Source organism: Subtercola boreus (assembly GCF_003399645.1).
GTDB lineage: Bacteria > Actinomycetota > Actinomycetes > Actinomycetales > Microbacteriaceae > Subtercola > Subtercola boreus_A.
In genome coordinates, this window is record NZ_NBXD01000013.1 from 57,672 (window position 1) to 114,363 (window position 56,692).

Below are 56,692 nucleotides of genomic sequence, written 5' to 3' on the forward strand. Positions count from 1 at the left end.
AGGCGACCGACCGACCGAAGACCGGCGTCTTCATGGAGCGCTACGCGGTCAACCCGCTGACCGGCGAACGCCTGCCGATCTGGGCGGCCGACTACGTGCTCGCCGACTATGGAACCGGCGCGGTGATGGCCGTTCCCGCGCACGACCAGCGCGACCTCGACTTCGCCCGCGCCTTCGGCCTGCCCGTTCGCGTCGTGCTCGACACGAACCAGCCGGTCACGGGCGCGATTCCGGTGTTCGTCGACGGTGAGATCCCGGATGATCTGCCTCCGCTCGACCCGGCGTCCACCGGCAAGGCGCTGACCGGTGACGGGCGTCTCATCAACTCAGGGCCGCTCGACGGACTCAGCAAGGGCAAAGCCATCACGCGGGTGATCGAGCAACTCGAGGCCGCCGGAACCGGGCGGGCCGCCAAGAACTACCGGCTGAGGGATTGGCTGATCTCCCGCCAGCGCTACTGGGGAACGCCGATCCCGATCATCCACGGGTCTGACGGCGCCGAGGTTCCGGTTCCCGAAGACCAGCTGCCCGTGCTGCTGCCCCCGACCGAAGGTCTCAACCTGCAGCCGAAGGGCACATCGCCGCTCGGTGCGGCTGCGGACTGGGTGAATGTGCCCGACCCGCGCGACGGCTCGCCGGCCCTCCGCGACGCCGACACGATGGACACGTTCGTCGACAGCTCGTGGTACTTCCTGCGCTTCCTGTCGCCGAACGACGAGACTCGCGCTTTCGATCCCCGCGAGGTCGACAAATGGGCGCCCGTCGACCAGTACGTCGGTGGAGTGACACACGCGATCCTGCATCTGCTTTACGCGCGGTTCATCACCAAGGTGCTGTTCGACCTCGGCTACGTCTCCTTCACCGAGCCCTTCAGCGCGCTGCTGAACCAGGGCATGGTGCAGATGGACGGCTCGGCGATGTCGAAGTCCAAGGGCAACCTCGTGCGCCTCAGCGACCAGCTCGACGAGCACGGGGTCGACGCGGTGCGCCTGACGATGGCGTTCGCCGGCCCGCCCGAAGACGACATCGACTGGGCGGATGTCTCGCCCGCCGGCTCCGCGAAGTTCCTGGCCCGCGCGTGGCGGCTGTCGGGCGACGTCACCTCGCTGCCCTCGGTGAACTGGCGGGACGGGGACGTCGCGCTCCGACGCATCACGCACCGGTTCCTCGCTGAGGCCCCCGGTCTCGTCGAGGCGTTCAAGTTCAACGTGGTCGTCGCCCGGATCATGGAGCTCGTCAACGCTGCCCGCAAGACGGTCGACAACGGCCCCGGTGGCGGCGACCCCGCCGTGCGCGAGGCCGTCGAGACGATCGCGCTCGGCCTCTCCCTCTTCGCGCCCTACACCGCCGAAGACATGTGGGAGCGGCTCGGCTACCCGGCGTCGATCTCGAGCTACGGCTGGCGCGGAGCCGACCCGACCCTCCTCACCGAGGAGTCTGTGACGGCCGTCGTGCAGGTCGACGGCAAGGTGCGTGCGCGTCTGGAGGTATCGCCGAAGATCTCGGCAGGCGACCTCGAAGCTCAGGCGCGGGCATCCGAAGCCGTGGTGCGGTTCCTCGGCGATCGCGAGATCGTGAACGTGATCGTTCGCGCGCCGAAGATCGTCAACATTGCCACAAAGGCGCGTTCGTAGAAGTTCTCCACAGATCGGGCCGGGCAGGGATGCTCGGCCCTCTGCGGTTCGTACCGTTTCGGTATGCCCGCTGAACTGCCTCCCGCTGCCGACCCTGCCCGGGTCCGCGCGCGCCCTCTGCGGGCGTCGCCGCGCCTGCCGTGGGAGATCGAGGAGCCCCCTCGAGCACCGTCTTCGTTCCCGGCGGTTGCGGTTGCTGATGCGGATGCGGATGCGGATGCGGATGCGGATCCGGCTGCGGATGCTGTTGCGGAGGCGGAGGATTCGGTCGGCGCCGACGGGACTGAAGCCGGCCTCTCTCCAGCCGGTGAGGTTGCGGCTCGGGCGCCTTCCTCGCGGTTCCGTGTCGGGGTGGGCGCTGCGGTGGTGCTGGTTCTTGTGGCGCTGGTGTGTTCGGTTCTCGTCTCGATGTTCTCGGGGCGCGGGCAGACAGAGGTGGTGGCATTGCCGGGCGGGGGTCGACCTGCGGGGAGTGCCACGGTTTCGCCCGCGCCGGGGGCCGGGCCCTCCACGTCTTCCGGATCGGACTCGTCTGCTGGGTCTGCTGGGTCTGCCGGGTCTGCTGCGTCCTCCGGTCCTGCTGGTCCTGCCTCGTCCTCTGGGCCGGCAGCGGCTCCCGGGTCGACGACGGCTCCCGCTCAGGCCGTCAGCGCACCCATACTGCTGCACGTTCTCGGCGCCGTCGCGCATCCGGGACTCTACGAACTGCACGTCGGTGACCGTGTGGTCGATGCGGTCGCCGCGGCCGGCGGCTTCGCAGCGAACGCCGACCAGGGGCAGCAGAACCTCGCACGGGTGGTGGTCGACGGCGAACAGCTCGTGATCCCGGAGCAGGGGGTCGCGCCGCCGCTCGGGTCTGCGGCCGCGGGTGGGGGTGCCGGGGTGGGCTGGGGGCAGGGTGCGGGCGGGGCGGCAGGCTCCGGCGGGGCGTCGGGTGCGGGCGGGGCTGGCGGTGGTGCCGTGCCGCTGGTGAACGTGAACACCGCCGACCAGGCCGCTCTGGAGACGCTGCCGCAGGTGGGCCCGGCGCTCGCCCAGCGCATCATCGCCTGGCGCACCGCCAACGGTCGCTTCACCCAACTCGACGACCTCAAGAACGTCACCGGCATCGGCGACAAGACCTTCGAGGCACTGAAACCCCTGGTGACGATATGAGAGCGCGTGCTGTGCGTGCTGTGCGTGCTGGGCTTGCTGCTTCTGCGGCCTCTGCTACCCCTGCTGCGCGCGCGACCCATGCTGCGCGTGCGCGTGCTACCCCTGCTATCCCCGCAGCTCCGACCGCTCCGACCGCTCCGACCGCTCCGACCGCTCCCGCTGCTTTCGCGGCCACCGCCGGTTCCTCTCTCGCGGCTGCCGCCGGTTCTGCCGCCCGGGCGGTCCGCGTGGAGCGGCTGGCGGCTGGGGCGCGTCTGGACCTGCGGCTCATACTGCCGGCTGTGGCGTGCTGGGTCGTCGCGGGCGCGCTTGTCGGCCTGCCGCGAGAGGTGGTGGCGCTCGTTTCGGGCGGGATCGCGATCGGCCTGCTCGCGTTGGCGGTGATGCTCGTCACTGTGCTGCTGGGAGCGGGTCAGAAGCGCTGGCGGGGGCGGAGGCGAGGGCGGCGGTGGGCGCCGGCGCTGGCCGTCCTCGCGATGACCTGCGCCGCTGGCGGGCTGGTGGCGACGTGCGTCGGTGCGCAGCTGCCCGAACGGCAACCCGCAGCGCTCTCGCCGCTGCTCGCCCACACCCTCACGCTGCACCTCACTGTAGGTTCGTCAGCGATTCCGACCGCGGGGGCCGGATTCGACCGGACCGAAACGAGCCTGCGGTTCACAGCGACAGCCTCTTCTGTCGCATCCGGAGACACCACGGTCGCTGCGCACACGCCGGTGCTGGTGTTCCTGCGCCCCGACTCGCATCGACACCCGTTCGAGATCGGAGACGAGCTCGAGGTGCGCGGCAGGCTGAGAGCGACAGATCCCGGTGAGGGCGTGGCCTACCTCTTCTTCGCCGACGCACCGCCGGTACTGCTGTGCTCCGCCCCCTGGTACCTGGCGTGGGCAAACCAGCTGCGCTCATCATTCCGCGACAGCGCCACCGACCTGCCCGGAGACGGTGCCCAGCTCGTTCCCGGGCTCGCCATCGGCGACGTCAGTCTCGTGGGTGATGAGCTCAACCAGCAGATGATTGGCAGCGGACTCAGCCACCTCACCGCCGTGTCCGGCGCCAACTGTGCGATCGTGGTCGCCGCGATCATGCTCCTCGGCGGGCTGCTCCGTCTCTCGCGCCGGGGCCGCATCGCGCTGTCACTCGTCGTGATGATCGGATTCGTGGTGCTGGTCACCCCCTCATCATCCGTGGTCCGCGCAGCGGTGATGGCAACGATCGTGCTCGTGACGCTGGCCTCCGGTCGGTCGCCGAAGGGTCTGCCGGCGCTCGCGCTTGCCACGATCATCCTGCTCGCCTGTGGTCCGTGGCTCGCCCGCAACTACGGGCTGGCCCTCTCGGTACTTGCGACGGGCGGGCTCCTCGTGCTGGCAAGACCGCTTCAGCACGCTCTGCAGAGATGGGTGCCCGGCTGGCTCGCACTCGTCATTGCGGTTCCTCTGGCAGCCCAACTGGCCTGCCAACCCGTTCTGCTGCTGCTCTCGCCGACCATTTCGACGTACAGCGTCGTCGCCAATCTCCTCGCCGAGCCGGCCGCACCCGTTGCGACGGTGGCCGGGCTGGTGTCCTGCGTCATCGGAGCCCTGCTGCCGGCGCTCGCCCCCGCAGGAGCCTGGCTCACGTGGGTTCCCGCATCGTGGATCGCCGGCGTCGCCCGCTTCTTCGCCACCGCACCCGGGTCGAGCCTGCCCTGGCTCGGAGGGGCACCGGGAGTCGCGCTCGTGCTGCTGCTGACCGGCGCAGCCCTCGTGGTTCTGCTGTTGCGCTCCCCGCCGGCCGATCGTGGCAGCCCCCTACCGGCAGTCGCCGGCGCCGGCCACGGGGGTCCGCGGGCCGTAACCGAAGTCGCCGGTCGCGGGACCCGTCGTCCCGCAGCCAGCCCCGAAGCCGCCGGCGCCGACCGCGGGACTCGTCGATCCGTAGCAACCCCCGCAGCCGACCGCGCCCCGGCAGCCACCACCGTCGCTTCCGCCGCTTTCCCTGCGAGGCGGTCCAGGCGCGATGCCCGTGCTGTCGTACGGGCCGTTGCGGGAGGAGTGCTCCTCCTGGCTGCGGCCGGTTACCTCGGAACGACAGTCGGCCCGGCGGTTCTCGCCGGGCACGCGTGGCCCGAGAACTGGCAGATCGCGGCCTGCGACATCGGCCAGGGTGACGCCGTCGTCGTGCGCAGTCACGTCGCGCCCGGCATTCCACAGCCTCTGCCACCCGCTCCGGCTGGGGCCGCCCCTGGCGCCACGCCCGACCCAGCCGCCCCGACACCGGCCCGGGACCCGGCCGCCACCGCCCCCGACCCCGCACGCGACCCAGCCGCCCCGGTACCCGCACCGCCGCCCGACGCCATCGCAGTCATCGATGTGGGCCCCGATCCTGCGCTCCTCACGACGTGCCTCGACCGGCTCGGCATCACCACGATCGATCTGCTCGTGCTCACGCACTACGACCTCGACCACGTGGGCGGTCTCAGTGCCGTGGTCGGCCGTGTGCGAACGGTTCTGATCGGTCCGCCGCAGGATGCGCGCGACGAGCGCATGGCCCAGACTCTCGCAGCGGGTGGTGCCGAGGTGCGCCAGGCCCGCCGCGGCGACACGGGAGCGCTCGGCACCATCGGCTGGAGCATCCTGTGGCCCGAGCGGGGCACCACGTTGCGCGGCAATGACGCGAGCGTGACGGTGCAGTTCGCGGGAGCGTTCCGGTCGCTGTTCCTGGGCGACCTCGGTGAAGACGCGCAGCGTCAGGTCGCCCGCGCCAACACCCTCACTGATGAAGACGTCGTGAAGGTGGCGCACCACGGGAGTGCAGACCAGAGCGAAGCGTTCTACCAGGCGATCACCGCAGAGGTGGGCATTGTCTCGGTCGGCACCGACAACCGCTACGGGCATCCGACCGACCGGCTTCTGGGCATTCTCGCCCGAACGGGTACGGTGGCCTATCGCACCGACCGGCTGGGGATGATCGTGCTCGCTCCCTCCGCACAGGGGATCGTGGTGTGGTCAGAGGGTCAGGCTAGGGTTGAGAGCAACAGGAAGTGAGGGTGTCGTGGCGGCTGTTCGGGGTTCGCGGGCGGGTTCCGCGGGCGGCGCATCGCGAGGTGGCGCGGCAGCGAAGGGCTCGTCGAAGAGCTCCGCCCCGGTCATCCCGCAGCTCTCCTGGGAACAGATCCGCCCGGCAGCCGTGGTGCTCGTCTCGGGCACCGAGACGTTCCTCGCCGAGCGCGCCATTCGCCAGCTGCGCGAGTTGCTCAAGGTCGAAGATCCGAGCCTCGAGATCAGCGACATCGACGCCGCGAGCTATGCGCCGGGCGAGCTTCTCACCATGGCCAGCCCGTCACTGTTCGGAGAGCCGCGCATGATCAGGGTCTCCTCCGTCGAGAAGTGCACCGACGCTTTTCTCACCGAGGCAGTCGAGTACCTGGGGTATCCCGCAGATGACACGTACGTCGTTCTGAGGCACGGCGGGGGAGTTCGCGGCAAACGTCTTCTCGACGCGGTACGGGCCAGCACGGGCGACGTCGTCGAAGTGGTCTGTGGTGAGCTGAAGAAAGACTCGGAACGCTACGACTTCGCGGTTGCCGAATTTCGGGCTGCGGGGCGACGCGTGACGCCCAGTGCGGTGCGGGCGCTCGTCTCGGCCTTCACCGACGACCTCGCCGAGCTCTCGAGCGCGTGCATGCAGCTGATCGCCGACACCAGTGATGAGATCACCGAGGTCACGGTCGAGAAGTACTACTCGGGCCGGGTCGAGACGAATGCGTTCGCCGTGGCCGACAGTGCCATCGCGGGGCGGTACGGTGAGGCGCTGACGCTGCTGAGGCACGCGCTCGCGACGGGGGCTGATCCGGTACCGATGGTCGCCGCCTTCGCGATGAAGCTCCGCACGATGGCGAAGGTGCTGGGCTCTCGCGGGGGCGGGGGGCAGCTCGCCGGGCAACTCGGGATGGCCCCGTGGCAGATCGACCGCGCCCGCCGCGACCTGCAGGGCTGGACGGGCGAGGGCCTCGGCCGCAGCATCCAGGTACTCGCGGAGACCGACGAGAACATCAAGGGCGGCAGTCGCGATCCCGTCTACTCCCTCGAGCGCATGATCGCCACGATCGCCAGCCGCGGCGAGCGCTGACCCGCCCGCCCCGACCGGGATGCGTGTCTCGAGGTGCGCAATTCAGGCTTAGGGAACCGCCGCGGCTAGATGCTCCGCGCCCCCTTCACCCGCCTGAATTGCGCGCAGAAGGAATCCACGCGGCCCGGGAGCGCAGAAAAGCCCCGCCGAAGCGGGGCTTTTCGAAACCGGATCAGCTTCGCGCGAGAAGCGCGCGCGAAGCAAAAAAACTCAGAGTGCGGCGACCGACTTGCTGATCGACGACTTACAGTTCGCAGCCTGGTTCTTGTGGATGACGCCCTTGCTGGCAGCCTTGTCGAGCTTCTTGCTCGCGAGGGTCAGCGCGGTGGCGGCCTTCTCCTTGTCGCCGGCGGCGACGCTCGCCTTGACGGCGCGGATGGCGGTCTTCAGCTCACTCTTGACGGCCTTGTTGCGCTCGTTCGCCTTGGCGTTGGTGCCGATACGCTTGATCTGGGACTTGATGTTTGCCACTGGATTACCCTCTGTATCTGTTGATCTGTACGCACTCTGTGCGCAGCAATTCGGAAAATGATTCGCAGCCCGCGCAGACGAAGAAGCGATCCACTGAATGAAACGCAGGCGTCTCGGGCGCGGCTACGGAAGCCAACAGGCAACATTACCAGTTGCGGGCGGTAACGACAATCTCGTTCAGCAACTACCGTTGAGACATGCCCAGCCTCGCCGCCCACATGGACTCGGTTCCGCCCTCCGGTATCCGCCGCATCTTCGAGCTGGCACAATCGCTCGACGATGTCGTCTTCCTGGCCGTCGGTGAGCCCGACGTGGCGGTCGCTCCGCACATCCTCGCAGAGGCCGAACGTGCCTGGCAGGCCGACGAGACCGACTACACGCCGAATGGCGGACTTCCCGAGCTCAGGGAAGCCATCGTGGCAAAGCTCGAGGCCCAGAACGGCATCACGGTCGACACCGAACAGGTCTGGGTGACGAATGGCGGCATGCACGCCCTCTACCTGGCGATGACCCTTGCCCTGGGCCCCGGCGACGAGGTGCTGCTGCCCGACCCGGGGTATTCGACCTTCCCGATGAACGCCCGGATGATCTCTGCCGTGCCGGTTCCCTATACCCTCCGCCAGTCGAACGACTTTCTGCCCGATCTCGAGGAGCTCGAGCGTCTGGTGACGGATCGCACCCGCATGCTCATCATCAATTCCCCCTCGAACCCCCTCGGCGCGATCTTTCCAAAACCTGTGATCGAGTCGTTGCTCGCCTTTGGCAGGAAGCACGACCTCTGGATTCTCAGCGACGAGGTCTACGAATGCTTCACCTACGGTGCCCTGCACACCAGTGTTGCTTCCCTCGACACCGACGACCGGGTGTTCTCGGTCTTCTCCCTCTCGAAGACCTACGCACTCACCGGTGCGCGCATCGGGTACCTCGTCACCCCGCCCGGAATGGCCGCACTGATGCGTTCGGCGCAGGAGGCGATGATCAGCTGCATCAACACGCCCACCCAGCGCGCCGCCATCGCCGCGATCACGGGCCCGCAGGAGCACGTCGCGAGCGCCGCCGCGCACTACCGCGAGAATCTCGGGGTGGCGACGCGTCTGCTCGATGAGCTCGGCATCCATTACCTCGAGCCTTCAGGAGCGTTCTACCTCTGGGTCGACGTGTCGTACGCGACCCATGGGGATGTCGCGGAGTGGGCCGAGCGCTTTCTGCTCGAACAGCGGGTGGCCGTCGCTCCGGGCAGCGCGTTCGGCCGACACGGCGAGGGGTGGATCCGGTTGTGCGTGGCGGCGGATCCGCGGGACATCGAGACGGGCATCCGCCGCCTGCCGCGGCCCCCGGTCGCGCACACCGCATAGCCGCGCACACCGCATAGCCGCGCACACCGCATAGCCGCGCACACCGCACAGCCGCTCGCACCGCACAGCCGCTCGCACCGCACAGCACGGCGGCGAGGCCGGGCCGGAGTCAGCCGGCGTACGACCCCGTGCGCAGCTCGTCGAGCAGGCTGGGACCGTTCGGCTCCCAGCCGAGGTCGATGCGCGCCGCCGAACCGGCGGCCTGCTGATCGAGCAGCAGCGCCTCACCGAACGGCTGGCCCAGCAGCTCGTAGGTCTCGTCGTCGGTCGAGGGCGAAACGCGCCCATCGAGTCCGGCGGCTGTGGATGCTGCCTGCCCGAGCTCCTCGACGGTCGGGCTGTCTCCGCCCACACCGAGATAGGAGCTGCCTGCCGCCGCGAGGTCGAACGCGAGGATGTACAGCTCGGCCAGATCGTCGACGTGCACCGTCGTCCAGTGCTGCTCGCCGCTGCCGATCAGTTTGAGCGACGACTCCCCGGCCGCCCCGGTCTCGCCGGAGACCACGGTCGTCCGCGGCGCCTGCACAATGCTGTTCGGGATGCCCTGGCCGTATCCGTAGACGATGCCGGGCATGATCAGGGTGGTCTTGACGCCTTCGGCGCCGAGCACGCGCTGCTCGATGGCACCGCGCCAGGCGGTGATCGCCGGTGGATTCTGGGGCGAGCGCTCGGTGAGATCGCTCCCGTTGCCGAGCACCCACACGCCGCCCGTGTGAACGTATGGCTTGTCGCTGCCCTCCAGACCGGCCAAGACAGCAGTGACGAGGGCGTCATCGATGGCAGCGCTCGTCTCGTCGCCGGGGGAGGCGACGTGGATGACCCCGTCGCTCTGCCGGGCCTGCTCTTCGAGCAACGGGGTGTCGGTGATGTCGCCGACGACGGCCTTCGCGCCGAGTCCGGCCACGATCGCGGCCTTCTCGCCCGAGCGCACGAGCGCGGTGACCTCACGCCCCTGGTCGAGCAGGTGACGGAGAATGGCTGATCCTACGAATCCGGTCGCGCCGGTCAGAAAAATACTCATACCTGTTCTAACTCCTCCACAGGCCAGAGATTCCCGCCCGTTCTCCACAGAATCCGGGCGCGGAGCCGCGCGGAGCATCTGTCTCGTAAACTTCTCTGAGCACACCGCCCGGTTTCCCGGCGGGTACCGCACAACACCAGAAGGAACGCGTGAGCCCCAGAGCAGTACAGGCACTCCAGCCGGCGTCGACCGAGCCCGCGTCGATCCGCAACTTCTGCATCATCGCGCACATCGACCACGGCAAGTCGACCCTGGCAGACCGGATGCTGCAGATCACCGGCGTGGTCAGCGACCGCGACATGCGCGCCCAGTACCTCGATCGCATGGACATCGAGCGTGAGCGCGGCATCACCATCAAGAGCCAGGCCGTGCGCATGCCCTGGGCGCTCGACGGCAAGACCTACGCGCTCAACATGATCGACACCCCCGGCCACGTCGACTTCACCTACGAGGTGAGCCGGTCGCTGGCCGCCTGCGAGGGCGCCATCCTGCTGGTGGATGCCGCGCAGGGCATCGAAGCGCAGACGCTCGCCAATCTCTACCTTGCTCTCGACAACGACCTGAAGATCATCCCCGTACTCAACAAGATCGACCTTCCCGCGGCCGACCCCGACAAGTACGCCGAAGAACTCGCCGGCCTGATCGGCGGGAAGGCCGAAGACGTGCTCCGCGTCAGCGGCAAGACCGGTATGGGCGTCGAGGAGCTGCTCGACCTCGTGGTGCAGACCATCCCCGCACCCGTCGGCGACATCGATGCCCCGCCCCGCGCGATGATCTTCGACTCGGTCTACGACGCCTACCGCGGTGTCGTGACCTATGTGCGCATGATCGACGGCAAGCTCACGCCGCGCGAGAAGATCATGATGATGAGCACCAAGTCGACGCACGAGGTGCTCGAGATCGGTGTGTCGAGCCCGGAGCCGACTCCCAGCAAGGGTCTGGCCGTCGGCGAGGTGGGGTACCTGATCACCGGCGTCAAAGACGTGCGGCTGAGCAAGGTCGGCGACACCGTCACCACGTCGCTCCGGCCCGCGACCGTCGCGCTGAAGGGGTACTCCGAGCCCAAGCCGATGGTGTTCTCGGGGCTCTACCCGATCGACGGCTCCGACTACCCGAACCTCCGCGAGGCCCTCGACAAGCTGAAGCTCAGCGATGCCGCCCTCGTCTACGAGCCCGAGACATCCGTCGCCCTCGGTTTCGGGTTCCGCTGCGGGTTCCTCGGCCTGCTCCACCTCGAGATCATCACCGAGCGCCTCGAACGCGAGTTCAACCTCGACCTCATCGCCACCGCGCCCAGTGTGATCTACGAGGTGATGACCGACGACAAGAAGACGGTCACGGTCACCAACCCGAGCGAATTCCCCGGCGGGAAGATCTCCACCGTGAGCGAGCCCATGGTGAAGGCGTCGATCCTGGCGCCGAAAGACTACGTCGGCACGATCATGGAGCTCTGCCAGGGCCGCCGCGGCACCCTGAACGGGATGGAGTACGTCGGTACCGACCGCGTCGAGCTGCACTACAACATGCCGCTCGGCGAGATCGTGTTCGACTTCTTCGATCACCTGAAGAGTCGCACGCAGGGCTACGCGAGCCTCGACTACGAACCGATCGGCGAACAGGTGGCCGACCTCGTGAAGGTCGACATCCTGCTGCAGGGCGAGGCCGTCGACGCGTTCAGCGCCATCGTTCACAAAGACAAGGCCTACGCCTACGGTGTGCTGATGACCGAGCGGCTGAAGAAGCTCATTCCGCGCCAGCAGTTCGAGGTGCCGATCCAGGCCGCCATCGGTGCGCGCATCATCGCCCGCGAGTCGATCAGTGCGATTCGCAAAGACGTTCTCGCGAAGTGCTATGGCGGTGACATCACCCGGAAGCGCAAACTGCTGGAGAAGCAGAAAGAGGGCAAGAAGCGCATGAAGATGGTCGGCCGCGTCGAGGTGCCCCAGGAGGCGTTCATCGCCGCGCTGAGCGGCGAGACCGAGACGAAAAAAGAGAAGTAGGTCCCATGTCGACCGACGAGCCCCGCACGAGGGCGACGCACAGCGGGCAGGCGCTCACCTATGCCGCCATCGGGGCGAGCCAGGCCGACGACCTGATGTACTATCCGCCGAAGGGGTTCAAACCCTTCCAGGCGCGGGCGCGGCTGGGTTCGGGCGACGACCGGTTCGCTTCGGCCGCCGAGTCCATCCTCACCTGGGGTGTACAGCGCGGCAGCGGAATGGCCATCGAGAACATCGAGCTCCCGGTGTCGAGCGACTCCGACTACGTCGGGCTCGTCTATGACGCCAACGGTGTGCCCACGGGTCCCCGCCAGCTCGACGAGGGGCATGTCTACACCGAAGACGGCACGCCGCATGTGGCCCCCGGCGTCACCGCCGAGCTGGTGGTGCACGTTCTCGGCGTGCGGTTCGTGGCACCGGTGCGGGTCGTGTCTGTGACGACGGATGCCCATCGGGTCGGTTTCGCCTACGGAACGCTGCCCGGGCATCCGCAGATCGGCGAAGAGAGCTTCATGGTGGAGCAGCACGACGACGGGTCGGTGTGGATCGTCATCCGCAGCTTCTCGCGGCCCAGCACGTGGTACTACCGGCTCGCGACACCACTCGTGCGGTGGCAGCAGCGCACGGCGACCAAGCAGTACCTGCGGGCGCTGCTGCCCGCGCGCACGCCGTGACGAGAGCGGGGTTCTCCCGTGGGTAGCGCGCTGCCGCTCGGCGATCCGGCGCCGCTCGACGGGTTGCTGCCGGGCACCGCCGCAGAACGCAGCCACGGGCATCCGTTCGGCGTGTACCTGCACGTGCCGTTCTGCCGCGTGCGGTGCGGCTACTGCGACTTCAACACCTACACCTCGAGCGAGTTGCGCGGAGTGAAGCAGGTCGACTACGCCGGCCAGGCCGAGCTCGAGGTCGGCCTCGCCAAACGGGTTCTTGCGACATCCGGAGTCGAAGACCGCCCCGTCTCGACCGTCTTCTTCGGCGGAGGCACCCCCACCCTGCTGCCCAGCAGCCAGCTGATCGGGATGCTGCGAGCCACCGCCGATGCGTGGGGGCTCGCCGACGACGCCGAGGTCACCACCGAGGCGAACCCCGATTCGGTCGACGCGCAGTACCTGGCCGAGCTCGCCGCCGCCGGCTTCACGCGGGTGAGCTTCGGCATGCAGTCCGCCGTGCCGCACGTGTTGGCGACCCTCGACCGCACGCACGACCCCGAGCGCGTGCCCGAGGTGGTGCGCTGGGCCCGTGACGCCGGGCTGCAGGTCAGCCTCGACCTCATCTACGGCACGCCCGGTGAGACGATCGGCGACTGGGAGAGATCACTCGACGCCGCGCTCGCCATGGCGCCCGACCACCTCTCGGCCTACGCCCTCATCGTGGAGCAGGGCACCAAACTGGCCCGCCAGATTCGCTCGGGCGTCTACCCGCAGCCCGACGACGACCTCGAGGCCGACATGTACGAGCTCGCGGATGCCCGGCTCGCCTCGAGCGGGTACGAATGGTACGAGGTGAGCAACTGGTCGCGGAGCGGCGCCGCGGTGCAGCCCGGAGCAGACGCGATGACCGGGCCGGTGACCCCGGCGAGCGAGTTCCGCTCCCGGCACAACCTCGCGTACTGGCAGGGACACGACTGGTGGGGGATCGGCCCGGGGGCGCACAGTCACATCGGCGGCACCCGCTGGTGGAACGTGAAGCACCCGGCGGCCTACGCGGATCGCATTCTCGCCGGCCACTCGCCGGCAGCCGGCCGGGAGACGCCCGACCCCGACTCGCAGGAGATCGAACGCATTCTGCTGCTCGCGCGCATCCGGTCGGGCCTCACGACAGCAAGCCTCGCTCCGGATGCCCGCCGGGAGGTCGCGTCGCTCATCGCCGACGGGCTCGTGAACGCGAAAGCCGCCCTCGCTGGATCGATCGAGTTGACCCTGCGGGGGCGGCTTCTCGCCGATGCGGTGGTCAGAAGACTGACCTGACACCGGCCGGTGGTGCTGCGTTCACTGCTCTGAGTGGTGCTGTGGCTACTTGATGAGCTGGATCGCGCACCACTTGGGGTACACGTAACCCTCGCCCTTGTTGGCGGCGATCGCGGCGATGATCGCGAAGACCAGGCCGATGATGGCCACCGCGGCGTACGTGACGAAACCGATGATGACGACCGTCAGGATGCTCGACACGACGTACCCGATGAGAAGCGTGAGCTGGAAGTTCAGCGCCGTCTTCGTGTGCTCGCGGATGAACTCGCCGCGGTCCTTCAGCACCAGGTAGCCGATCAGCGGGGCGACGAACCCGATGATGATGCCGCCGACGTGGATGAGCGTGGCCCAGAGGCGCTGGTCTTCGGGCCGCATGGGCGGCGCCACCGGGTAACCCGCAGGCGGCTGCACGTAGCCCTCTGAGGGCGGCACGCTGCCACCGGTCGGCGGCAGTTTGTCGCCGGGGGGAGGGGTCGATCCGGGCGTGTAGTCGCTGGACATGGACGATCCTTTCGTAGGGGTTGAGCCTGGGAAACCGAGTGGAAGGGGGATCCGAGTGGAAGGGGGATCCGAGTGGAAGGGGGATCCGAGTGGAAGGGTGCTTACTTGATCCACCGGTAGTTGATGGGGTACCGGTACGCCCCGCCGCCGTTGACCCGTACGCCGCCGATGATGGCGAAGACGAGGTTGACGATGACGACCAGCCAGATGACGAGCCCGATCAGCAGCGCGATGATGCCGCCGACGAAGGGGATGTACGTGAGGATCGCCGACAGGATGTTGCCTGCGACGACGATGCCGGTGACGTTGATCGTCCAGTTGAGTGCCTCAGTGCTCTCCTGACGCACCAGCCGGCCGCGGTCTTTGAAGACCAGGTGGATGACGAGCGCAGGAACCAGCAGGATGATGTTGCCGAAGTGGGCGAGGCTCGCCCACAGTTTGTCGTCTTGTGCGGAGAGCGGTGCCGCCGGCTTGGCGGCCATCGGGTCGGACATCGTGAGGAGCCCCTTTCTGGGCGCAGGATACCCACAAGATAGTGGCAGTCAAGGGTGTTCGGCAATGATTTTTACTCAGTGTGTCGACAATGTGCGGGAATGTTCACCCACGCGCAAGGCGGCGCACGACAGGGGTGAGTTCCGAACCTCGCGTTATATGATTGGCACTCGGAATACAGGAGTGCCAGCCGACACGACGAGGAGGGCGGGGAAGACATGGTCTCTGAACGCAGCCTCGAGGTTCTGCGGGTCATCGTGCACGACTATGTCGAATCGCGCGAGCCCGTCGGCTCGAAGTCGATCGTCGACCGCCACTCCTTCGGTGTCTCTGCCGCGACGATCCGCAACGACATGGCCCTTCTCGAAGAGGAGGAGCTGATCACGGCTCCCCACACCTCATCGGGTCGTATTCCGACCGACAAGGGGTACCGGCTCTTCGTCGACCACCTCTCCGATCTCAAACCCCTCTCGCCCGCGCAGCGACAGGCCATCGAGACATTCCTCGGGTCATCCGTCGACCTCGACGACGTACTCGCCCGAACCGTGCGCCTGCTCTCGCAGCTGACGCAGCAGGTTGCGATGGTGCAGTACCCCTCGCTGTCGAAGGCTCGGGTCAGACATATCGAGATCGTCGCCCTCACCCCCCTCCGCATGCTCACCGTCGTCATCACCGACACCGGTCACGTCGAGCAGCGCATCGTCGAGGTGCCTGCTGCGGTCGACGACCTCTTTCTCGCCGAGATCCGTTCGAAGGTGAACGCCCTCGCTGCAGGGCTCGGGCTCGATGCCGCCGCAGAGAGGCTCGCCGAATTCCGTGACCAGTTCGAGCCGGAGCGCCGGGCATCCATCGGCCTGCTCAGCCAGGCGCTCATCGAGCAGGTCACGGCGAACCGGCAGGAGAAGCTGATCATCGCCGGGGCCGCCAACCTCGTGCGTACCGAGGGTGACTTCGCCGGCAGCATCCTGCCTGTGCTCGAGGCCGTCGAGGAGCAGGTGGTGCTGCTGCGCCTGTTCAGCGAGATGCAGGCCGATGCACACGGGATGACGGTGCGCATCGGGCGGGAGAACGCTCCGTTCGGCCTGGCCGAGACCTCCGTTCTCGCGAGCGGGTACAGCGGAGCGGGCGGCGCCGTCGCCCGGCTCGGTGTGCTCGGGCCGACCCGCATGGACTACTCCACGAACATCCAGGCGGTGCGCGCCGTCGCCCGCTACCTCTCCAAGAGCCTGGGCGAGAACTAGCGCCCGTCCCGCCCGTCCCCTTCATTCACAACACACTGCATTCACCAAACAAAAGGAGAAGCCCTTCGTGGCTGACCACTACGACGTTCTCGGTGTCGAACGAACCGCCACCCCCGAGGAGATCAAGAAGGCCTACCGTCGGTTGGCCCGCGAGCTGCACCCCGATGTGAACTCGAGCCCGGATGCCGAGGAGAAGTTCAAAGCCGTCACTCACGCCTACGACGTGCTGAGCGACCCGGGCCAGCGCCAGAGCTACGACCGTGGGCCGCAGGCCGGCTTCGGCGGCGGGGCCGGAGGCGCCCAGGGGTTCGGCGGATTCGGCGACATCTTCGAGACGTTCTTCGGCGGGCAGCAGGGCGGCCAGCGCGGCCCCCGCGACCGCGCCGAACGGGGGCAGGATGCACTGCTCCGAGTTGAAGTCGACCTCAGCGAGGTCATCTTCGGCACGCACCGCGACCTCGAGGTCGACACGGCCATCCTCTGCGAGACGTGCAACGGTTCGTGCGCCCAGCCCGGTACGCACGAGGTCACCTGCGACATCTGCCATGGCACCGGCCAGATCTCGCGCACGGTGCGCTCCCTGCTCGGCAACGTGATGACGAGCTCACCGTGCGGCACCTGCCGCGGCTACGGAACGATCATCCCGGCCCCCTGCGTCACCTGCCAGGGGCAGGGCCGCATCCGCGCGCGCCGCACGATTCCCGTCGACATTCCGGCCGGCGTCGACACCGGCCTCCGGCTACAGATGCCGTCGCAGGGTGAGGTCGGCCCGGCCGGCGGCCCCCAGGGCGACCTGTACCTCGAGGTCAAGGTGCGCCACAACGACATCTTCAGCCGCAACGGGGATGACCTGCTGTGCACTCTCGAAGTGCAGATGTGGGACGCGGTGCTCGGCACGACAACCACCCTGAACGCGCTCGACGGCGACGTGGAGGTCGAACTGCGGCCGGGCATCCAGAGCTCGGAGGTGCTGACCATCAAGTCGCGCGGCGTGACGAAGCTGCGGGGCGGCGGTCGGGGTGACCTGAAGGTCGGCATCCAGGTCGTCACACCCACCAAGCTCGACCACAAGCAGAAGGAGCTCATGAAGCAGCTCGCCTCGGCGCACAAGTATCCGGCCCCGTCGCTCGGGCAGTTCCAGCAGGGGCTGTTCTCGAAGCTGCGCGACCGCTTCCTGAACGTCTGAGGCGGATGGCCCGCCGATGAGTTCGCTGTTCATCCGCGAGGATCTTGCCGTAATCCCGCACGGGATCCGCGATGTGGTGTCGCTGCACGGTGACGAGCAGAAGCATGCCGTGACGGTGAACCGCATCCGGGTCGGCGAAGAGACCTCGATCGGTGATGGGCGCGGACTCGTCGTGAGCGGCCCGGTCATCGCGGTGTCGTCGACGGTACTGAGCATCGCCGTGACCTCCCTCGTTCAGCAACCTGCGCCGGTACGGCAGATCTGGCTCGTGCAGGCGCTCGCCAAGGGCGACCGCGACGAGCTCGCCGTGCAGGCCGCGACCGAACTCGGGGTGGCCCGGGTGCTGCCGTGGGCGGCCGAGAGGTCTGTGTCGCGCTGGGTCGGCCCGAAGATCGCCAAGGGTCTCGAGCGCTGGCGCACCATCGTGCGGGAGGCCACGAAGCAGTCCATCCGGGCCTGGGTGCCCGAGGTGGGGGAGCTCCAAGCGACGAAAGACCTCCTGGAACTGGCCCGGGGTTCACGGATGCTCGTGCTCGACCCGACCGCAGCGATCTCCCTGACGGCGGCAGAGCCGGGCGCCGCAGACGAGCCCGTGGTGCTCGTGGTCGGGCCGGAGGGTGGCCTCACGACGAACGAGCTGACCGTTCTGGCGGCGGCGGGAGCGACTCGCGTGTCGCTCGGAACGGGCATCCTGCGCACCTCCACGGCGGGGCCGGCGGCGATCGCGGCGCTGAACGTGACGCTCGGGCTCTGGTGAGAGCGCGTCGGAGTACGCCCTGAGCGCAAGGCCCGGCTGAGTGTCAGGGGCTCCACTTAAGATGGGGGTATGTCAGAAACGCCCGAACCGTCGATCTTCACCCGCATTGTGCGGCGCGAGATCCCGGCGACCATCGTCGCCGAAACCGAACGCGTGATCGCGTTCAACGACGTCGCCCCGAAAGCTCCCGTGCACATCCTCGTCGTGCCGAAGACCGAGCAGTATGCCACTGTCGTCGAGCTCGCCGCCGGTGATCCCGGCCTGCTCGCCGAGGTCGTCGAGGTCGCCCAGAAGCTCGCGATCGAGCACGCCGACGGTGACTTCCGTCTGGTCTTCAACACCGGCGAGGGCGCAGGCCAGACCGTTTTTCATGTTCATGCCCACGTTCTCGCGGGCGATCTCAAAGAAGGTTCACTTGCCACGTTCTGACACCGGTTCCAGAGGCACCAACAGCATCACCTCCGATGCGGTCATCCACGTCGACGGCCTCGCCATGGTCCGCCTGCTCGGCCCGCAAGACCGACTGGTCACCCTGGTCGAGAAGCAGTACCCGCAGGTGAGCATCCACGTCCGCGGCAACGAGATCACACTGCAGGGTCCGAACGGCGACGTCGAAGCGGCCAGGAGGCTCATCGAAGAGCTGGTCGAGATGGTGAAGAACGGCAACGACGACCTGACCGAGATCGAGGTGACCGCTTCGGCGCGCATGCTCGATGCGGGCAGCACCCTCTCGCCGTCGGCAGCGCTCGGCGAGCCGATCGTGTCGAGCCGCGGCAAGACGGTGCGCGCCAAGACACTGGGCCAGAAGAAGTACGTCGACGCGATCGACGAGAACACGATCGTGTTCGGTATCGGTCCCGCCGGTACCGGCAAGACGTACCTCGCGATGGCGAAGGCCGTGCAGGCGCTGCAGCGCAAAGAGGTCAACCGCATCATCCTGACCCGCCCGGCGGTCGAAGCGGGCGAGCGACTCGGGTACCTGCCCGGCTCGCTGACCGACAAGATCGATCCCTATCTGCGACCACTCTTCGATGCGCTCAATGAGATGCTCGACCCTGAGATCGTGCCGAAACTGCTGGCAACCGGCACCATCGAGGTCGCACCTCTCGCCTATATGCGCGGCCGTACGCTGAACGACTCCTTCATCGTTCTCGACGAGGCCCAGAACACCACGCCCGAGCAGATGAAGATGTTCCTCACCCGGCTGGGCTTCGGCTCGCGGATGGTCGTCACCGGCGACATCACGCAGATCGACCTGCCGCTCGGAACCAGCGGTCTCCAGGTGGTGCGCGGCGTGCTCGACGAGATCGACGACATCCACTTCGCTACGCTGACCAGTGACGATGTCGTGCGCCACACGCTCGTGGGGCAGATCGTCGACGCCTACACGAAGTACGACCAGATCCAGCAGGCCAATCGAGCAAGCGCCGCAGCCCGGCGAGGAGAACGCGCATGAGCATCGAAGTGAACAACGAGTCGGCGATCCCCGTCGACGAGAAAGCGTTGTTGCGGCTCGCGACCTACGCGCTCGACCAGATGCACGTGCATCCCGACGCCGAGCTGGCGATCGTGCTGGTCGACGAGGCAGCCATGGAGCAGTTGCACGTGCAGTGGATGGACGAACCCGGCCCCACCGACGTGCTGAGCTTCCCGATGGACGAACTGCGCCCCGGTACCGAGGAGGCACCGACGCCCGCCGGGCTGCTCGGCGATGTCGTGCTCTGCCCGCAGGTCGCCGAGGGCCAGGCTCAGACCGCCGGTCACTCCACCCTCGAAGAACTGCTGCTGCTGACGACCCACGGAATACTGCACCTACTCGGTTTCGACCACGCAGAACCCGCCGAAGAGAAAGAGATGTTCGGCATCCAGGGTGACATTCTCGTCGGTTTCGCCATGAAGGAGCGCCGCCGCCGCACATGACCGATCTCCCTCCCGTCGGCCCGTTCATCGCAATCGCCCTCGTTCTCATCGCCCTCGGTGGGCTCTTCGCCGCCGCGGATTCGGCGATGGCCTCCCTCTCCCGGGCCGACATCCTGGAGCTCGCCGACCGGTCCCGCGCGAAGCGTTCCCTGCGGGCGATCGCCGAAGACACCGGCCCGCACCAGAACGTGGTCAACTTCGTGCGCATCGTCGCCGAGACCTCCGCGGCGGTGCTGGTCACGATCGTGCTCGCCTTCAGCATCGACCAGATCTGGCTCGCGCTGCTGCTGTCGATCCTCATCATGACCGGTGTCTCGTTCGTGCTCGTCGGTTCGAGCCCGCGCAGCGTCGGTCGCGTGCACGCCCGCGGCGTGGTCATCGTGAGCGCCGTGCCGGTGCACCTGCTGCGCGTACTCCTCGGGCCGGTGGCGAACGCCCTGGTGGCGATCGGCAACCGGGTGACCCCCGGTCGCGTGCGTTCGGCATCCTTCTCCTCAGAAGAGCAACTGCTCAGCATGGTCGACGAGGCCACGGAGCTCGATGTGCTCGAAGAAGACGATCGCGAGCTCATCCACTCCATCATCGAGTTCAACGACACCGTGGTGCGAGAGGTGATGCTGCCCCGCACCGACATGGTGACGGTCGAGCACGACGCGACGGTCGGCCAGAGCATGGGTCTCTTCCTGAGCCGGGGGGTGAGCCGGATGCCCGTGGTGCAGGGCAGCGTCGACGAGATCGTCGGCGTGCTGTACCTCCGCGACGCCGCCCGGCTGACGTATGAGAAGCCCAAGCAGGTCGACGTGGTCACCGCAGACAGTCTCTCCCGGCCGGCCCTGTTCATCCCGGAGTCCAAGAAGGTCGACGACACTCTCCGCCAGATGCAGCTGGAGTCGAACCACCTGGCGATGGTGGTCGACGAATACGGCGGCATCGCCGGTCTCGTGACGATGGAAGACCTGATCGAAGAACTCGTGGGCGACATCTCCGACGAATACGACCGTGAGATCGTCGAGGTCGAGGAGCTCTCGTTCGGTGAGTACCGGGTGAGCGCCCGCCTCGCTGTCGACGAACTCGGCGAGCTGTTCGGCCTCGAGCTCGATGACGACGATGTCGACTCCGTCGGCGGTCTGCTCGGCAAAGCTCTGGGGCGACTGCCCGTTCCCGGCTCGGTGGCGCACGTCGCCGGGCTCACCCTGACCGCCGAGCGCACCGACCGGCGCCGGCGCATCAGCACCGTTCTCGTCACCCGAGCCGTCGCGGCGGCGGCCGTCGCCGTTACGTCTGACCGTTCCGACTCCACCACCACCGCAAAGGACCCCCGATGATCGGCTCAGAGAGCGTCACCGACCCCGACTTCCGCGCGGGATTCGTCTCCTTCGTGGGGCGCCCCAACGTGGGCAAATCCACCCTCACCAACGCTCTGGTCGGTGAGAAGGTGGCGATCACCAGCTCGAAGCCGCAGACCACCCGCCGCGCCATCCGGGGCGTCGTGCACCGCCCGACGGGCCAGCTCATCCTGGTCGACACCCCGGGAATGCACCGCCCGCGCACCCTGCTCGGCGAACGCTTGAACGCCGTCGTGCAGTCGACCCTCGGCGATGTCGACGTGATCGGGTTCTGCATCCCCGCCGACGAGAAGCTCGGTCCCGGCGACCGGTTCATCAATGAGCAGCTCGACGCGTTCCCGGGGGCGAAGAAGGTGGCGATCGTGACGAAGATCGACGCGGCATCCCGCCCGGCCGTCGCTGAGCAGCTGCTGGCCATCTCCCAACTGCGCAACTGGGAGGCGATCATCCCGATCTCCTCGACCAGCAACCTGCAGCTCGACATTCTGACGGCCGAGCTCATCAAGCTGCTGCCGCGCTCCGACAAGCTGTACCCCGACGACGCGAGAACCGATGAGGGGCTCGAGTCCCGCATCTCGGAACTGATTCGGGAGGCAGCGCTCGAAGGGGTGCAGGACGAACTGCCGCACTCGATCGCCGTCACCATCGACGACATGATCGAGCGCGACGACCGCGACCTCGTCGAGATCTATGCGAACCTGTTCGTCGAGCGCGACAGCCAGAAGGGCATCATCATCGGCAAGTCGGGCAGCCGGCTGGGCGATGTCGGCGCCCGGGCCCGGGCCTCGATCGAGCCCTTGGTGGGCAAACAGGTCTTCCTGAGCATCCGTGTCAAGGTGGCGAAAGACTGGCAGCGCGACGCCAAGCAGCTGGGCAGGCTCGGGTTCTGACCGAGCGCCCACGCAATGACCGCTACCCTGTAAGCGTGGCTGTAGCGAACTCCCAGAACCCGTTCGGCCAGGTGCTCGTTGCCCTGGTCACTCCGTTCACCGCCGACGGCGAAGTCGACTGGGCCAGCGTCGAGAAGCACATCGACAGCGTGATCACCGACGGTGCCGATGGCATTGTCGTCACCGGCACGACCGGTGAGACCTCCACCCTCACCGACCCGGAGAAGATCCGGCTGGTCGAGGTGGGCAAGTCCGTGTCAGGCGGCCGCGCCAAGATCATCACCGGCGGCGGCTCCAACGAGACGGCGCACGCGATGCAGCTCGCGAAGCAGAGCGAGAAGGCGGGCGCAGACGGCAACCTCGTCGTGACCCCCTACTACAACAAGCCCACGCAGGCAGGGGTGCTCACGCACTTTCGGATGATCGCCGACGCGACCGATCTGCCGGTCATCCTGTACGACATTCCCGGTCGCACCGGCATTCCGATCAGCTACGACACCATTCTGCGTGCGGCGAAGCATCCGAACATCCTGGCCATCAAAGACGCCAAGGGCGACTTCAGCGAGGTCAGCCGGGTACTGAACCAGACCGACCTGCTCTACTTCTCGGGCGACGACGCGAACGTGCTGCCGGCCCTCTCGATCGGCGCGACCGGCCTCATCGGGGTCACGAACAACATCGCGGCGCGCCCCTACCGCATCATGATCGACGCGGTGAATGCAGGCGACCTCGCCACGGCCACCGCCATGCACCAGGCGCTCGAGCCCCTGGTTCGCGCGACCATGACCCACGTGCCCGGCACGGTGGCGGCGAAGTACATCCTGCACGGCCTGGGGCGCATCTCGAGCCCGCGCGTGCGCCTGCCCCTCGTCGGCCCCGAAGAGTGGGAAGCGGCAAAGATCGAAGACGAGATCGATCTCGTGCGGAGCATCCCCGGGGTCAGCTTCACCAACTTCCGCCCCGACAGAAACGCAGCCGCCGGTGGCGCGCTGCCCAAGATTCCTGGCACGACCCGCTAGAACGCGGCACATCTTCACAACTACACACACTCAAGGAGGGCATATGCCCAACGCTTCATACGAACCCCGTCCCCTCGAAAAAGACACCCTGCGCGTCATTCCGATCGGTGGCCTCGGCGAGATCGGTCGAAACATGACCGTCTTCGAGATCAACGGCAAGCTGCTCATCGTCGACTGCGGCGTGCTCTTCCCCGAAGAGACGCAGCCCGGTGTCGACCTGATCCTGCCCGACTTCAGTCTGGTGAAGGACCGCCTGAAGGATGTCGTCGGAATCGTTCTCACCCACGGCCACGAAGACCACATCGGGGCCGTGCCGTACCTGCTCCGGCTGAAGAACGACATCCCGCTCATCGGATCGGGCCTCACCCTCGCTCTCGTCGAGGCGAAGCTCAAGGAGCACCGCATCAAGCCCTACACCTTCCAGGTGGAGGAGGGCCAGATCGAGAAGATGGGCCCGTTCGAACTCGAGTTCGTGGCCGTGAACCACTCGATCCCCGACGCTCTGGCCGTCGCCATCAAGACCGTCGCCGGTGTCGTTCTGCACACCGGTGACTTCAAGATGGACCAGCTGCCGCTCGACAACCGCATCACCGACCTCCGCGCCTTCGCCCGCCTCGGCGAGGCTGGCGTCGACCTCTTCCTCCCCGACTCGACCAACGCCGACGTTCCCGGGTTCACCCCGTCGGAACGCACGATCGGCCCGGTGCTCGAGAGCGTCATCGCGAAGGCCCCGCGCCGCGTGATCGTTGCCAGCTTCTCCTCGCACGTGCACCGGGTGCAGCAGGTTCTGGATGCTGCCCACGCCAACGGGCGGCGTGTGGCGCTGCTCGGCCGCTCGATGGTCCGCAACATGGGCATCGCGGAGGAGCTGGGCTACCTCAAGGTTCCCGAGGGTGTTCTCGTCGACTTCAAGAAGGCCGGCGACATCCCCGACGACAAGATCGTGTACATGTCGACCGGTTCGCAGGGAGAGCCGATGGCCGTGCTCTCGCGCATGGCCAACCTCGAGCACCAGATCGAGGTCGGGCCCGGTGACACGGTCATCCTGGCCTCCTCGCTCATCCCCGGCAACGAGAACGCGGTGTACCGCGTCATCAACGGCCTCACCAAGCTCGGTGCGACCGTGGTGCACAAGGGCAACGCGAAGGTGCACGTCTCCGGTCACGCCTCGGCGGGCGAGCTGCTGTACTGCTACAACATCCTGAAGCCCAAGAACGTGATGCCGGTGCACGGCGAGTACCGTCATCTCGTCGCCAACGCGCAGCTCGCCATCGAGACCGGCGTGCCGGCGCGCAACACCATCCTCGCCGACGACGGCACCGTCATCGACCTGCGCGACGGCATCGCGACCGTCGTCGGCCAGTACGACCTCGGCTTCGTGTACGTCGACGGCCAGAGTGTCGGCGAGGTCACCGACGACGACCTCAAGGACCGCCTCGTGCTGAGCGAGGAAGGGTTCATCTCGATCATCGTCGTCATCGAGGCCGGAACGGGCCGCATCGTGGTGGGCCCCGAGATCCATGCGAAGGGTTTCGCCGAAGACGACTCGGTCTTCGACAAGGTCAAGCCGAAGATCGCGTCCGCCCTGGCCGAGGCCGTCGGCAACGGCAGCCGCGACATCCCCGCCCTGCAGCAGGTCGTGCGCCGCACGGTCGGCCGCTGGGTCAACACGTCGTACCGCCGCCGCCCGATGATCGTCCCGGTCGTGATCGAGGCCTAGGTGAGCGCGGCCGGCGGCCTGAACGGCCGCCGGCTCCCAGCGCAGCACGGTTCTCCGGCAGCAATCTGGCCCGTTCGCGTAATGCGAGCGGGCCTTCGGCGTCTCTACGGGTACCACCCACCGAAAGGACTCCTATGTCGTCTGTCACCATTTCTTCTCCACCCGCTCGCCGCGCCTGTGGCCTCATGATCGCCGGTGCGGCATCCGTTGCGCTCGTTCTCGGCGGGGCGGGGGCGGCGCAAGCCGGGCCGGTGGCCCCGCCGGTGGTGGGGTACACCTACGCCGGCTTCGTCGTGCCGACCGCGGCGCAGAATGGGGGAGCGGCGTACGTTCCGGTGCAGGGGCTCGTGAGCGGTGCGGGCGCAACGTTCTCTCTGTCGAGCTACGGGACGCGGATGCTCTGCGGAGGCACGACGTTCTACCCGCTCGACCTGACGACCTACGGGGGAGGCTCGTTCTCCTTCTCGGGGCTGGTGCCGGTCAGCGAGAGCGGTCACACCTGCGTGGTGAACGTGTACTCGGCAGTGTCGAACCAGACCATCGACTTCCAGCCGGGCCAGGTGTCGTACGCGGGCGACCTGCTGCCGACGGCCGTCGTCAACATCTACTGCGAGATCGTGAACCACTCGAATCGCACCGGCGGCCTGTGAGCGAATGTCAGCCGGATGCGGTGCGCCGCCGGGGCTTTGCCGGCGGCCCCGACTAGCGTGATCGCATGGCTACGAGTACCAGAGCGAACTCCCGCGCGCGCGGCGCGGCGGGCGCCGGAGCGGGTAACGGCGGGCGCAAGGCGCCAGCAAAGGCACCCGTGAAGCCGGCCCAGACCGCGACGCAGAAGACCCTGAAGTACCCGGTCGAGCATGACGGCACCGGTATCTTCACCACGGTGTGGCTCGGCCTCGCGCACCTTGTCGGCGGCGCCGCGCGCGCGTTCGGGCACGAGAAGCTCGCGAAAGAGGAGCGCCGCGACGGGTTTCCGTTCCTGCTCTTCCTGCTCGCCGTCGCGGGCGCCGTCATCGAATGGTTCCTGGTCGCGAGTCCGGTGGCCAATCTGCTCGACGCCTACACCTTCGGCGGTCTGTTCGGCCGGGTCGCCTACGCTCTTCCGGTGGTGATGCTGCTTCTCGCCATCTGGCTGTTCCGGCATCCGAACTCCGTCAACGACAACGGGCGCATCGGAATCGGGCTGGGCATCCTGCTGCTCACCGTCTCGGGTCTCTGTCACATCTTCAGCGGGCAGCCGTCGCCCGCCGCGGGCATGGAGGCGCTCGCGACAGCGGGCGGCGTTCTCGGCTGGGTGATAGCGGCCCCCCTCGTGCTGGTGATCACGCCGGTCGGTGCCACGATCGTCGTCTGCGCTCTGCTGCTGCTCTCCCTGTTCATCATCACCAAGACCCCGCCGAACAAGATCGCCTCGCGTTCGCGCGAGCTCTACGCCTACCTCTTCGGCGCCGCCTTCGGTGAAGCCCCCGAGGCACGCGACCCCAAGGCGGTGGAGGCGGCGAAGGCGGCCAGGGCCGCGAAGCGCGGCGGCGCACAGACCGGCGACCTCGAACTCGACTTCGACCACGTGAACGACGAGTCGCTGCCCTGGTGGCGGCGCAACAAGAGCGGCCGCGAAGAAGACCCCGCCTTCGATTCTCCGATCATCCCCACCACGGCCGTGTCACCGACGAAGGCTGACCGAGGGCCGATCCACATCGAGGACCGCACCCCGCCGGCCGAGGTCATCGATCGCACGATCGATGAGAGCCGCGGGTTCGACGCCGCGCTGCTCGGCGACATGGAGGCAGCCGAGCAGGCTGTCAAGCGTTTCACGGGCGAGATCCTGCCCGGCTCGAAGTCGGCGACGGGCATCCGCGACGATGCCGCGATGGACGCCTCGTTCACCGGCGTGCTGTTCGGCGAGACGGCCGCTCCGTCGGCGGGCGCCCCCGCCACGAAGCCGATGTCGGCCGCTCCGTCGGCGACGGCTCCGGATGCCCTTCCGGGCCTGGCACCCGACGACACGTTCATCCCTCTCGCCGAGGTCAAGGAGCTCGAGGCGCTGAACTATTCGCTGCCGCCCGTCGGCAGCCTCGCCCTGGGGGAGCCCTCGAAGGCCCGCTCGCAGGCGAACGACGACATCGTGCACGCGCTCACCGACGTGCTCTCGCAATTCCAGGTCGACGCGAAGGTCACCGGGTTCTCCCGAGGCCCGACCGTCACGCGGTACGAGATCGAGCTCGGCCCGGGCGTCAAGGTCGAGCGCGTCACGGCGCTCAGCAAGAACCTCTCCTACGCGGTCGCGAGCAACGAGGTCCGCATCCTGTCACCGATCCCGGGGCGGAGCGCGATCGGCATCGAGATCCCGAACACCGACCGTGAGATCGTCGTGCTCGGCGACGTTCTGCGCTCGGCGAAGGCCACGAACGACACGCACCCGATGACGATCGGAGTCGGTAAAGACGTCGAGGGCAAGTTCATCATCGCGAACCTCGCGAAGATGCCCCACCTCCTCGTCGCCGGCTCGACCGGGTCGGGCAAGTCGAGCTTTGTGAACTCGATGGTCACGAGCATCCTGATGCGGGCCACGCCCGCCGAGGTGCGCATGGTGCTCATCGACCCGAAGCGTGTCGAGCTCACGGCGTACCAGGGTGTTCCGCACCTCATCACGCCCATCATCACGAACCCGAAGAAGGCCGCCGAAGCGCTGGCCTGGGTCGTGAAGGAGATGGACATGCGGTACGACGACCTCGAGAGCTTCGGGTTCCGTCACATCGACGACTTCAACAGGGCGGTCGTGAACAAGGAGCTCGTGCTGCCGGTCGGCAGCAGTCGCGTACTGAAGCCGTACCCCTACCTGCTCATCGTCGTCGACGAGCTCGCGGACCTCATGATGGTGGCCCCGAGGGATGTGGAAGACTCGATCGTTCGCATCACCCAGCTGGCACGGGCATCCGGAATCCACCTCGTTCTCGCCACCCAGCGCCCGAGCGTCGATGTGGTGACGGGCCTGATCAAGGCCAACGTGCCGTCGCGCCTCGCCTTCGCGGTGACCAGCGTCACCGACTCCCGCGTCATCCTCGACCAGCCCGGCGCCGACAAGCTCATCGGGCAGGGCGACGCGCTCTTCCTCCCGATGGGCGCGTCGAAGTCGATCCGCGTGCAGGGTGCGTGGGTGAGCGAGTCCGAGATCGCGAAGGTGGTCGAGCACGTCACCCGCCAGGCCCGCCCGGAGTACCGCAACGACGTCACGGTCGCTGCCGTCTCGAAGCAGATCGACTCCGACATCGGCGACGACCTCGAGGTCTTGTTGCAGGCCGCCGAGCTCATCGTCAACACCCAGTTCGGTTCGACGTCGATGCTTCAGCGCAAGCTCAAGGTCGGTTTCGCAAAGGCCGGCCGCCTGATGGACCTCCTCGAGTCCCGCGAGATCGTCGGCCCGTCGGAGGGCTCGAAGGCCCGCGACGTGCTGGTGACGGCCGAGCAACTCCCCGAAGTGCTGGCGATGCTGCGGGGAGCCGACGCCGCGTCTGTTCCGGGTCGCTCGCCGGCGGCGGCTCCGGATGTTGCGGCCACCCCCTCGGCGTCGGCCGAGTACGGGCGCGAACCCGACGAGATGTCGTACAGCGATCCTCTCGCGGAGCCCGGCCCCGGCTATCCTGAGGTGGAGGCCCCGTCTGACGACGACGCGTGGGGTCTCACCGGCAGAGAGTAGCAACATGAGCATTTCGCCCGACGCACCGGCGGCAGCCGCGCCCAGGTCCAGCAACTGGAACCTGCCGAACGGCATCACCATCGTGCGCATCATTCTCGCGCCGGTGTTCTTCTGGATGCTGCTCGCCGACAACGGTGCAGACGGTGTGGTTCGCTATCTGGCTGCCATACTCTTCATCCTCGCTATCGCGACCGACGGGGTCGATGGGCACCTCGCACGGAAGAACAACCAGGTCACCGACCTCGGCAAGATCCTCGATCCGATCGCCGACAAGGTTCTGACGGGTGCCGCACTGGTGGGGCTGTCGATCCTGGCCGAGCTGCCGTGGTGGGTCACGATCATCATCCTCATCCGCGAGGTGGGCATCACCGTGTTCCGCTTCGCGGTGCTGAGCCGCCGGGTCATCCCGGCCTCGCGCGGCGGCAAGCTGAAGACGCTGGCGCAGTCGATCGCGATCTCGCTGGCACTCCTGCCGCTCTGGGTGCCGTTCGGCGACGGGATGTTCGTGGTCAACACGATCTTCATGGCCATCGCCTTCGTGCTCACGGTGATCACCGGTCTCGACTACCTCTACCAGGACTACCGGTTGAACCGTGCCGCCAAGACCGGCTCGGCCGGGAGTGCCTCCGCGTGACGGATGACGGCGTCGACGTGACGGATGACGGCGTCGACCTCACCGCGCGGTTGATCGCCGACCTGACGCGCCTCGGTGAGACCGTTGCGGTTGCCGAGTCGTTGACCGGTGGCCTGCTCGTCGCTGAACTGATCCGCCCGGCGGGCGCCTCTGGTGTGGTCTACGGCGGGATCGTGGCGTACAACACTGCGATCAAGGCGTCGGTGCTCGGGGTCGACGGTGATCTGCTGCGAAAGTTCGGCCCCGTGCATCCGGAGGTCGCGGAACAGATGGCCGAGGGCGCACGCCACGTCCTGGCCGTTGACGGCTCACCGGCCTCGATGGGCATCGCCACAACGGGTGTCGCGGGCCCGGGCCCCCAGGACGGACACCCCGAGGGAATCGTCTTCATCGGTCTCTCCCGCGATGGGCGCACCCGCAGCGTGGCGTTGCACCTCAGCGGAGACCGGGGTCAGATCAGAGCCGCAGCGGTGAGTGAGGCCGTGCGCATTCTGAGAGCCCAGATCTGAGATGGTTGCGCGGGAATGACTCAGGTTTCGATCTCGTTACACCTGTTGTCATTAACGACGAAACACCAGTCTGGGTCGTTTAGAGTTTGTGGTACGCGATTCGGGTTTCGACCCACCTGATATCGGCAGCACCACGAATACACACCGTCAGCGGGCAGAGAACAGCTAAGGAGGCTCCGATGATTTTAGTTCGTCAGGAAATCGGCGACGTACTGCGGGACTTCCGTCTTCAGAAGGGTAGAACCCTTCGGCAGGTCGCCAGCAAGGCGAGCGTGGCGCTCGGGTACCTCAGCGAGGTCGAGCGTGGTCAGAAAGAAGCCTCCAGCGAGATTCTCGCCTCGGTCGCTGACGCCCTCGACACCCCCATCTCGGTGATCATGCGCGAGGTCGGTGACCGTCTGGCTGTCATCGAGGGCATCGACACCATCCCCGACACCGTTCCCGATGAGTTCGTGGCCGGCTTCGACGCGTCCCTGGCGGCCCGCTAAGCGGTGCGGGTCAGCGAATTCCGCCAGGCCGTCCTCGACGAGTTCGGTGCGGGTTACGGTCGTGTGGTGACAGGCGACCTCGTCTTGCACGAGTTCGACGGGCTCACGGCCGAGCAGGCGATCAGTGCCGGTGAAGACACCCGCGAGGTCTGGCTGGCGCTCTGCCGGGCCGCCGATGTGCCCCAGAGCCGGTGGTACGGCGTCGGGTTGCCTCAGCCCCGCTAGACGTATGTTCGAATACTGCGACACACCGACGGTGTCTGTCGAAGATGTGTTCGAATCCGTTAGTCTCCTTCACAGCAGACGTTTTCTCCCTGTTATCCACAGAATGGAAGCTGGCGCCCGACAGTGTCAGTGGCTCTCCATACCGTGGTGAGGGTAAGAAACGAAACGCGAATAAAGCCTTGTCGTCAGCTTGAGGTGTCGCCCGAGAGGGGCGTCGTCACTCCGGCGCGACAGCCTATAGGCGCACCGTACCGCGGCGCAGATCCGGGAGACATCCCGGGTTCGGCGAGCACCTGATTCAAGGAGACGTAACAATGCCCTCAGACGCCACTCGTGAAAAAGCTCTCGAGACAGCACTCGCCCAGATCGACCGCCAGTTCGGCAAAGGCTCTGTCATGCGCCTGGGCAGCGACGACCGCGCGCCCGTCGAGGTGATCCCCACCGGTTCGATCGCGCTCGACGTCGCCCTCGGCATCGGTGGCCTGCCCCGCGGCCGCATCGTCGAGATCTACGGCCCGGAGTCCTCGGGTAAGACCACGCTGACGCTGCACGCCATCGCGAACGCCCAGCGCGACGGTGGTATCGCCGCCTTCATCGACGCCGAACACGCCCTCGACCCCGAGTATGCCAAGAAGCTCGGCGTCGACATCGACGCCCTGCTGGTGTCGCAGCCCGACACCGGAGAGCAGGCGCTCGAAATCGCAGACATGCTCGTGCGCTCCGGGTCGATCGACCTGATCGTCATCGACTCCGTCGCGGCTCTCGTGCCGCGCGCCGAGATCGAGGGCGAGATGGGTGACTCCCACGTCGGGCTGCAGGCCCGCCTGATGTCGCAGGCCCTCCGCAAGCTCACCGGTGGCCTCAACCAGACCAACACCACCATGATCTTCATCAACCAGCTGCGCGAGAAGATCGGCGTCTTCTTCGGCAGCCCCGAGACCACGGCCGGCGGCAAGGCGTTGAAGTTCTATGCGTCGATCCGTCTCGACATCCGCCGCATCGAAACCCTCAAGGAGGGGACGGAGGCCGTCGGTAACCGCACCCGGGTGAAGGTCGTGAAGAACAAAATGGCCCCGCCATTCAAGCAGGCCGAGTTTGACATCATCTACGGCATCGGCATCTCCCGTGAGGGCAGCCTCATCGACTTCGGGGTCGAGCACGAGATCGTTCGCAAGTCCGGTGCCTGGTACACCTACGACGGCGAGCAGCTCGGCCAGGGCAAGGAGAACTCGCGTCGGTTCCTCAAAGAGAACCCCGACGTGGCGAACGAGATCGAGACCAAGATCAAGATCAAGCTCGGGCTGCTCGAAGACCCCAAGGCTCCCAAGGCGGTTGTCGCCGACGCCAAGGGTGCCGGTGCGACCGGTTCAGCGCCGGTGGAGGCGATTGCCCCCAAGATCGCCGCGCGCAAGGGAGCCTAGGCGTGACCGCCAGGGTTTCGTATCTCCCCGGCGCCTTTCCTCCGAAGGAGGAAGAGGTCGCGGCAGCATCGACTGTGCCCGAGACCGCGCCGCCGGTGTCGGAGCCCGCGCTGCCGACGGTCTGGTGGACGGACGACGACGACTCCGAAACCGAACTCGAAGAGGAGCCGATGAGCGAGGGCGAGCGCGCCGCGTTCCTCGAGAACATCGTCGTGAAGGCTCTGGCCCGCAAAGGTCTCTCCGAGTGGGAGGTCACGCGGCTCCTCTCGACGAACGGGGTGCAGCTGCACGAGCTCGAGCCGTTCCTCGAGCGGTATCGCGAGAACCGCTACATCGACGACTTCGAGCTCGCCCAGAACCTGGTGGAGTCGCTTCACCGTCGCACAGGGCTCGGCCGCTCGCAGATCAAGGCAGAGCTGTCGGCACGCCACATCCAGGCCGAGATCATCTCTGCGGCGATCGAGGCGCTCGACGACGATGACGAACTGCAGCGCGCTGTCGAGCTGGCCCAGAAGCGGGCGCCGTCGTTGGCCCGTCTCGACTCAGCGACAGCCGAGCGCCGGCTCACGTCGTTCCTCATGCGCAAGGGGTACCCGTCCGCCATCATCAGGGCGGCCGTCGCTGCGGCGCTCACGCCGCAGCCTCGCGGGGTTCGCTTCCGCTAGTCGAACGTAGACTGGGGTCACTATGAGCAGTGTGACTGAAGCCCCGACGATCATCCTGCCGTCGTCCGCGGCGACTGAAGATTCCGGGCGGGTGCGCACCTACGAGGTGCGCACCTACGGCTGCCAGATGAACGTGCACGACTCCGAACGACTGAGTGGTTCGCTTGAAGCGGCGGGTTACATTCGTGACGAGAGCGGCGAGGCTGACGTGGTGGTCATCAACACCTGCGCCGTGCGCGAGAACGCCGACAACAAGCTCTACGGCAACCTCGGCTACCTCGCCTCGGTCAAGAAGCGCCACGAGGGAATGCAGATCGCCGTGGGTGGCTGTCTTGCCCAGAAAGACAAGTCGACCATCCTCGCGAAAGCTCCCTGGGTCGACGTGGTCTTCGGCACGCACAACATGGGGGCGTTGCCGAGCCTGCTCGAGCGGGCGCGCCACAACGGCGAAGCGCAACTCGAGATCCTCGACGCACTCGAGACGTTCCCCTCGACACTTCCGACCAAACGAGACTCGAGCTACAGCGGCTGGGTCTCCATCTCGGTGGGCTGCAACAACACCTGCACGTTCTGCATCGTTCCCTCTCTCCGCGGCAAGGAGAAAGACCGCCGGCCCGGTGAGGTGCTGCGGGAGATCCAGTCCCTCGTCGACGATGGCGCCATCGAGGTCACCCTGCTCGGTCAGAACGTGAACTCCTACGGCGTCGAGTTCGGCGACCGGCAGGCGTTCGGCAAACTGCTGCGGGCGGCGGGTACGATTCCGGGCCTCGAGCGCATCCGCTTCACCAGCCCCCACCCGGCCGCGTTCACCGATGATGTCATCGATGCGATGGCCGAGACCCCGGCCGTCATGCCGCAGCTGCACATGCCGCTGCAGTCGGGTTCCGATCGCATCCTCAAAGCCATGAAGCGCTCCTATCGGTCGGAGAAGTTCTTGGGCATCCTCGACCGGGTGCGCGCCCAGATGCCGCACGCGGCGATCAGCACCGACATCATCGTGGGCTTCCCCGGCGAGACCGAGGAAGACTTCCAGGAGACGCTTCGTGTGGTCGAGCTGGCACGTTTCGCGACGGCCTTCACCTTCCAGTACTCGATCCGGCCGGGCACTCCCGCCGCCACAATGGCCGACCAGGTTCCGAAGCAGATCGTGCAGGAGCGGTACGAGCGTCTGATGGCGCTGCAGGACCGCATCAGCTGGGAGGAGAACCAGCGCGTCGTCGGCCGTCGTGTCGAGCTGCTGGTCGCCGCCGGTGAAGGTCGCAAAGACGCCGACACGAAACGTCTCAGCGGTCGTGCAGAGGACAGCCGGCTGGTGCATTTCGACGTGCCGGAGGGTTCGCCCATCCCGCGGCCCGGTGACATGGTCAGCGTCGAGGTGACGGGCGCCAAGCCGTACTATCTCATCGCCGACTCGCCCGACGGTGCGCCGCTCGCGGTGCGCCGTACCCGCGCCGGTGACGCGTGGGAACGTGACCAGGCCGACTCGTGTGCGGTTCCGGCGCACGCGGGCGAGGCCTCGGGCGACGCGACCGGAGGCGGTCGTGTCTCCCTCGGTCTGCCCACCATGCGGGTCTCGACGACTCCCATCTACGATCTTCTCGACGAACAGCGCTGAGCGGGCGGTGACCGGCTCACCCGATCTGGTCGCCGTCGTCGGAGCGACCGGCACCGGCAAGTCCGAGCTGTCGCTGGCCATCGCCGAGCAGAGTGCGGCGGCGGGCCGCCCGGTCGAGATCGTCAACGCCGACGCGATGCAGCTCTACCGCGGCATGGACATCGGCACGGCGAAGCTCTCGGTCGACGAACGGAGGGGCATTCCCCATCATCTCCTCGACGTGCTCGATGTGACCGCCGACGGTTCGGTGGCCGACTACCAGCGTGACGCGCGGGCCGCCGTCAACGACATCATCGCCCGCGGTGCCCTGCCCGTGTTGGTGGGGGGCTCGGGCCTCTACGTCTCGTCGGTGATCTACGATTTTCAGTTTCCGGTTCGGGATGAAGCGGTGCGCCGGTCGCTCGAGGCTGAACTCGAGCGGCAGGGGCTCCCCGTGTTGTTCGCCCGATTGGCTGACGCTGATGCCGGAGCCGCGGCATCCATCGGCCCCCACAACGCGCGGCGGATCATCCGAGCTCTCGAAGTGATCGAACTGACCGGCCGACCCGTGTCCGGCCAACTTCCCGAGGAACCGGTGTGGTGGCGCCCGACCTCGATCGTCGCGCTGCGACACCCGCGTGAACTGCTGGTCGGGCGGCTCGACCGCCGTGTCGAAGCGATGTGGCAGAACGGGCTGCTGGCGGAGGTCGAGGCGCTCCTCCCGCTGGGGATCGAGCGCGGCACGACCGCCCAGCGCGCCATCGGCTACGCGCAGGCGCTCGGCGAGCTGCGGGGCACCATGACCCAGACGGATGCCATCGCCGAGGCCCAGTCACTCACCCGGCGGTATGCGAGGCGGCAGGTGAGCTGGTTTCGGCGCTACCGCGAAGCGCGCTGGTTCGATGCCGACGATCCGGGGCTGGTGGCCGAGGTGGTCGCGCAGGTTCTGCCGAGCCCGAGCCCCTAGGCTTGGCGCATGGGCATCGATCTGCATTTCACCAAGGGCCAGGGCACGGGAAACGATTTTGTACTCTTCACCGATGCCGATGGTGAGATCGACCTCACGCCCACCCAGATCGCCTCGCTCTGCGACCGGCACTTCGGCATCGGTGCCGACGGGCTGATCAGGGCCGTGAAGTCGACGATGATCGCCGAGGGCGCGCGTTCGCTCGACGAGGATGCTGCCGCCGAGTGGTTCATGGACTACCACAATGCCGACGGGTCGCCGGCCGAGATGTGCGGCAACGGAATCCGGGTCTACGCGAAGTACCTGCTCGAGAACGGTCTGGCCGAACTCGAACAGGGTGACACCCTGGTCATCGGAACCCGGTCTGGCGTGGTCGATGTGCAGCGCAACCTCACCGGCTTCCAGGCCGACCTCGGCCGGTGGCGCCTCGATGGCGGGGAGCCGCTCGTTCGGGCCAAGAACCTGCAGGTCGCCCGCCCCGGGCTCGGCATCAACGTCGGGAACCCTCACGTGGTCGTGGCGCTGGCCGACGAGGCCGAGCTGGAGACGGCCGACCTCACGTTCATCCCGCATGTCGAGCCCGAGCCCGTGGAGGGCGCTAACGTCGAATTCGTCGTTCCGCTCGAGCCGCTCGTGCGCAATGGGGTCGGTCACATCCGCATGCGCGTGCACGAGCGGGGCAGCGGTGAGACGCTCTCCTGCGGCACAGGTGCCGTGGCTGCTGCCCTCGCCATCCGCTACTGGGCCGGAGCCGGTGCACCGAACCAGTGGCGCGTGGAGGTTCCCGGTGGTGCGGTGGGCGTTCGCATGTACGCCACCGAAGACGGCGAGCACGTGGCCCTGTCGGGGCCCGCCGAGCTGGTCTTCCAGGGCGACGTCACACTCGACTGAGGCGATGCGCGGCCCCGTGCGCCGGATGGCAGTGCATCCACAGCGCCGGTTGAACCGGCGACCGTGCCGTCACCCCTGAAGCCGTGCCCGCAGCACGCGGTATCCCTTGTCGGTCGCCTGGCGCGTCACCTCGAACTCCGGCGCCAGCGAGCTCTCGAGCCAGCGGTGCAGCGAGTCCGAACCGAGGTTGCGCTGAACGACCAGCCACGCATCTGAGCCGGGTTCGAGGCGGGGGAGCCAGCGCAGCAGCAGACCGTGCAGCTCATCTTTTCCGACCCGGATCGGCGGGTTCGACCAGATCGTCGCGAAACGCATCCCCTCGGGAACATCGTCGGGCAGTACCGCGTTGACGTTACCGAGGCCGAGATGGGCAGCGTTCGTCCTCACCAGATCGAGAGCCCGCTCGTTGACGTCAACGGCCCACACGGTGGCGTCGGGCGACAGCAGAGCGAGGGCGAGCGAGATCGGGCCCCACCCGCAGCCGACATCGAGCAGGTCCCCGCCGGAGGGCGGGGGAGGCGTCTTCGCCAGCAGAACCTGAGTTCCGGCGTCGACCTGGTTGGGGCTGAACACACCGCCGGCTGTCGTGGCGACGATGTCACGGCCGGCCAGGTTGACCGAGATCTCCTTCAACCGGAGTTCCGTCGCCGGGCGTGCAGAGAAGTAGTGCCCGCTGTCGGTAGCCATAGAGGGAATGTAGCAAACGAGAGGTCTATCCTTGAATCCAATGACTGAACACGATTCATCTTTCCCCGACGGGGTTCCTGCCGCCACTGAGCAGGCCGGTGACTCCCCAGAGGGCACCACGAACACAGTGACCCAGGATGCCGTGGGCCGCGTTCTCGCGCGTTCGGAGAGCCGGTCATCCGGTTACGCCCTGTTCACCCCCGGCAGCGCGCAGGCCCTGCAGCGCGGCACGGCAGATCGCCCTGACGCCGGCGATCACGACGGCGACCAGTTCGACCGCGCCGACCGGCAGGCGCTCCGCCGCGTGGCCGGGCTGTCGACCGAGCTCGAAGACGTCACTGAAGTCGAGTACCGGCAGCTGCGGCTCGAGAACGTGGTGCTGATCGGTGTCTACACCCAGGGCACGCTCGAAGACGCCGAGAATTCACTGCACGAGCTCGCCGCCCTCGCCGAGACAGCGGGTGCCGCGGTGCTCGACGGACTGCTGCAGCGGCGCGCGACGCCCGACCCCAGCACCTACTTCGGGAAGGGTAAGGCGGAGGAGCTCGCGGGAGTGGTCAAGGCGCTGGGCGCCGACACCGTCATCGCCGACAGCGAGCTCGCGCCCAGCCAGCGGCGTGCGCTCGAAGATGTGGTGAAGGTCAAGGTCATCGACCGCACGGCGGTCATCCTCGACATCTTCAGCCAGCACGCCAAAAGCCGCGAAGGCAAGGCGCAGGTCGAACTCGCCCAGCTCGAGTACCTGCTGCCGCGGCTCCGCGGCTGGGGTGACTCGATGTCGCGCCAGGCCGGTGGCCAGGTCGGTGGGGCGGGAGCCGGTATGGGGTCACGTGGGCCGGGTGAGACGAAGATCGAGCTCGACCGTCGCCGCATCCACACCCGCATGGCGAGGCTGCGTAAGCAGATCGCCGCAATGAAGCCCGCCCGTGAGGCCAAGCGAGCGAACCGCAAGCGCAACACGGTACCGTCTGTGGCTATCGCCGGCTACACGAACGCGGGCAAGTCATCTCTTCTGAACCGCATCACGGGTGCCGGGCTCCTCGTCGAGAACGCGCTCTTCGCGACCCTCGACGCGACCGTGCGCCGCACCCAGACGAACGACGGCCGGGAGTACACCTTCGTCGACACCGTCGGGTTCGTGCGCAGCCTGCCGACGCAGCTCGTCGAGGCGTTCCGGTCCACGCTCGAAGAGGTCGCCGACGCGGATGTCATCGTGCACGTCGTCGACGGATCGCACCCCGACCCCGCGAGCCAGCTCGCCACGGTGCGCGATGTCATCGGCGACGCCGGAGCCCGCGACATCCCCGAGCTCGTGGTCTTCAACAAGAGCGACCTCGTCTCGGAGAGCGACCGCATCGTGCTGCGCGGCCTCGAACCGCGCTCCGTCTTCGTGTCGGCGCGAACCGGAGAGGGCATCGACGAACTCCTGGCGATGCTCGACCGGATGCTCCCCACGCCGACGATCGAGGTCGACGTGCTCGTGCCCTACGACCGCGGCGATCTCGTCTCGCAGATGCACGAGCACAGCACGGTGCTGAGCACCCAGTACGAGGAGGGCGGCACCCATGTGCACGCCCTCGTGACCCCCGAGATCGAGTCGCAGCTGGCCGGGTTCAGCACCCGCTGAGCGAGCTTCGGATGCAACGACGAGAGGCGCCACACCCTGCCGGGTGCGGCGCCTCTCGTCATTGTGACGCGGTCGAGGACTACACCGAGCGGAGAACCGCGACGACCTTGCCGAGAACGGTCGCGTAGTCGCCGAGGATCGGCTCGAAGTTCGAGTTGCGGGGAAGCAGCCACGTGTGCCCGTCGCGCTGGCGGAACACTTTGACGGTCGCCTCGTCGTCGAGCATGGCCGCCACGATGTCACCGTTCTCGGCCGTCTGCTGCGTGCGCACGACGACCCAGTCGCCGTCACAGATGGCCGCGTCGATCATCGATTCGCCCACCACCTTCAGCATGAACAGTTCGCCCTTGCCGACGAGCTGGCGGGGGAGCGGGAAGATCTCCTCCACCTGCTGCTCGGCGGTGATCGGGATGCCCGCGGCGATGCGACCGACGAGCGGCACCAGGGCGACGTCGCCGTGCGGTGTCGGTGAGTCGATGTTCGCGCTGTCGCTCTTCGGGATGTCGATCAGCACCTCGAGGGCGCGGGGACGGTTCGGGTCTCGCCGCAGGTACCCGCTCAGTTCGAGCTGGTTGAGCTGGTGGGTGACGCTGGAGAGGGATGCGAGCCCCACCGCATCGCCGATCTCCCGCATGCTCGGCGGGTAGCCCTGGGTGGTCACGGCCTCGGAAATGACCTCGAGGATGGCCAGCTGCTTCTCGCTGAGCGACTTGCGTCGCCGTGTTCCGCCGCGTTCACTCGGCAGGCGTTCACTCGCCATCGGGCTCTCATCTCTCTTCGAAAACCCAGTGTCAGTGGTTGGTTGTTCACTGAGGGTGGGTGTTGGTTCCGGTGCGGTCAGACAATCGAAACTGTATCGAACACCCCCTGCATTGCAAACACATGTTCGAGTGTGTCGCGAAATCTGCGACAGATTCGGTCTTGTTTATTCGAACATTCGAAGATATATTCGGAACACAGGTTCGTATGCGCGGGCTCCCGGCCGAGTCTCGCATACGAATCCTGCGCCGAGGAGTCACCAGAGGCACAGAAATCCCGGAGGTCATCATGACTGCAGTACACCTGATCGGTACGCCACGCACCGAAGCACGCCGCCCGAGGCTCCACCTCACCCGCCGTGGCCGTGCCGTGGTCGGCGCGATCGCGTCGCTGCCACTGGCAGCGGCCCTCGTCGCGTTCGCGATCTTCGGCGGGTCTGCGGCCGTCGCAACGTCGAGCGCGCAGCAGGCCGACTTCAGCTACGTCACGGTGCACTCCGGTGAGAGCCTCTGGTCCATCGCTTCCGGGCTGAGCTCGTCGGCCGACACCCGCGACGTCATTGCCGACATCGTGAACCTCAACCAGCTTCCGACCTCCGAGGTTCAGCCCGGCCAGCGCCTGGCCATTCCGACCAAGTACGAGAAGTAGCCCGAAGAAGGGCTCCCGGTGCACGTGGCCCAGAGGAGTGGGTGAGAAGCTCGGCCGCTACAGTTGTTCGGGTGACTTCTCTCGCCGATCTGCCCATCCGTGACGACCTGAGGGGGCTGTCGCCGTACGGTGCTCCCGAGCTCAAGGTGAAGGTTGCCTTGAACGTGAACGAGAACACGCACCCGATCCCCGAAGACGTCGCCCGTTCCATCATCGAGGCGGTGGCTCTCGAGTTGCGCACCGTGAACCGCTACCCCGACCGCGAGTTCCTCCGGCTCCGCGACAGTCTGGCGGGCTACCTCAACCTGGCCCTGGTTGCCGAATCGGCTTCCGAGGGGCTGCCCGTGACCGAGTTCACGCGCGACAACATCTGGGCGGCGAACGGTTCGAACGAAATCCTGCAGCAGATCCTGCAGGCATTCGGCGGGCCCGGGCGTTCGGTCCTGGGCTTCCCGCCCACGTACTCGATGCACCCGATCATCGCCGCGGGCACCGGAACCCGGTGGATTCCCGGCGTTCGCGACGACGGCTTCGAAATCTCACCGGCCACCGCCGTCGAGTGGGTCGAACGCACCAACCCCGACCTGGTCTTCTTCTGCGCGCCGAACAACCCGACCGGCACACCGCTCTCGCTCGAGACGATCGCTTCGGCCTATGACGCCACCGACAAGATCGTGGTGGTCGACGAGGCCTACGCGGAGTTCGGCCCGGCGGGCGAACCCACTGCGCTCTCCCTGCTGGAGGGACGACCTCGCCTCATCGTCTCCCGCACCATGAGCAAGGCTTTCGCCTTCGCCGGCGCACGCCTCGGCTACCTCGCCGCCGACCCGGCCATCAGCGATGCGCTGAGACTGGTGCGCCTGCCCTACCACCTCTCTGCCCTGACCCAGGCCGCGGCGACGGCGGCCCTCGCTCACGCGCCCGAGATGCTCGCCATGGTCGACGACATCAAGAGCCAGCGCGACCGCATGGTGACCAGGCTCACCGCGTTGGGGTACCACCCCTACCCGAGCACCTCGAACTTCGTCCTGTTCGGCGGCGTGGCCGACCCGCACCGGTTGTTCGAGCAGCTGCTCGAGCGCGAGGTGATCATCCGTGACCTGGGCATTCCCGGCCACCTGCGGGTCAGCGCCGGAACCGAGGCCGAGACGACGGCGTTTCTCGACGCTCTCGAGCTCATCACCGGTGAGGGCTCGACGCTTCAGGCCCCCCGGTAGACTTTTCGGCATGTCGACCGAACCGAGAACCGCCCACCTGACGCGTGAGACCAGCGAATCGAGTATCGAACTCTCGCTGAACCTCGACGGCACCGGCGTATCGAGCATCGACACGAGCGTTCCGTTCTACGATCACCTGCTGACCGCCTTTGCCAAGCACTCGCTCACCGACCTCACGGTGAAGGCCACGGGCGACATCGACATCGATGTGCACCACACGGTCGAAGACGTGGGAATCGTGCTGGGCCAGGCCATCCGCCAGGCGCTGGGCGACAAGAGTGGAATCTCACGGTTCGGCGACGCGCTCGTTCCGCTCGATGAAGCGCTGGTGCAGGCCGTCGTCGACATCTCCGGCCGACCTTTCCTCGTGCACACCGGCGAGCCTGCCGGTTTCGAGTATCACCTCATCGGCGGGCACTTCACCGGGTCGATGGTGCGCCACGTCTTCGAGGCGATCACGTTCGCTGCCGGGCTCACGGTGCACGTCACCGTGCTTGGCGGCCGCGACCCGCACCACATCGCCGAGGCGGAGTTCAAAGCCTTCGCCCGGGCGTTCCGGTTCGCCAAGCAGCTCGACCCGGCGGTCTCCGGCATCCCGTCGACCAAGGGCGCGCTGTGACGGCGAAGAGCGTGGTCGTGCTCGACTACGGCAGCGGCAATGTGCACTCGGCGGTGAAGGCGCTCGAGAAGGTGGGGGCATCCGTCGAGCTCACCGCCGACCGCACCCGTGTCGGCGAGGCCGACGGTCTGCTGGTCCCCGGGGTCGGTGCCTTCAGTGCGGTCATCGAGGCCCTCGACCGGGTTCGGGGCGGTGACCTCATCGACAAACGGCTCGCCGGCGGGCGACCGGTGCTCGGCATCTGCGTGGGCATGCAGGTGCTCTTCGGTCGGGGCATCGAGCGAGGGGTCGATCGCGAGGGGCTCGGTGAGTGGCCGGGCACCGTCGACGAACTGCCGTCGGATGTTCTGCCGCACATGGGCTGGAACACCGTTCGACCGCCGGTGGCGTCGCGCCTCTTCGCGGGGCTGGCCGACGAGCGCTTCTACTTCGTGCACTCCAACGCGGCCCAGAAGTGGGAGCTCGAGGTACAACCACCCCTGCCCGCCGCGTCTGTCACCTGGGCGACTCACGGTGGCGATTTCATCGCGGCCGTCGAGAACGGGCCGCTCGCAGCCACCCAGTTCCACCCCGAGAAGTCGGGCGACGCCGGAATGCAGCTCCTCGAGAACTGGCTTGCCACCCTGTAGCCCGCGCCCGACAACCGCTGCCCGTCACCACTCCGAAAGACCCCGAGGAACCCGCATGACCGAAACCATCACCGCCCCCGCGCTCGAGCTGCTGCCCGCCGTCGACATCGCGGACGGCCAGGCGGTGCGCCTGACCCAGGGCCAGGCCGGCACCGAGACGAACCACGGTGACCCCGCCGACGCGGCCGCCGACTGGGTGGCGCAGGGCGCCGAGTGGATCCACCTCGTCGATCTCGACGCCGCCTTCGGGCGTGGCAGCAATGTCGACGTCATCCGCCGGGTGATCGCCGAGGCGAGGGGTATCAAGATCGAGCTCTCCGGGGGCATCCGCGACGACGCCTCTCTCGAGAACGCACTGGCGAGCGGTGCCACCCGAATCAACCTCGGAACGGCTGCCCTCGAGAACCCGGAGTGGGCGGCGAAGGCGATCGCCCGCCACGGAGACGCCATCGCGGTGGGCCTCGACGTTCGCGGGACGACGCTCGCTGCCCGCGGCTGGACCGAGGACGGCGGTGACCTCTGGGAGGTTCTCGCCCGCCTCGAAGACGCCGGGTGCGCCCGCTACGTCGTCACCGACGTCACGAAAGACGGCACCCTGAAGGGTCCGAACGTCGACCTGCTCAAGCAGGTGATGCAGCGTACCGACAAGCCCGTTGTCGCCTCCGGCGGCATCTCGAGCCTCGACGACCTCGTCGAGCTGCGCGCCCTGGTGCCCGCGGGCCTCGAGGGAGCCATCGTCGGCCGCGCCCTCTACGCCGGCGCCTTCACGCTCGTCGAGGCGCTGGCGGTCGCCTCCGAGTGACGGATGCCCGGAGACAACCGCCGCACGGGGGGCACGGCACCGACTCGGCCGGGCAGCCCTGGGCGGGCCGCACGTTCGACGCGCACCCAAGCGCCTTCGCCGCTGACGACGGAGCCGCTCCCGAGTTGCTCATCACGGCCCTTACTCGATTCCGCGAGCTCGCTGATGCCGTCCCGCACACATCGGCACCTCCTGCGAATGGCACCGCGCGCGCGGGCGGCGCGGCCGCAACCGCCGCCGCACTCCACGAGGCGCATGCTGCCGTCGTCGACGCCGTACGCGACGCCCGCCTCCTCGTTCCGCTGATCGCGCGCGCCGGCGAGACCGGCGTAGACGACCATGGCCGCACAGTCGACAAAACGCAAGAACTCTCGCTCGTCACCGTGCGTGCCCCCGACGGCCGCACCGCTCTGCCCGCCTTCACGTCCACCGAGGCGATGTCTCGCTGGAACCCGGATGCTCGTCCCATCCCGACTCCGGCCCGCCGTGTCGCGCTGGCGGCGGCCGGCGAGGGCACCGACCTCGTGGTGCTCGACCCCACCTCGCCGACCGAGTTCGCGATCCGCCGCCCCGCGCTCTGGGCGATCGCCGAGGCTCAACCGTGGATGACCGCGCTCGCCGACGAGGCCGTGCACGAGGCGTTCGCGGTGTCTGCGGGAGGGGAGCGGTCGATCTCTAGGCTGCAGTTATTCGGCGGGGACCCCCACGCCCGCCTAGCCGGAACTGAGGTCGTGGTTGTGCTCACCCTCGCGTCCGGCCTCGACCGCGTCGCTCTCGACGCGCTGGTCGGTCGTCTCCAGCAACGCTGGGCCGAGAGCGACGTGATCGGCCGCGCCGTCGATTCGATCTCGGTGAGGCTTGTCGCAGGCGCGTAGGCGGAGACTGTAAAGTGAGAATAGGTCGGTTTGACCTATTGTTGACGGATGGCCGACTCATCAAGTAACAGGGTTCTCGCAGCCTCGTCACGGTTCGAGGTCGTTTCCGAGAGCCAGACGGCGTGGCTGCACGGGACTGACGGAATGACGCGATGGATCGCCTTGTTCGACGACGAACCGTCTGCTGCGGTCATCGATTCTGACGAGCGCTGGTGTGCCGTGGCTGGTGTGGGGCTGATCGTCTACTTTCTGAGCGATCCTTTCGCCACCTATGCGCCGCACCAACTCTCTGAGCAATGGACCGAGGTCGGTCTCGGCGCGTGGCGAATTGACTCACTGCGGCAGATTGCGCCGAGCCGACTCGAGGTGCTCTCGTCGGGTTCACGCCGATGGGTCACGATAACGTCGGATAGCCGTTTGGTCGTCAGCGGATGAGGGCAGCGGCGAGTGCTTCGGCGCCCAGCCTCCGGGCCGCGCGCTAGAGGCCCTCGCGCTCGCGCTCCTGCGCCACCACGGCCCCACGGTCCGAGAGGCGGCGGAGGCCCGCCATCGGCTGCTTCATGCGGAAGTTCGATGCCAGCACCGGCTCGGTGCGGTCGAGGAACGCCCAGTATCCGGCGGTGAAGGGGCAGGCATCCGGCCCCAACCGCACCTTGGGGTTGTAGCGGCATCCGCCGCAGTAGTCGGTCATCGTGTTGATGTAGGCGCCGCCCGACGAGTACGGCTTCGTTGCCACGATGCCCCCGTCGGCGTGCTGCGACATACCGATCACGTTCGCTGGCATCACCCACGGTGTGCCGTCGACGAACATGTCGATGAACCAGTTGTTGAGCGCCACCGGGTCGTAGCCGCGCTGTAGCGCCCAGTTGCCGATGATCATCAGCCGCTGGATGTGGTGCGCCCAGCCGTGGTTCTTCACCCCGTCGATGCTGTGACTGAGGCAGTTGGCCGAGATCGCGGCCGAGTCGAGGGTGCGGAACTCGTCGGGCAGGGGAGCGGTCGCCCCGAGTGCGTTGTGCGAATCGGTGTACTCCTCGCCGAGGTGCCAGTAGAGGTGCCACACGTAGTCGCGCCAGCCCATGACCTGTCGAACGAACCCTTCGACCGACGAGAGCGGCGCACGCCCGGCGTCGTACTCCGCCTCGACTCGCGACACCACCTCCAGGGGGTCGAGCAGTCCGAGATTCAGGGGAGCGCTCAGCAGCGAGTGAGCCATGGTCCAGTCGCCGGTCAGGGTCGCATCCTCGAAGGGTCCGAAATCGTTCAAGCGGGTCTCGATGAAGCTGTCGAGGGCGAGGTTCGCTTCACGTTCGGTCACCGCGAAGCGCCGGGGAGCATCCTGACCCACCAGCTCGACGAGACCGTCGGCCTGCCAGCGGTCGAGATCCTGCCGCACCGACGCGTCGATCTCATCCTCTTCAGGCCACCAGGGGTCGGGCAGACCCAGCGACACGGCACCCTTCGGCGGTGACTGGCGGTTGTCGATGTCGTAGTTCCACTGCCCTCCGGCCGGGGTCTCACCCTGCATCAGGATGCCCGTACGCTGCCTGACCGTGCGATAGAAGTCCTCCAGCAGCAGCCTCTTGCCGCCCCGGCTGGCCGCCCAGAGCGCGAAGTCGGCCTCGCTCGTCACGAACCCGCGACTCGGCAGGATGCGCGCACCGATTCGTCTGACGTACCGCCTGGCGCGGTAGGAGGTCGGATCGATCACCTCGAGGTCGGTGCGACCCTCAACGACGTCGCTGTACTTCTCGACCTGGTGGAATTCGACGCGGTCGCCGAGTTCGGCTGCGCGGTGACGGATGCCCGACAGGTACAGGTGCGCCTTCGCCCGGTGCATCGGCCGCCGCCCGAAGACCGAGCGTGCCTCGATGAGCAGCATTCGGCCGCCGTCGTCGAACGGTGAACCGAGCTGGCCGCCGAAGATCCAGCGCACCCGGTCGTCGTCAGCGCGGGATGGGCCTGGGGTCATATCCCCTAGTTAACGGGTCCGGTCAGCTTCTCGCCAGGCCCTTGACCGATGGGGTCGGGGAACGGTGAGGCTTCACGGAAGGCGAGCTGCAGCGAACGCAGCCCGTCGCGGAGGCTCCGCGCGTGCATGTCACCGATCTCGGGGGCCCCGGCGGTGACCAGACCCGCGAGGGCGGTGATGAGCTTGCGGGCCTCATCGAGGTCGAGCTGGGTGCCGGGGTCGTCGGCGAGGCCGACCTTGACGGCTGCGGCACTCATCAGGTGCACGGCTGTGGTGGTGATGACCTCCACTGCCTGTACATCGGCGATATCGCGCGCTTCGTCACTCATGTGCATCCGTTCTTCCATGGGGCCGGAGTCTCTGCTAGACTTCTACGCGGCTCTGACACCGAGAGGTGCCAGATCGAAAGTGGAGAATCTCCCACCCGCATGACCACTCAATAGGTTATCGGGTTGATTGCACTCCGCCGGCGTCGTCACCGACGCAGGTAGACAGGGTGCGGTGCGTTTGTAACAGGTGTGTCTTTTTCCTGTTTTGCGTGGTGACGTTCAGTTTCGCGTGCCCTCGGCTCATGCCGTAGGCCCGGCCGACACCCACGCAGACCCAAGGAGCAACGCATCAGCGATCCCCGTACAAACGACCGTATACGAGTACCCGAGGTTCGCCTCGTGGGTCCGGCCGGTGAGCAGGTTGGCGTCGTCAGTATCGACGTGGCCCTCAGACTCGCGCAAGAGGCAGACCTTGACCTGGTCGAGGTGGCCCCGAACTCCAAGCCGCCCGTCGCCAAGATCATGGACTACGGAAAGTTCAAGTACGAAGCGGCGCAGAAGGCGAAAGAGGCCCGGCGCAACCAGGCGAACACGATCCTCAAAGAGGTTCGGTTCCGCCTGAAGATCGATGTGCACGACTACGAGACGAAGCGCAAGCGCGCCGAGGGCTTCCTCAAGGCCGGTGACAAGGTGAAAGCGATGATCCTGTTCCGTGGCCGCGAGCAGTCCCGCCCCGACCAGGGCGTGCGCCTCCTGCAGAGATTTGCCGAAGACGTTTCGGAGTTCGGCTCCGTCGAATCGAGCCCGACCATCGACGGTCGCAACATGGTCATGGTGATCGGTCCCCTGAAGAACAAGTCAGAGGCCAAAGCCGAAGCCAATGCACAACGAGCAGCAGCGAAGCCGCCGCGTGAGGCCCCTGCGGCACCAGAACCCGCCGCAGCAGAATCCGCCGTGGCTGCTCCCGCCGCAGAGCCCGCCGCAGCTGCCCCCGCAGCAGCCGAATAGCCTTCCACTCAACACAGACTTTCTACGCAACCCACGAGGAGACAAAAAATGCCCAAGCAGAAGACCCATTCCGGGGCCAAGAAGCGCTTCAAGGTCACCGGCAGCGGCAAGATCATGAAGCAGCAGGCCGGCATGCGCCACAACCTGGAAGTGAAGTCGGGCCAGCGCAAGCGCCGCCTGAACACCGACCAGGTTCTTGCCCCGCAGGATGCCAAGGTCATCAAGAAGCTCCTCGGCCTCTAGACCACGACGACGACGAAAAAGGACAGATAGATAATGGCAAGAGTAAAAAGGGCGGTAAACGCCCACAAGAAGCGTCGCGTCATCCTGGAGCGTGCCGAGGGCTACCGCGGCCAGCGTTCACGCCTGTACCGCAAGGCCAAGGAGCAGGTCACCCACTCCCTCGTCTACTCGTACCGTGACCGCCGCGCGCGCAAGGGTGACTTCCGTCGCCTGTGGATCCAGCGCATCAACGCCGCCGCCCGCCTGAACGGCATGACCTACAACCGCCTCATCCAGGGCCTGAACCTGGCCGGCATCGAGGTCGACCGCCGTATCCTCGCCGACCTCGCGGTCACCGAGCCCGCCACGTTCGCGGCCCTGGTCGAGAGCGCGAAGGCCGCGCTGCCCGCCGACACGTCTGCCCCGAAGGTCGACGCTGCAGCATAGTTCTGCAGAGATCTGCTTGACTTGGCACATGCTTGATAACCCGCGTTCACCGCGTGTTCGGGCCGTCGCCAAGCTCGCCAAGAAGGGAGCCCGGTCTGAGACCGGGCTCTTTCTCTTGGAGGGGCCGCAGGCGGTCTCGGAGGCGCTGCTCTTCAGCCCCCAGCTCGTGGTGGAGCTCTACGCCACGCCGACTGCGCTCGAGCGCTACACCGACATCGCCCAGACGGCCGTCGATGCCGGCGTCGATGTGGAGTTCGTCTCCGAGCACGTTCTCGAGGTGATGAGCGACACCGTCACCCCGCAGGGCTTCATCGCCGTCTGCCATCAGTTTCCGACCGCCGTCAAAGACATCTTCGCGGCCGGCCCGAAGCTCATCGCCATCCTCGAAGAGGTTCGCGACCCGGGCAACGCCGGAACGATCATCCGTGCCGCCGACGCCGCCGGGGCCGACGCCGTGATCCTCACCGGTCGCTCGGTCGATCTCTACAACCCCAAGGTCGTCCGGTCGACGACCGGCTCGCTGTTCCACCTGCCGGTGGCCGTCGAAGCGACGCTGGACGATGTGAAGCGCCGCGCCGTGGAGGCGGGCCTGCAGATCCTGGCCGCCGACATCAAGGGCGACGACCTCCTCGCAGTGCGGTCCACCGGGCTTCTCACGGCCCCCACCGCCTGGCTCTTCGGCAACGAGGCCCGCGGTCTCACCGACGACGACCTGAAGCTGGCCGACCGGGCCATCTCGGTGCCGATCTACGGTAAGGCCGAGTCGATGAATCTGGCGACCGCCGCATCCGTCTGTCTCTACGAGAGCGCCTTCGCCCAGCGTTCATGACGAAAACGGCCTCGAAGCCGTGTCACTTGATCGTTTTCTGTGTTGATTCTCAGACAAATGTGCTGCTGAGCCCAGTTGTTTCCCATGTTACGGGTGAGTAACTTTTGAGCCGGTAATTCGTGACCCTCTGACGCGGTGTGGTTGGGTGGGGGCCATGAACGCACCCGGAACACCACTCGTCGTTCTCGACCACGTGAACAAGCACTACGGCGAGCTGCACGTTCTCAACGACATCGACCTCACCATCGCCCGGGGCGAAGTTGTGGTCGTCATCGGGCCGAGTGGATCGGGTAAATCGACCCTCTGCCGCGCGATCAACCGCCTCGAGACCATCGACGCCGGCACCATCACGATCGACGGCCAGCCGCTGCCGAGCGAGGGCGCTGCGCTGGCGCAGTTGCGCGCGCGGGTCGGGATGGTCTTCCAGTCGTTCAACCTCTTCTCGCACAAGACGGTGCTGCAGAACGTCACCCTCGGCCCGATGAAGGTCGCGAAGCAGTCGAAGGCCGAGGCGGAGGCCCAGGCGATGAAGCTGCTCCAACGGGTCGGTGTGGCCAACCAGGCGAGCAAGATGCCCGCCCAACTCTCCGGTGGGCAGCAGCAGCGGGTGGCCATCGCTCGCGCGCTGGCGATGCGGCCGACCGTGATGCTGTTCGACGAGCCCACCTCGGCGCTCGACCCCGAAATGATCAACGAAGTGCTCGAGGTGATGGTCGGGCTGGCGAAAGACGGCATGACGATGATCGTCGTGACGCACGAGATGGGCTTTGCGCGAAAGGCCGCCGACCGGGTCATCTTCATGGCCGACGGTCGCATCGTCGAAGACGCCACTCCCGCCGAGTTCTTCGATCACCCGAAGAGCGACCGGGCGAAAGACTTCCTCTCTAAGATCCTCGCCCATTAGTTCCTCACCTTCTGGGCACGGTTCGCCTGCGGGCGATCCGCAACATCCACAGCATCACCATGAAAAGAGGAAAATCATGAAAACCAGGAAGACCCTGATCGGCACGGCGGCGTTCGCCGTTGCCGTTGCACTCACCGCCTGCGGCGCCCCCGGCAGCGCGACCACCGGCGGCAGCACGTCGACGTCGGCCGCCGGCGCAGGTCCCTACGACCTCGCGGTCGTCGAGTCCCCGACCTTCGAAGCCGGAACCACCATGGCGAAGCTCGCCGAAGCCGGAACCATCACGATCGGCACCAAGTTCGACCAGCCGCTGTTCGGCCTCCGCGGCCTCGATGGCAAGCCCGTCGGCTTCGACGCCGCCATGGGCTCCCTCGTGGCAGCCAAGCTCGGCATCCCGTTCGACAGGATCGAGTGGACGGAGACGGTGTCGGCGAACCGCGAACCGTTCCTGCAGAGCGGCCAGGTCGACGCGGTGATCGCCACCTACACGATCAACGACAAGCGAAAACAGGTCGTCGACTTCGCGGGCCCGTACTTCGTTGCCGGCCAGAGCATCCTGGTGCTCGACGGCAACACCGAGATCACCAAGCCCGAAGACCTCGCGGGCAAGCCGGTCTGTTCGGTCGAGGGGTCGACGCCGGCGGCGAACATCGTCGAGAAGTACGGCGCAGTGCTGCAGCCGACCGATGTCTACAGCAAGTGCCTCGACCCGTTGAAGAACGGCCAGGTCGTCGCGATGACCACAGACAACGTCATCCTCTCGGGCTTCGTCGACCAGAACCCGGGCGTCTTCAAGCTCGTCGGCGACACCTTCACCGAAGAGCCCTACGGCATCGGTCTTCCCAAAGACGACACCGCCATGCGCACGTTCGTGAACGAGACGCTGCAGGCTGCGTACGACGACGGAACGTGGGCGCGGCTCTTCGAGCAGACGGCCGGTACGGTCATCCCGGTGCCGACGCCGCCCACCATCGAGCAGTACTAGACCCTACGGAAGGGAGGCCCCGTGGTCATCTTCGACAATCTGCCGCTGTACTTCGAGGCCTTTCTCCAGACGCTCTCCCTGCTGCTGCTCGCCACGCTGTTCGCGTTGCCCCTCGGTGTCGTGATCGCCGCGATGCGCATCTCACCGGTGGGCAGCCTGCGGGCGACGGCGACGGTCTACACCGAGATCCTGCGCAACACCCCGCTCGTTCTGGTCTTCATCTTCTGTTTCGTGGTGCTGCCGATCCTCGGCGTGGTGCTGCCTTTCATGTTCTCGGCGGTGCTGGCGCTCACGCTGTACACCGCTCCGTTCTTCGCTGAGGCGATCCGGTCGGGTGTCAACGGTGTGCCGGTCGGTCAGGCAGAGGCTGCGCGGAGCGTCGGCATGACGTTCGGGCAGACCGTCACCCTCGTCGTGCTTCCGCAGGCCATCCGGAGCGTCGTTCCGCCCCTCATCAACGTGATGATCGCCCTGACGAAGAACACCTCGATCGCGGGCGGCTTCTTCATCTTCGAGCTGTTCGGCTCGGGCCGCCGACTCATCAATGCGAATGGCGACCAGGTCATCGCCGTTCTGGTCGGAGTGGCCATCTTCTATCTCCTCATCACCATTCCCCTCGGCCAGCTGGCCGACGCTCTCGAACGACGGGTGGCGATCAAGCGATGACCAGTGTTCTGTACGACGTTCCCGGCCCCCGCGCCAGGGTGCGGGCACGCATCACCTCGTGGGTCACCGGGCTGATCGTGGTCGGCGCACTCGCCTACGCCGCACTGACCCTGGGCGAGAAGGGCATGTGGGATGCCTCCCGCTGGATGATCTTCAACGATCCCCTGGTCTGGGCAGCGCTGCTCCGGGGCCTGCTGGTGGTCGTTCAGTCCGCCCTGGTGGCGACCGTTCTCGCGCTGCTGCTCGGAATGGTGTTCTCCCTGCTGCGCATGTCGTCGCACCGCATCATCCGCATTCCGACGACGGTCGTGCTGGAATTCTTCCGCGGCATGCCCGTGCTGCTGATGATGCTCTTCATTCTGCTCGCGTTTCCCGGCATCAGCGCCTTCTGGGCCGTCGTCAGCGCGCTCGCCGTCTACAACGGGGCCATCATCGGCGAGGCACTTCGATCCGGTGTGGTCGCCCTCCCGAAGGGCCAGCGCGAGGCCGGGCTGGCGATCGGGATGCGGCCACTCCAGACCCGCCTGCAGATCGAGTTCCCGCAGGCCTTCCGCAACATGCTGCCGATCATCGTGGCGCAGATCGTGGTGCTCACCAAAGACACCGCCCTCGGCTACATCGTCGGTGCCGTCTCGCTCATTCGCGAGGGAGAGCTGCTGGGCGAGTTCCTCGGGCGCCAGCAGTACTTCTTTCCGATCTTCCTCGTGATGGTCGCGATGTACCTGGCGCTCAACCTCACGATCTCGACCGTCGCCAGGCAGCTCGCGAAGCGCCGGGGTGTGAAAGTGGCGTCCGTCGTACAGGACGAATCGCTGAGTGCACTGACCTAGCTAAACTTGGGTCCCGTGTCCGATCCAACTACTCCCGTCATCTCCGAAGAGTCCGTCGCCGCTGCAGTGACCGCCGCGCTGGCCGCGATCGAGGCGGTCAGCGATACGGCGTCGTTCCGCGCTGCCCGCTCCGAGCATGCCGGTGAAGCGTCGCCGCTCGCCCGCCTGAACGGGCAGCTGCGCAGCCTGCCGAACGACCGGAAGGCCTCAGCGGGCAAGCTGGTCGGCCAGGCGCGGGCGCGGGTGAACCAGGCCCTCGCCGCGAAGGAGGCCGACGTCACGGCCTTCGAGAACGAGGCGCAACTCGCGGCGGAGGCGGTCGACGTGACGGCGCTCCCGGTGAAGAAGCGGCTGGGGGCTCGCCATCCGCTCTCCCTGCTGCAGGAGAAGATCGGCGACATTTTCATCGGCATGGGCTGGGAGGTGGCGGAGGGCCCCGAGCTCGAGAACGAGTGGTTCAACTTCGACGCCCTGAACTTCGACCCCGATCATCCCGCCCGCGCCATGCAGGACACCTTCTTCGTCGAGCCGGTGTCGTCGCACCTGTTGCTGCGCACGCACACCTCGCCCGTGCAGGTGCGGTCGCTGCTCAGCCGCGAGCTGCCGGTGTACGTCATCGCGCCCGGACGCACATACCGCACTGATGAGCTCGATGCGACCCACACCCCCGTCTTCAGCCAAGTGGAGGGCATCGCCGTCGACAAGGGGCTGACCATGGCGCACCTGCGCGGCACCCTGGAGTTCTTCGCGCGCCAGATGTTCGGCGACGAGGCGAAGATCCGGTTGCGCCCCAACTACTTTCCCTTCACCGAACCGAGCGCCGAGATGGATGTCTGGCAGCCGAACGCCAAAGGCGGGGCGCGCTGGGTGGAGTGGGGTGGCTGCGGCATGGTGAACCCGAACGTGCTTCTGTCGGCCGGAATCGACCCCGACGTCTATTCGGGCTTCGCGTTCGGCGTCGGAATCGAACGAACCCTCCAGTTTCGCAACAACCTCAACGACATGCGCGACATGGTCGAGGGCGATGTGCGATTCAGCAAGCAGTTCGGAATGGTGGTCTAGTCATGAGAATCCCCGTGAGTTGGCTCGCCGAGTTCGTCGACGTGCCCGCGGGCACCACAATCGACGAGGTCCACGCCGCGCTGGTGAGCGTCGGGCTCGAAGAAGAGGGTTCGCACCACTTCGACATCGACGGCCCCGTCGTCGTCGGCGAGGTGCTCGAGTTCGGCGAAGAACCGCAGACCAACGGCAAGACCATCCGCTGGTGCAGCGTTCGCGTGGCGGCTCCCGGGCTCGCTGCCGCCGATGGCGGGGCGGATGTTCGGGGCATCGTCTGCGGTGCCGGCAACTTCTTCGTGGGCGACAAGGTCGTCGTGACACTGCCCGGTGCAGTGCTGCCCGGAAACTTCGCGATCGCCGCGCGGAAGACGTACGGCCACGTCTCCGACGGCATGATCGCCTCGGCCCGCGAGCTCGGGCTGGGCGACGAGCACGACGGCATCCTGCGCCTGGTGACGCTCGGGCTCGACCCGGCGGTCGGCGCAGACGCGCTTGCACTGCTCGGCCTGACCGATGCCGCTGTCGAAGTGAACGTCACGCCCGACCGCGGGTACGCCTTCTCCATCCGCGGTATAGCGAGGGAGTACGCCCACGCCACCGGCGCCGCATTCCGCGACCCCGCGCTGGCACTGCCGCTCGGTCTCGACGCGGGCGAACCCGCTGACGGGGTGACGGTCTCCATCGACGACCGGGCGCCGATCCGCGGCCGCGTCGGCGCGACCGTGTTCGTCACGCGGGTGGTGCGGCAGGTCGACCCGACCGTTCCGACGCCGGCGTGGATGGTGTCGCGACTGAAGCTGGCGGGCATCCGTTCGATCTCGATCGTGGTCGACGTGACGAACTACGTGATGCTCGAGCTGGGCCAGCCCCTGCACGGGTACGACCTCGACGCACTGCAGGGCGGTATCGTCGTGCGTCGCGCTCAGCCCGGCGAGACCCTGAAGACGCTCGATGCCCAGATGCGCACGCTCGACACCGAAGACCTGGTGATCGCCGACGACAGCGGGGCCATCGGCCTGGCGGGCGTCATGGGAGGGTTCTCGACGGAGATCTCCGGCGAGACCACGGCGGTGCTGATCGAGGCGGCGAACTTCGACCCGGTGACGATCGCCCGAACGGCCCGGCGCCACAAGCTGCCGAGCGAGGCCTCGAAGCGGTTCGAGCGCGGCGTCGACCCGCAGGTCGCCGTCGCTGCGGCCGCCCGCGCGGTGCAGCTGCTCGAGGAGCTGGCCGGTGGCAGGGCCGACGGTTCGGGATCGGGTCACCACGAACATGACGCCCTGGCGCCGATCTTCCTGCCCGACCGCTACATCTCCGAGCTCGTGGGGGTCGACTACACCGACGAGGAGGTGACCTCCTCACTCATCGAGATCGGGGCCTGGCTGGAGCATGCCAGCAATGGGCTGCTCGTGTCGCCTCCCTCCTGGCGGCCCGACCTCACGCACAAGTCGACACTGGCCGAAGAGGTCGCGCGCATCGTCGGCTACTCGCGAATCCCCTCCGTGATCCCGACGGCGCCGCCCGGGCGCGGATTCACCCGCGAGCAGCAGCTTCGCCGCCTGGCGGCCGAGACGCTGGCGGCGAGCGGTTCGACCGAGGTGCTGGCGTACCCGTTCGTCTCAGCGGCCTCCAACGCGACATTCGGGTCGCCGGACGACACCGTCGCCCCGGCGGTCGAGCTCGCCAATCCTCTCGACGCCGAGGCCCCACTGCTGCGCACGACGCTCCTGCCGGGGCTCATCGATGTGGCGCGTCGCAATCTGTCGCGCGGTCTGACCGACCTCTCGCTCTACGAGATCGGTGCGGTCTTCCAGCCTGTGCCCGATGCGTCGTACGGTGTCGGCGAGGTTCCGCCGGGCGCCACCCTGCCCACAGCCGAGACCCTCGCTGACCTCGACGCCAGCATTCCGCCACAGCCCTGGCATGTGGCAATGCTGCTCCTCGGCAATGCTGTCGACAAGCAGCCCGGGCAGGCTGCGGTGCCCTTCGGTGTTGCCGACGCCCTCGACGCGGTTCGCCTGCTGGCATCGGCGCTCGATGTTCCCCTCACCGTGCGCCAGGGATCGCACACGGCACTGCACCCGGGCCGCACCGCCGAGGTTCTCGTGCCGGTCGGCACCGGTGTCGATGTCGTCAGCGTGGGATACGTCGGCGAGCTGCTGCCGGCGCTCGCTGCCGAACTCGACCTGCCGCGGGTGGTGGCGGTGGCCGAACTCGATCTCTCCGCGCTCATCGAACTCGCCGCCCGAAGCGTGCAGGCGACTCCACTGGCCGGGTACCCGGCCGCGACCCAGGATGTCTCGCTCGTGGTTCCGGCGTCGGTGGCGGCCGGTGACGTGCTCGATGCCATCGCTGCCGGGGCAGGTGTACTGCTGGAGAGCATCCACCTCGTCGACGACTACCGCGGAGCGGGCATCGACGTGGGTCAGAAGTCGCTGACGTTCGCGCTGCGGTTCCGGGCGACGGACCGCACACTGACAGCTGCCGAGGCGAGTGAGGCGCGCATCGCGGGCGCGGCCGAGGCGGGCCGGCGGTTCGGTGCCGTGCCGCGGGACTGAGCTCCGCGGCTTCTCTGCCTCTTCCTGTTCTCCACAGCGGCCTCCCGGGCTGGGCTCTGCACAGCCCGGGTCCCGCGCGTCGGGGCGTCAGTGAGCAAGGGCTACATTTGACGTATGTCTTTTTCGGTGGCCGTCGCAGGTGCAAGTGGGTACGCGGGTGGTGAACTTCTGCGCCTGCTTGCGGGTCATCCCGAGTTCGACGTACGCACGGTCACGGCCAACAGCAACGCCGGCCAGCCGCTCCTCACGGTTCATCCGCACCTGCGCTCCTACGGCGACCTGGTGCTCAGCGAGACGACGGGTGAGGTGCTGAACGGCCACGACGTGGTGTTCCTCGCTCTGCCCCACGGAAAGTCGGGGGCCATCACCGAAGAGCTCGACGAGAAGACACTCGTCGTCGACTGCGGCGCTGACCACCGGCTCACGAACGAGGCCGACTGGGCGAGGTTCTACGGTGGCGACTTCTTCGGTGCGTGGCCGTACGGGCTGCCCGAGCTGCTCATCGGCGGGCACCAGAAACAGCGCTCGAAACTGGCGGGTGTGAAGCGCATCGCCGTTCCGGGGTGCAACGTCACGGCGATCAGTCTCGCCCTCGCGCCGGGGCTGCAGGCGGGTGTCATCCAGCCCGTCGACCTCGTGGCGGTACTCGCCGTCGGGCCCTCGGGTGCCGGCAAGAGCCTCCGCACGAACCTGCTCGCGAGCGAGATCCTCGGCTCGGCCAGTGCCTACGGCATCGCCGGGGCTCACCGGCACAATCCTGAGATCGTGCAGAACCTCACCCTCTCGGCGGGGGGGCGGGTCACCGTCTCGTTCACACCGGTGCTCATTCCGAGTGCCCGCGGTATCCTCGCCACCTCGACCGCCCGGCTGGCGGCGGGCATGAGCGCGCACGACGTGCGGTCGGCCTGGGTCAACGCCTACGCCGACGAGCCATTCGTGCACGTTCTGCCCGAGGGCCAATTGCCGAGCCTCTCCGACGTGGTCGGTGCGAACACCGCTCTCATCGGTGTTGCTGTCGACGAGGCCGCCGACCGCGTGATCACCGTCACCGCCATCGACAACCTCGTCAAGGGCACGGCTGGCGCGGCCATCCAGTCGGCCAACATCGCGCTCGGCCTCCCCGAGGCCCTGGGGCTACCGATCAACGGGGTCGCCCCGTGATCGTTCCGGCCCGCCCCCGCCCACCCGTCACCCCCATCGCCCCTGG

The 56,692-nt window shown here is 67.2% G+C and carries 56 protein-coding genes (1 of these 56 running past the window's edge); 48 read left to right on the plus strand and 8 right to left on the minus strand.

What is annotated here, in order from left to right; genetic code table 11:
* The 4 genes from leuS to holA form a co-directional block, all read left to right on the plus strand.
* Window positions 1-1,634, plus strand: the 3' portion of a protein-coding gene (leuS, locus tag B7R24_RS05855) for a leucine--tRNA ligase (RefSeq protein ID WP_437123510.1). It extends 958 nt beyond the left edge of the window; only the last 1,634 of its 2,592 coding nucleotides appear in the window; the start codon falls outside the window, past its left edge; its stop codon occupies window positions 1,632-1,634.
* Between the two features lie 63 nt (window positions 1,635-1,697).
* Window positions 1,698-2,789: a helix-hairpin-helix domain-containing protein gene (locus tag B7R24_RS05865; protein ID WP_253259293.1), complete on the plus strand. Its 1,092-nt coding sequence runs from the start codon at window positions 1,698-1,700 to the stop codon at window positions 2,787-2,789.
* On the plus strand, window positions 2,786-5,809 hold the full coding sequence (locus B7R24_RS05875) for a ComEC/Rec2 family competence protein (RefSeq protein ID WP_172582728.1): 3,024 nt from the start codon (window positions 2,786-2,788) through the stop codon (window positions 5,807-5,809). The genes B7R24_RS05865 and B7R24_RS05875 overlap by 4 nt, the downstream gene beginning before the upstream one ends.
* 103 nt (window positions 5,810-5,912) lie before the next feature.
* Window positions 5,913-6,893, plus strand: a complete 981-nt coding sequence (gene holA / locus B7R24_RS05880; protein ID WP_253259298.1) for a DNA polymerase III subunit delta — start codon at window positions 5,913-5,915, stop codon at window positions 6,891-6,893.
* Between the two features lie 210 nt (window positions 6,894-7,103).
* On the opposite strand, the gene rpsT is transcribed toward holA, so the two are convergent.
* Complete coding sequence (rpsT, locus tag B7R24_RS05885) at window positions 7,104-7,364, minus strand: 30S ribosomal protein S20 (protein WP_116418045.1); 261 nt, start codon at window positions 7,362-7,364, stop codon at window positions 7,104-7,106.
* A 197-nt stretch (window positions 7,365-7,561) separates the two neighbouring features.
* On the opposite strand from rpsT, the gene B7R24_RS05890 reads away from it, so the two are divergent.
* On the plus strand, window positions 7,562-8,719 hold the full coding sequence (locus tag B7R24_RS05890; RefSeq protein WP_116418046.1) for a pyridoxal phosphate-dependent aminotransferase: 1,158 nt from the start codon (window positions 7,562-7,564) through the stop codon (window positions 8,717-8,719).
* Window positions 8,720-8,828: 109 nt separating this feature from the next.
* Here B7R24_RS05890 and B7R24_RS05895 read toward each other — a convergent pair whose 3' ends face one another.
* On the minus strand, window positions 8,829-9,740 hold the full coding sequence (locus B7R24_RS05895) for an NAD-dependent epimerase/dehydratase family protein (RefSeq protein ID WP_116418047.1): 912 nt from the start codon (window positions 9,738-9,740) through the stop codon (window positions 8,829-8,831).
* Between the two features lie 149 nt (window positions 9,741-9,889).
* Between B7R24_RS05895 and lepA the strand changes: the two genes are divergently transcribed.
* The 3 genes from lepA to B7R24_RS05910 are packed head-to-tail and all read left to right on the plus strand — an operon-like array spanning window position 9,890 to window position 13,707.
* Complete coding sequence (gene lepA, locus B7R24_RS05900; RefSeq protein WP_116418048.1) at window positions 9,890-11,740, plus strand: translation elongation factor 4; 1,851 nt, start codon at window positions 9,890-9,892, stop codon at window positions 11,738-11,740.
* 5 nt (window positions 11,741-11,745) lie between these two features.
* Window positions 11,746-12,414 carry a DUF1990 family protein gene (locus tag B7R24_RS05905; RefSeq protein WP_116418049.1) on the plus strand — a complete coding sequence of 223 codons (669 nt, stop codon included), beginning with the start codon at window positions 11,746-11,748 and terminating at the stop codon, window positions 12,412-12,414.
* Between the two features lie 18 nt (window positions 12,415-12,432).
* The gene (locus B7R24_RS05910; RefSeq protein ID WP_116418050.1) at window positions 12,433-13,707 is read left to right on the plus strand and encodes a coproporphyrinogen-III oxidase family protein; all 1,275 of its coding nucleotides are present in this window, start codon (window positions 12,433-12,435) and stop codon (window positions 13,705-13,707) included.
* A gap of 45 nt (window positions 13,708-13,752) precedes the next feature.
* On the opposite strand, the gene B7R24_RS05915 is transcribed toward B7R24_RS05910, so the two are convergent.
* Window positions 13,753-14,208: a DUF4870 domain-containing protein gene (locus tag B7R24_RS05915; RefSeq protein ID WP_367302604.1), complete on the minus strand. Its 456-nt coding sequence runs from the start codon at window positions 14,206-14,208 to the stop codon at window positions 13,753-13,755.
* 101 nt (window positions 14,209-14,309) lie between these two features.
* Window positions 14,310-14,702, minus strand: coding sequence for a DUF4870 domain-containing protein (locus B7R24_RS05920; protein WP_116418051.1), 393 nt, complete (start codon window positions 14,700-14,702; stop codon window positions 14,310-14,312).
* A 216-nt stretch (window positions 14,703-14,918) separates the two neighbouring features.
* On the opposite strand from B7R24_RS05920, the gene hrcA reads away from it, so the two are divergent.
* From hrcA to dapF, 21 genes are all read left to right on the plus strand, one after another.
* Window positions 14,919-15,941, plus strand: coding sequence for a heat-inducible transcriptional repressor HrcA (hrcA, locus tag B7R24_RS05925; RefSeq protein ID WP_116418052.1), 1,023 nt, complete (start codon window positions 14,919-14,921; stop codon window positions 15,939-15,941).
* Window positions 15,942-16,008: 67 nt separating this feature from the next.
* Window positions 16,009-17,127, plus strand: a complete 1,119-nt coding sequence (dnaJ, locus tag B7R24_RS05930) for a molecular chaperone DnaJ (RefSeq protein ID WP_116418053.1) — start codon at window positions 16,009-16,011, stop codon at window positions 17,125-17,127.
* Window positions 17,128-17,143: 16 nt separating this feature from the next.
* Window positions 17,144-17,884, plus strand: coding sequence for a 16S rRNA (uracil(1498)-N(3))-methyltransferase (locus B7R24_RS05935; protein WP_116418054.1), 741 nt, complete (start codon window positions 17,144-17,146; stop codon window positions 17,882-17,884).
* 69 nt (window positions 17,885-17,953) lie between these two features.
* A complete protein-coding gene (locus B7R24_RS05940) occupies window positions 17,954-18,313 on the plus strand; it encodes a histidine triad nucleotide-binding protein (protein WP_116418055.1) in 360 nt (119 codons plus the stop codon).
* Entirely contained in the window at window positions 18,300-19,340 is a 1,041-nt protein-coding gene (locus tag B7R24_RS05945) for a PhoH family protein (protein ID WP_437123509.1), read from the plus strand. Before B7R24_RS05940 ends, B7R24_RS05945 begins: the two co-directional genes overlap by 14 nt.
* Window positions 19,337-19,804, plus strand: coding sequence for an rRNA maturation RNase YbeY (ybeY, locus tag B7R24_RS05950; protein WP_116418057.1), 468 nt, complete (start codon window positions 19,337-19,339; stop codon window positions 19,802-19,804). Before B7R24_RS05945 ends, ybeY begins: the two co-directional genes overlap by 4 nt.
* Window positions 19,801-21,129 (plus strand): hemolysin family protein, encoded by a 1,329-nt coding sequence (locus B7R24_RS05955; RefSeq protein ID WP_116418058.1) that lies wholly within the window; start codon window positions 19,801-19,803, stop codon window positions 21,127-21,129. The genes ybeY and B7R24_RS05955 overlap by 4 nt, the downstream gene beginning before the upstream one ends.
* Window positions 21,126-22,040, plus strand: coding sequence for a GTPase Era (gene era / locus B7R24_RS05960; protein ID WP_116418059.1), 915 nt, complete (start codon window positions 21,126-21,128; stop codon window positions 22,038-22,040). The genes B7R24_RS05955 and era overlap by 4 nt, the downstream gene beginning before the upstream one ends.
* 35 nt (window positions 22,041-22,075) lie before the next feature.
* Window positions 22,076-23,059: a 4-hydroxy-tetrahydrodipicolinate synthase gene (dapA, locus tag B7R24_RS05965; RefSeq protein ID WP_116418060.1), complete on the plus strand. Its 984-nt coding sequence runs from the start codon at window positions 22,076-22,078 to the stop codon at window positions 23,057-23,059.
* Window positions 23,060-23,102: 43 nt separating this feature from the next.
* On the plus strand, window positions 23,103-24,779 hold the full coding sequence (locus B7R24_RS05970; RefSeq protein WP_116418061.1) for a ribonuclease J: 1,677 nt from the start codon (window positions 23,103-23,105) through the stop codon (window positions 24,777-24,779).
* Between the two features lie 134 nt (window positions 24,780-24,913).
* Window positions 24,914-25,429 carry a hypothetical protein gene (locus B7R24_RS05975; protein ID WP_116422253.1) on the plus strand — a complete coding sequence of 172 codons (516 nt, stop codon included), beginning with the start codon at window positions 24,914-24,916 and terminating at the stop codon, window positions 25,427-25,429.
* A gap of 65 nt (window positions 25,430-25,494) precedes the next feature.
* Complete coding sequence (locus B7R24_RS05980; protein ID WP_116418063.1) at window positions 25,495-28,479, plus strand: FtsK/SpoIIIE family DNA translocase; 2,985 nt, start codon at window positions 25,495-25,497, stop codon at window positions 28,477-28,479.
* Window positions 28,480-28,483: 4 nt separating this feature from the next.
* Window positions 28,484-29,113: a CDP-diacylglycerol--glycerol-3-phosphate 3-phosphatidyltransferase gene (pgsA, locus tag B7R24_RS05985; protein ID WP_116418064.1), complete on the plus strand. Its 630-nt coding sequence runs from the start codon at window positions 28,484-28,486 to the stop codon at window positions 29,111-29,113.
* Window positions 29,110-29,622, plus strand: coding sequence for a CinA family protein (locus B7R24_RS05990; protein ID WP_253259294.1), 513 nt, complete (start codon window positions 29,110-29,112; stop codon window positions 29,620-29,622). Before pgsA ends, B7R24_RS05990 begins: the two co-directional genes overlap by 4 nt.
* Before the next feature lie 179 nt (window positions 29,623-29,801).
* Window positions 29,802-30,110 (plus strand): helix-turn-helix domain-containing protein, encoded by a 309-nt coding sequence (locus B7R24_RS05995; protein ID WP_116282533.1) that lies wholly within the window; start codon window positions 29,802-29,804, stop codon window positions 30,108-30,110.
* A 3-nt stretch (window positions 30,111-30,113) separates the two neighbouring features.
* Entirely contained in the window at window positions 30,114-30,335 is a 222-nt protein-coding gene (locus B7R24_RS06000; RefSeq protein ID WP_116418065.1) for a DUF3046 domain-containing protein, read from the plus strand.
* Between the two features lie 314 nt (window positions 30,336-30,649).
* A complete protein-coding gene (recA, locus tag B7R24_RS06005) occupies window positions 30,650-31,756 on the plus strand; it encodes a recombinase RecA (protein ID WP_116418066.1) in 1,107 nt (368 codons plus the stop codon).
* Between the two features lie 2 nt (window positions 31,757-31,758).
* Complete coding sequence (locus tag B7R24_RS06010; RefSeq protein ID WP_116418067.1) at window positions 31,759-32,421, plus strand: regulatory protein RecX; 663 nt, start codon at window positions 31,759-31,761, stop codon at window positions 32,419-32,421.
* A 22-nt stretch (window positions 32,422-32,443) separates the two neighbouring features.
* Window positions 32,444-34,036 carry a tRNA (N6-isopentenyl adenosine(37)-C2)-methylthiotransferase MiaB gene (miaB, locus tag B7R24_RS06015; protein ID WP_116418068.1) on the plus strand — a complete coding sequence of 531 codons (1,593 nt, stop codon included), beginning with the start codon at window positions 32,444-32,446 and terminating at the stop codon, window positions 34,034-34,036.
* Window positions 34,037-34,043: 7 nt separating this feature from the next.
* Window positions 34,044-34,982: a tRNA (adenosine(37)-N6)-dimethylallyltransferase MiaA gene (gene miaA, locus B7R24_RS06020; protein ID WP_116418069.1), complete on the plus strand. Its 939-nt coding sequence runs from the start codon at window positions 34,044-34,046 to the stop codon at window positions 34,980-34,982.
* 9 nt (window positions 34,983-34,991) lie between these two features.
* Entirely contained in the window at window positions 34,992-35,873 is an 882-nt protein-coding gene (gene dapF / locus B7R24_RS06025; RefSeq protein WP_116418070.1) for a diaminopimelate epimerase, read from the plus strand.
* A 69-nt stretch (window positions 35,874-35,942) separates the two neighbouring features.
* On the opposite strand, the gene B7R24_RS06030 is transcribed toward dapF, so the two are convergent.
* On the minus strand, window positions 35,943-36,560 hold the full coding sequence (locus B7R24_RS06030; RefSeq protein WP_116418071.1) for a class I SAM-dependent methyltransferase: 618 nt from the start codon (window positions 36,558-36,560) through the stop codon (window positions 35,943-35,945).
* A 40-nt stretch (window positions 36,561-36,600) separates the two neighbouring features.
* Between B7R24_RS06030 and hflX the strand changes: the two genes are divergently transcribed.
* Window positions 36,601-38,187, plus strand: a complete 1,587-nt coding sequence (hflX, locus tag B7R24_RS06035; RefSeq protein ID WP_116418072.1) for a GTPase HflX — start codon at window positions 36,601-36,603, stop codon at window positions 38,185-38,187.
* Between the two features lie 79 nt (window positions 38,188-38,266).
* Here hflX and lexA read toward each other — a convergent pair whose 3' ends face one another.
* Complete coding sequence (gene lexA, locus B7R24_RS06040) at window positions 38,267-38,947, minus strand: transcriptional repressor LexA (RefSeq protein ID WP_116418073.1); 681 nt, start codon at window positions 38,945-38,947, stop codon at window positions 38,267-38,269.
* Between the two features lie 287 nt (window positions 38,948-39,234).
* Here lexA and B7R24_RS06045 point away from each other — a divergent pair, with 287 nt between their 5' ends.
* From B7R24_RS06045 to B7R24_RS06075, 7 genes are all read left to right on the plus strand, one after another.
* Entirely contained in the window at window positions 39,235-39,594 is a 360-nt protein-coding gene (locus tag B7R24_RS06045; RefSeq protein ID WP_116418074.1) for a LysM peptidoglycan-binding domain-containing protein, read from the plus strand.
* Between the two features lie 71 nt (window positions 39,595-39,665).
* Window positions 39,666-40,811, plus strand: a complete 1,146-nt coding sequence (locus B7R24_RS06050) for a histidinol-phosphate transaminase (RefSeq protein ID WP_116418075.1) — start codon at window positions 39,666-39,668, stop codon at window positions 40,809-40,811.
* Between the two features lie 10 nt (window positions 40,812-40,821).
* Window positions 40,822-41,430, plus strand: a complete 609-nt coding sequence (gene hisB / locus B7R24_RS06055) for an imidazoleglycerol-phosphate dehydratase HisB (RefSeq protein WP_116418076.1) — start codon at window positions 40,822-40,824, stop codon at window positions 41,428-41,430.
* Entirely contained in the window at window positions 41,427-42,059 is a 633-nt protein-coding gene (gene hisH, locus B7R24_RS06060) for an imidazole glycerol phosphate synthase subunit HisH (RefSeq protein WP_116418077.1), read from the plus strand. Before hisB ends, hisH begins: the two co-directional genes overlap by 4 nt.
* Window positions 42,060-42,114: 55 nt before the next feature.
* Complete coding sequence (gene priA / locus B7R24_RS06065) at window positions 42,115-42,861, plus strand: bifunctional 1-(5-phosphoribosyl)-5-((5-phosphoribosylamino)methylideneamino)imidazole-4-carboxamide isomerase/phosphoribosylanthranilate isomerase PriA (protein WP_116418078.1); 747 nt, start codon at window positions 42,115-42,117, stop codon at window positions 42,859-42,861.
* Complete coding sequence (locus tag B7R24_RS06070) at window positions 42,858-43,736, plus strand: SseB family protein (RefSeq protein WP_116418079.1); 879 nt, start codon at window positions 42,858-42,860, stop codon at window positions 43,734-43,736. The genes priA and B7R24_RS06070 overlap by 4 nt, the downstream gene beginning before the upstream one ends.
* Window positions 43,737-43,880: 144 nt before the next feature.
* Window positions 43,881-44,171, plus strand: a complete 291-nt coding sequence (locus B7R24_RS06075) for a hypothetical protein (RefSeq protein WP_147303978.1) — start codon at window positions 43,881-43,883, stop codon at window positions 44,169-44,171.
* A 43-nt stretch (window positions 44,172-44,214) separates the two neighbouring features.
* On the opposite strand, the gene B7R24_RS06080 is transcribed toward B7R24_RS06075, so the two are convergent.
* Both B7R24_RS06080 and B7R24_RS06085 read right to left on the minus strand, forming a co-directional pair.
* The gene (locus B7R24_RS06080; protein ID WP_116418081.1) at window positions 44,215-45,708 is read right to left on the minus strand and encodes a cryptochrome/photolyase family protein; all 1,494 of its coding nucleotides are present in this window, start codon (window positions 45,706-45,708) and stop codon (window positions 44,215-44,217) included.
* A gap of 5 nt (window positions 45,709-45,713) precedes the next feature.
* Window positions 45,714-46,055, minus strand: coding sequence for a DUF1844 domain-containing protein (locus tag B7R24_RS06085; RefSeq protein WP_116418082.1), 342 nt, complete (start codon window positions 46,053-46,055; stop codon window positions 45,714-45,716).
* A gap of 270 nt (window positions 46,056-46,325) precedes the next feature.
* Between B7R24_RS06085 and infC the strand changes: the two genes are divergently transcribed.
* The 11 genes from infC (at window position 46,326) to argC (ending at window position 56,646) form a co-directional block, all read left to right on the plus strand.
* On the plus strand, window positions 46,326-46,985 hold the full coding sequence (gene infC / locus B7R24_RS06090) for a translation initiation factor IF-3 (protein WP_116418083.1): 660 nt from the start codon (window positions 46,326-46,328) through the stop codon (window positions 46,983-46,985).
* 48 nt (window positions 46,986-47,033) lie between these two features.
* Complete coding sequence (gene rpmI, locus B7R24_RS06095) at window positions 47,034-47,228, plus strand: 50S ribosomal protein L35 (protein ID WP_116418084.1); 195 nt, start codon at window positions 47,034-47,036, stop codon at window positions 47,226-47,228.
* A 33-nt stretch (window positions 47,229-47,261) separates the two neighbouring features.
* Window positions 47,262-47,654, plus strand: coding sequence for a 50S ribosomal protein L20 (rplT, locus tag B7R24_RS06100; protein ID WP_116418085.1), 393 nt, complete (start codon window positions 47,262-47,264; stop codon window positions 47,652-47,654).
* Between the two features lie 28 nt (window positions 47,655-47,682).
* A complete protein-coding gene (locus B7R24_RS06105; protein WP_116418086.1) occupies window positions 47,683-48,483 on the plus strand; it encodes a TrmH family RNA methyltransferase in 801 nt (266 codons plus the stop codon).
* Window positions 48,484-48,637: 154 nt separating this feature from the next.
* Complete coding sequence (locus B7R24_RS06110; RefSeq protein WP_116418087.1) at window positions 48,638-49,387, plus strand: amino acid ABC transporter ATP-binding protein; 750 nt, start codon at window positions 48,638-48,640, stop codon at window positions 49,385-49,387.
* Between the two features lie 76 nt (window positions 49,388-49,463).
* On the plus strand, window positions 49,464-50,372 hold the full coding sequence (locus B7R24_RS06115) for a glutamate ABC transporter substrate-binding protein (protein ID WP_116418088.1): 909 nt from the start codon (window positions 49,464-49,466) through the stop codon (window positions 50,370-50,372).
* A 21-nt stretch (window positions 50,373-50,393) separates the two neighbouring features.
* Window positions 50,394-51,038, plus strand: a complete 645-nt coding sequence (locus tag B7R24_RS06120) for an amino acid ABC transporter permease (RefSeq protein ID WP_116418089.1) — start codon at window positions 50,394-50,396, stop codon at window positions 51,036-51,038.
* Window positions 51,035-51,868, plus strand: a complete 834-nt coding sequence (locus B7R24_RS06125; protein WP_116418090.1) for an amino acid ABC transporter permease — start codon at window positions 51,035-51,037, stop codon at window positions 51,866-51,868. The genes B7R24_RS06120 and B7R24_RS06125 overlap by 4 nt, the downstream gene beginning before the upstream one ends.
* Window positions 51,869-51,883: 15 nt before the next feature.
* Window positions 51,884-52,930: a phenylalanine--tRNA ligase subunit alpha gene (pheS, locus tag B7R24_RS06130; protein ID WP_116418091.1), complete on the plus strand. Its 1,047-nt coding sequence runs from the start codon at window positions 51,884-51,886 to the stop codon at window positions 52,928-52,930.
* A gap of 2 nt (window positions 52,931-52,932) precedes the next feature.
* Window positions 52,933-55,485 (plus strand): phenylalanine--tRNA ligase subunit beta, encoded by a 2,553-nt coding sequence (gene pheT / locus B7R24_RS06135; protein WP_116418092.1) that lies wholly within the window; start codon window positions 52,933-52,935, stop codon window positions 55,483-55,485.
* A 114-nt stretch (window positions 55,486-55,599) separates the two neighbouring features.
* Window positions 55,600-56,646: an N-acetyl-gamma-glutamyl-phosphate reductase gene (argC, locus tag B7R24_RS06140; protein WP_116418093.1), complete on the plus strand. Its 1,047-nt coding sequence runs from the start codon at window positions 55,600-55,602 to the stop codon at window positions 56,644-56,646.
* The last annotated feature ends 46 nt before the right edge of the window (window positions 56,647-56,692 follow it).

What these genes read in the sequence shown, in the direction of transcription:
- rplT (WP_116418085.1), top strand. Translation starts at nt 47,262, where the DNA reads ATGGCAAGAGTAAAAAGGGCGGTAAACGCCCACAAGAAGCGTCGCGTC.
- B7R24_RS05940 (WP_116418055.1), top strand. Translation starts at nt 17,954, where the DNA reads ATGTCAGAAACGCCCGAACCGTCGATCTTCACCCGCATTGTGCGGCGC.
- B7R24_RS05955 (WP_116418058.1), top strand. Translation starts at nt 19,801, where the DNA reads ATGACCGATCTCCCTCCCGTCGGCCCGTTCATCGCAATCGCCCTCGTT.
- B7R24_RS06125 (WP_116418090.1), top strand. Translation starts at nt 51,035, where the DNA reads ATGACCAGTGTTCTGTACGACGTTCCCGGCCCCCGCGCCAGGGTGCGG.
- dapF (WP_116418070.1), top strand. Translation starts at nt 34,992, where the DNA reads ATGGGCATCGATCTGCATTTCACCAAGGGCCAGGGCACGGGAAACGAT.
- priA (WP_116418078.1), top strand. Translation starts at nt 42,115, where the DNA reads ATGACCGAAACCATCACCGCCCCCGCGCTCGAGCTGCTGCCCGCCGTC.
- B7R24_RS05995 (WP_116282533.1), top strand. Translation starts at nt 29,802, where the DNA reads ATGATTTTAGTTCGTCAGGAAATCGGCGACGTACTGCGGGACTTCCGT.
- argC (WP_116418093.1), top strand. Translation starts at nt 55,600, where the DNA reads ATGTCTTTTTCGGTGGCCGTCGCAGGTGCAAGTGGGTACGCGGGTGGT.
- B7R24_RS05975 (WP_116422253.1), top strand. Translation starts at nt 24,914, where the DNA reads ATGTCGTCTGTCACCATTTCTTCTCCACCCGCTCGCCGCGCCTGTGGC.
- B7R24_RS06105 (WP_116418086.1), top strand. Translation starts at nt 47,683, where the DNA reads ATGCTTGATAACCCGCGTTCACCGCGTGTTCGGGCCGTCGCCAAGCTC.
- hisB (WP_116418076.1), top strand. Translation starts at nt 40,822, where the DNA reads ATGTCGACCGAACCGAGAACCGCCCACCTGACGCGTGAGACCAGCGAA.
- B7R24_RS05895 (WP_116418047.1), bottom strand. Translation starts at nt 9,740, where the DNA reads ATGAGTATTTTTCTGACCGGCGCGACCGGATTCGTAGGATCAGCCATT.
- B7R24_RS05875 (WP_172582728.1), top strand. Translation starts at nt 2,786, where the DNA reads ATGAGAGCGCGTGCTGTGCGTGCTGTGCGTGCTGGGCTTGCTGCTTCT.
- B7R24_RS06045 (WP_116418074.1), top strand. Translation starts at nt 39,235, where the DNA reads ATGACTGCAGTACACCTGATCGGTACGCCACGCACCGAAGCACGCCGC.
- B7R24_RS06115 (WP_116418088.1), top strand. Translation starts at nt 49,464, where the DNA reads ATGAAAACCAGGAAGACCCTGATCGGCACGGCGGCGTTCGCCGTTGCC.
- rpmI (WP_116418084.1), top strand. Translation starts at nt 47,034, where the DNA reads ATGCCCAAGCAGAAGACCCATTCCGGGGCCAAGAAGCGCTTCAAGGTC.
- B7R24_RS05980 (WP_116418063.1), top strand. Translation starts at nt 25,495, where the DNA reads ATGGCTACGAGTACCAGAGCGAACTCCCGCGCGCGCGGCGCGGCGGGC.
- B7R24_RS06075 (WP_147303978.1), top strand. Translation starts at nt 43,881, where the DNA reads ATGACGCGATGGATCGCCTTGTTCGACGACGAACCGTCTGCTGCGGTC.
- B7R24_RS05920 (WP_116418051.1), bottom strand. Translation starts at nt 14,702, where the DNA reads ATGTCCGACCCGATGGCCGCCAAGCCGGCGGCACCGCTCTCCGCACAA.
- recA (WP_116418066.1), top strand. Translation starts at nt 30,650, where the DNA reads ATGCCCTCAGACGCCACTCGTGAAAAAGCTCTCGAGACAGCACTCGCC.
- hrcA (WP_116418052.1), top strand. Translation starts at nt 14,919, where the DNA reads ATGGTCTCTGAACGCAGCCTCGAGGTTCTGCGGGTCATCGTGCACGAC.
- B7R24_RS05865 (WP_253259293.1), top strand. Translation starts at nt 1,698, where the DNA reads ATGCCCGCTGAACTGCCTCCCGCTGCCGACCCTGCCCGGGTCCGCGCG.
- B7R24_RS06110 (WP_116418087.1), top strand. Translation starts at nt 48,638, where the DNA reads ATGAACGCACCCGGAACACCACTCGTCGTTCTCGACCACGTGAACAAG.
- era (WP_116418059.1), top strand. Translation starts at nt 21,126, where the DNA reads ATGATCGGCTCAGAGAGCGTCACCGACCCCGACTTCCGCGCGGGATTC.
- hflX (WP_116418072.1), top strand. Translation starts at nt 36,601, where the DNA reads ATGACTGAACACGATTCATCTTTCCCCGACGGGGTTCCTGCCGCCACT.
- B7R24_RS06080 (WP_116418081.1), bottom strand. Translation starts at nt 45,708, where the DNA reads ATGACCCCAGGCCCATCCCGCGCTGACGACGACCGGGTGCGCTGGATC.
- B7R24_RS05935 (WP_116418054.1), top strand. Translation starts at nt 17,144, where the DNA reads ATGAGTTCGCTGTTCATCCGCGAGGATCTTGCCGTAATCCCGCACGGG.
- B7R24_RS05890 (WP_116418046.1), top strand. Translation starts at nt 7,562, where the DNA reads ATGCCCAGCCTCGCCGCCCACATGGACTCGGTTCCGCCCTCCGGTATC.
- ybeY (WP_116418057.1), top strand. Translation starts at nt 19,337, where the DNA reads ATGAGCATCGAAGTGAACAACGAGTCGGCGATCCCCGTCGACGAGAAA.
- B7R24_RS05915 (WP_367302604.1), bottom strand. Translation starts at nt 14,208, where the DNA reads ATGTCCAGCGACTACACGCCCGGATCGACCCCTCCCCCCGGCGACAAA.
- miaB (WP_116418068.1), top strand. Translation starts at nt 32,444, where the DNA reads ATGAGCAGTGTGACTGAAGCCCCGACGATCATCCTGCCGTCGTCCGCG.
- lexA (WP_116418073.1), bottom strand. Translation starts at nt 38,947, where the DNA reads ATGGCGAGTGAACGCCTGCCGAGTGAACGCGGCGGAACACGGCGACGC.
- B7R24_RS06030 (WP_116418071.1), bottom strand. Translation starts at nt 36,560, where the DNA reads ATGGCTACCGACAGCGGGCACTACTTCTCTGCACGCCCGGCGACGGAA.
- B7R24_RS06085 (WP_116418082.1), bottom strand. Translation starts at nt 46,055, where the DNA reads ATGGAAGAACGGATGCACATGAGTGACGAAGCGCGCGATATCGCCGAT.
- pheT (WP_116418092.1), top strand. Translation starts at nt 52,933, where the DNA reads ATGAGAATCCCCGTGAGTTGGCTCGCCGAGTTCGTCGACGTGCCCGCG.
- B7R24_RS05905 (WP_116418049.1), top strand. Translation starts at nt 11,746, where the DNA reads ATGTCGACCGACGAGCCCCGCACGAGGGCGACGCACAGCGGGCAGGCG.
- B7R24_RS05970 (WP_116418061.1), top strand. Translation starts at nt 23,103, where the DNA reads ATGCCCAACGCTTCATACGAACCCCGTCCCCTCGAAAAAGACACCCTG.
- pgsA (WP_116418064.1), top strand. Translation starts at nt 28,484, where the DNA reads ATGAGCATTTCGCCCGACGCACCGGCGGCAGCCGCGCCCAGGTCCAGC.